53 protein-coding genes, 1 tRNA gene and 1 pseudogene (1 of these 55 only partly in view) are annotated in these 57294 nt (G+C 63.4%); 34 read left to right on the top strand and 21 right to left on the bottom strand.

The annotated features are described in order from the left end of the window. On the top strand, positions 1–1294 hold the 3' portion of the coding sequence (locus tag Q0139_RS14170; RefSeq protein ID WP_298023430.1) for a class I adenylate-forming enzyme family protein. 257 nt of this gene lie to the left of the window's left edge; the window shows 1294 of its 1551 coding nt (coding positions 258–1551); its start codon lies beyond the left edge, outside the window; its stop codon occupies positions 1292–1294. Here the strand turns inward: Q0139_RS14170 and Q0139_RS14165 are convergent. Further along, entirely contained in the window at positions 1288–1857 is a 570-nt protein-coding gene (locus Q0139_RS14165; RefSeq protein ID WP_298023427.1) for a TetR/AcrR family transcriptional regulator, read from the bottom strand. The genes Q0139_RS14170 and Q0139_RS14165 overlap by 7 nt on opposite strands. A 255-nt stretch (positions 1858–2112) precedes the next feature. Here Q0139_RS14165 and Q0139_RS14160 point away from each other — a divergent pair, with 255 nt between their 5' ends. The 13 genes from Q0139_RS14160 (at position 2113) to Q0139_RS14100 (ending at position 16373) form a co-directional block, all read left to right on the top strand. Beyond that, positions 2113–3588, top strand: a complete 1476-nt coding sequence (locus Q0139_RS14160; protein WP_298023424.1) for an aldehyde dehydrogenase family protein — start codon at positions 2113–2115, stop codon at positions 3586–3588. A 15-nt stretch (positions 3589–3603) separates the two neighbouring features. Further along, positions 3604–4839 (top strand): CoA transferase, encoded by a 1236-nt coding sequence (locus Q0139_RS14155; RefSeq protein WP_298023421.1) that lies wholly within the window; start codon positions 3604–3606, stop codon positions 4837–4839. After that, entirely contained in the window at positions 4839–5147 is a 309-nt protein-coding gene (locus Q0139_RS14150) for a hypothetical protein (protein WP_298023418.1), read from the top strand. Before Q0139_RS14155 ends, Q0139_RS14150 begins: the two co-directional genes overlap by 1 nt. A gap of 6 nt (positions 5148–5153) precedes the next feature. Further along, positions 5154–6641: a class I adenylate-forming enzyme family protein gene (locus tag Q0139_RS14145; protein WP_298023415.1), complete on the top strand. Its 1488-nt coding sequence runs from the start codon at positions 5154–5156 to the stop codon at positions 6639–6641. A 9-nt stretch (positions 6642–6650) separates the two neighbouring features. Then, positions 6651–7640, top strand: a complete 990-nt coding sequence (locus tag Q0139_RS14140; protein WP_298023412.1) for an enoyl-CoA hydratase/isomerase family protein — start codon at positions 6651–6653, stop codon at positions 7638–7640. A 65-nt stretch (positions 7641–7705) separates the two neighbouring features. Further along, positions 7706–8653: a CoA transferase gene (locus tag Q0139_RS14135; protein WP_298023409.1), complete on the top strand. Its 948-nt coding sequence runs from the start codon at positions 7706–7708 to the stop codon at positions 8651–8653. Further along, positions 8632–10029, top strand: coding sequence for an amidohydrolase family protein (locus Q0139_RS14130; RefSeq protein ID WP_298023406.1), 1398 nt, complete (start codon positions 8632–8634; stop codon positions 10027–10029). Before Q0139_RS14135 ends, Q0139_RS14130 begins: the two co-directional genes overlap by 22 nt. Before the next feature lie 52 nt (positions 10030–10081). Continuing rightward, positions 10082–10906: a coniferyl-alcohol dehydrogenase gene (locus Q0139_RS14125; protein WP_298023404.1), complete on the top strand. Its 825-nt coding sequence runs from the start codon at positions 10082–10084 to the stop codon at positions 10904–10906. A gap of 6 nt (positions 10907–10912) precedes the next feature. Next, on the top strand, positions 10913–12055 hold the full coding sequence (locus Q0139_RS14120; protein ID WP_298023401.1) for a Gfo/Idh/MocA family oxidoreductase: 1143 nt from the start codon (positions 10913–10915) through the stop codon (positions 12053–12055). A gap of 77 nt (positions 12056–12132) precedes the next feature. Next, positions 12133–13446 (top strand): amidohydrolase family protein, encoded by a 1314-nt coding sequence (locus tag Q0139_RS14115; RefSeq protein WP_298023398.1) that lies wholly within the window; start codon positions 12133–12135, stop codon positions 13444–13446. A gap of 1 nt (position 13447) precedes the next feature. Then, positions 13448–14713 (top strand): cytochrome P450, encoded by a 1266-nt coding sequence (locus tag Q0139_RS14110; protein WP_298023395.1) that lies wholly within the window; start codon positions 13448–13450, stop codon positions 14711–14713. Positions 14714–14738: 25 nt separating this feature from the next. Then, on the top strand, positions 14739–15563 hold the full coding sequence (locus Q0139_RS14105; RefSeq protein WP_298023392.1) for an SDR family NAD(P)-dependent oxidoreductase: 825 nt from the start codon (positions 14739–14741) through the stop codon (positions 15561–15563). Between the two features lie 15 nt (positions 15564–15578). After that, entirely contained in the window at positions 15579–16373 is a 795-nt protein-coding gene (locus Q0139_RS14100) for an SDR family oxidoreductase (RefSeq protein WP_298023389.1), read from the top strand. Between the two features lie 90 nt (positions 16374–16463). Here the strand turns inward: Q0139_RS14100 and Q0139_RS14095 are convergent, their stop codons facing one another. From Q0139_RS14095 to Q0139_RS14070, 6 genes are read right to left on the bottom strand one after another with little or no spacing between them, the layout of a single operon-like run. Next, positions 16464–17252 (bottom strand): SDR family oxidoreductase, encoded by a 789-nt coding sequence (locus tag Q0139_RS14095; RefSeq protein WP_298023386.1) that lies wholly within the window; start codon positions 17250–17252, stop codon positions 16464–16466. Next, on the bottom strand, positions 17249–18529 hold the full coding sequence (locus Q0139_RS14090; RefSeq protein ID WP_298023383.1) for an MFS transporter: 1281 nt from the start codon (positions 18527–18529) through the stop codon (positions 17249–17251). The genes Q0139_RS14095 and Q0139_RS14090 overlap by 4 nt, the downstream gene beginning before the upstream one ends. After that, positions 18529–19713 (bottom strand): thiolase family protein, encoded by a 1185-nt coding sequence (locus Q0139_RS14085; protein WP_298023380.1) that lies wholly within the window; start codon positions 19711–19713, stop codon positions 18529–18531. The genes Q0139_RS14090 and Q0139_RS14085 overlap by 1 nt, the downstream gene beginning before the upstream one ends. Beyond that, a complete protein-coding gene (locus Q0139_RS14080; RefSeq protein ID WP_298023377.1) occupies positions 19710–20138 on the bottom strand; it encodes an OB-fold domain-containing protein in 429 nt (142 codons plus the stop codon). Before Q0139_RS14080 ends, Q0139_RS14085 begins: the two co-directional genes overlap by 4 nt. Further along, a complete protein-coding gene (locus Q0139_RS14075) occupies positions 20135–21562 on the bottom strand; it encodes an MFS transporter (protein ID WP_298023374.1) in 1428 nt (475 codons plus the stop codon). The genes Q0139_RS14080 and Q0139_RS14075 overlap by 4 nt, the downstream gene beginning before the upstream one ends. A gap of 3 nt (positions 21563–21565) precedes the next feature. Then, positions 21566–22357 (bottom strand): SDR family oxidoreductase, encoded by a 792-nt coding sequence (locus Q0139_RS14070; protein ID WP_298023371.1) that lies wholly within the window; start codon positions 22355–22357, stop codon positions 21566–21568. Positions 22358–22799: 442 nt separating this feature from the next. Between Q0139_RS14070 and Q0139_RS14065 the strand changes: the two genes are divergently transcribed. Both Q0139_RS14065 and Q0139_RS14060 read left to right on the top strand, forming a co-directional pair. Further along, a tRNA-Gly gene (locus Q0139_RS14065) sits at positions 22800–22873 on the top strand. Between the two features lie 77 nt (positions 22874–22950). Then, a complete protein-coding gene (locus tag Q0139_RS14060; RefSeq protein ID WP_298023368.1) occupies positions 22951–24288 on the top strand; it encodes an isoprenylcysteine carboxylmethyltransferase family protein in 1338 nt (445 codons plus the stop codon). A 115-nt stretch (positions 24289–24403) separates the two neighbouring features. Here Q0139_RS14060 and Q0139_RS14055 read toward each other — a convergent pair whose 3' ends face one another. The 3 genes from Q0139_RS14055 to Q0139_RS14045 form a co-directional block, all read right to left on the bottom strand. After that, entirely contained in the window at positions 24404–25777 is a 1374-nt protein-coding gene (locus tag Q0139_RS14055) for a glutamate--cysteine ligase (protein WP_298023365.1), read from the bottom strand. 77 nt (positions 25778–25854) lie between these two features. After that, positions 25855–27867, bottom strand: coding sequence for a proprotein convertase P-domain-containing protein (locus Q0139_RS14050; RefSeq protein ID WP_298023362.1), 2013 nt, complete (start codon positions 27865–27867; stop codon positions 25855–25857). A gap of 157 nt (positions 27868–28024) precedes the next feature. Then, positions 28025–28774: a 16S rRNA (uracil(1498)-N(3))-methyltransferase gene (locus tag Q0139_RS14045; RefSeq protein ID WP_298023359.1), complete on the bottom strand. Its 750-nt coding sequence runs from the start codon at positions 28772–28774 to the stop codon at positions 28025–28027. Positions 28775–28982: 208 nt separating this feature from the next. Between Q0139_RS14045 and ubiA the strand changes: the two genes are divergently transcribed. Genes ubiA through Q0139_RS14030 form a run of 3 tightly spaced genes read left to right on the top strand, consistent with a single transcriptional unit; the run spans position 28983 to position 32048 of the window. Then, entirely contained in the window at positions 28983–29894 is a 912-nt protein-coding gene (ubiA, locus tag Q0139_RS14040; protein WP_298023356.1) for a 4-hydroxybenzoate octaprenyltransferase, read from the top strand. A gap of 38 nt (positions 29895–29932) precedes the next feature. After that, positions 29933–31279, top strand: coding sequence for a metallopeptidase TldD-related protein (locus Q0139_RS14035; protein ID WP_298023353.1), 1347 nt, complete (start codon positions 29933–29935; stop codon positions 31277–31279). Next, positions 31272–32048: a 3'(2'),5'-bisphosphate nucleotidase CysQ gene (locus Q0139_RS14030; RefSeq protein WP_298023350.1), complete on the top strand. Its 777-nt coding sequence runs from the start codon at positions 31272–31274 to the stop codon at positions 32046–32048. The genes Q0139_RS14035 and Q0139_RS14030 overlap by 8 nt, the downstream gene beginning before the upstream one ends. Here Q0139_RS14030 and Q0139_RS14025 read toward each other — a convergent pair. Next, entirely contained in the window at positions 32045–32461 is a 417-nt protein-coding gene (locus Q0139_RS14025; protein WP_298023348.1) for a CoA-binding protein, read from the bottom strand. The genes Q0139_RS14030 and Q0139_RS14025 overlap by 4 nt on opposite strands. Positions 32462–32547: 86 nt before the next feature. Here Q0139_RS14025 and Q0139_RS14020 point away from each other — a divergent pair, with 86 nt between their 5' ends. Then, positions 32548–33282 carry a sulfotransferase gene (locus Q0139_RS14020; protein ID WP_298023345.1) on the top strand — a complete coding sequence of 245 codons (735 nt, stop codon included), beginning with the start codon at positions 32548–32550 and terminating at the stop codon, positions 33280–33282. Between the two features lie 131 nt (positions 33283–33413). On the opposite strand, the gene Q0139_RS14015 is transcribed toward Q0139_RS14020, so the two are convergent. Further along, positions 33414–34418 (bottom strand): Mrp/NBP35 family ATP-binding protein, encoded by a 1005-nt coding sequence (locus Q0139_RS14015; RefSeq protein ID WP_298023342.1) that lies wholly within the window; start codon positions 34416–34418, stop codon positions 33414–33416. Positions 34419–34489: 71 nt separating this feature from the next. Between Q0139_RS14015 and hflK the strand changes: the two genes are divergently transcribed. The 4 genes from hflK (at position 34490) to Q0139_RS13995 (ending at position 39851) form a co-directional block, all read left to right on the top strand. Further along, positions 34490–35635 (top strand): FtsH protease activity modulator HflK, encoded by a 1146-nt coding sequence (hflK, locus tag Q0139_RS14010; RefSeq protein ID WP_298023339.1) that lies wholly within the window; start codon positions 34490–34492, stop codon positions 35633–35635. Next, positions 35632–36498, top strand: coding sequence for a protease modulator HflC (gene hflC / locus Q0139_RS14005; RefSeq protein WP_298023336.1), 867 nt, complete (start codon positions 35632–35634; stop codon positions 36496–36498). The genes hflK and hflC overlap by 4 nt, the downstream gene beginning before the upstream one ends. 113 nt (positions 36499–36611) lie before the next feature. Continuing rightward, positions 36612–38174 (top strand): Do family serine endopeptidase, encoded by a 1563-nt coding sequence (locus Q0139_RS14000; RefSeq protein WP_298023627.1) that lies wholly within the window; start codon positions 36612–36614, stop codon positions 38172–38174. Between the two features lie 87 nt (positions 38175–38261). Beyond that, positions 38262–39851 (top strand): helicase HerA-like domain-containing protein, encoded by a 1590-nt coding sequence (locus Q0139_RS13995; protein ID WP_298023333.1) that lies wholly within the window; start codon positions 38262–38264, stop codon positions 39849–39851. On the opposite strand, the gene Q0139_RS13990 is transcribed toward Q0139_RS13995, so the two are convergent. Continuing rightward, positions 39848–40261 carry a thioesterase family protein gene (locus Q0139_RS13990; RefSeq protein ID WP_298023330.1) on the bottom strand — a complete coding sequence of 138 codons (414 nt, stop codon included), beginning with the start codon at positions 40259–40261 and terminating at the stop codon, positions 39848–39850. The two genes, Q0139_RS13995 and Q0139_RS13990, sit on opposite strands and share 4 nt — an antisense overlap. Before the next feature lie 76 nt (positions 40262–40337). Then, positions 40338–40784, bottom strand: coding sequence for a preQ(1) synthase (gene queF, locus Q0139_RS13985; protein WP_298023327.1), 447 nt, complete (start codon positions 40782–40784; stop codon positions 40338–40340). Positions 40785–40905: 121 nt separating this feature from the next. Between queF and Q0139_RS13980 the strand changes: the two genes are divergently transcribed. Genes Q0139_RS13980 through Q0139_RS13960 form a run of 5 tightly spaced genes read left to right on the top strand, consistent with a single transcriptional unit; the run spans position 40906 to position 47371 of the window. Next, positions 40906–42372, top strand: a complete 1467-nt coding sequence (locus Q0139_RS13980; RefSeq protein ID WP_298023324.1) for a hypothetical protein — start codon at positions 40906–40908, stop codon at positions 42370–42372. A gap of 32 nt (positions 42373–42404) precedes the next feature. After that, a complete protein-coding gene (locus Q0139_RS13975; protein ID WP_298023321.1) occupies positions 42405–43943 on the top strand; it encodes a cryptochrome/photolyase family protein in 1539 nt (512 codons plus the stop codon). A 58-nt stretch (positions 43944–44001) separates the two neighbouring features. Beyond that, complete coding sequence (gene sseA / locus Q0139_RS13970) at positions 44002–44847, top strand: 3-mercaptopyruvate sulfurtransferase (protein ID WP_298023318.1); 846 nt, start codon at positions 44002–44004, stop codon at positions 44845–44847. Next, the gene (metC, locus tag Q0139_RS13965; RefSeq protein ID WP_298023315.1) at positions 44844–46049 is read left to right on the top strand and encodes a cystathionine beta-lyase; all 1206 of its coding nucleotides are present in this window, start codon (positions 44844–44846) and stop codon (positions 46047–46049) included. The genes sseA and metC overlap by 4 nt, the downstream gene beginning before the upstream one ends. Continuing rightward, a complete protein-coding gene (locus Q0139_RS13960; RefSeq protein ID WP_298023312.1) occupies positions 46037–47371 on the top strand; it encodes a mechanosensitive ion channel domain-containing protein in 1335 nt (444 codons plus the stop codon). Before metC ends, Q0139_RS13960 begins: the two co-directional genes overlap by 13 nt. On the opposite strand, the gene Q0139_RS13955 is transcribed toward Q0139_RS13960, so the two are convergent. Both Q0139_RS13955 and Q0139_RS13950 read right to left on the bottom strand, forming a co-directional pair. Beyond that, on the bottom strand, positions 47368–47715 hold the full coding sequence (locus tag Q0139_RS13955) for a hypothetical protein (RefSeq protein ID WP_298023309.1): 348 nt from the start codon (positions 47713–47715) through the stop codon (positions 47368–47370). The genes Q0139_RS13960 and Q0139_RS13955 overlap by 4 nt on opposite strands. Before the next feature lie 83 nt (positions 47716–47798). Next, positions 47799–48008 carry a hypothetical protein gene (locus tag Q0139_RS13950; protein WP_298023306.1) on the bottom strand — a complete coding sequence of 70 codons (210 nt, stop codon included), beginning with the start codon at positions 48006–48008 and terminating at the stop codon, positions 47799–47801. Here Q0139_RS13950 and Q0139_RS13945 point away from each other — a divergent pair. From Q0139_RS13945 to grpE, 3 genes are all read left to right on the top strand, one after another. Beyond that, entirely contained in the window at positions 48007–48798 is a 792-nt protein-coding gene (locus Q0139_RS13945) for a TorF family putative porin (RefSeq protein ID WP_298023303.1), read from the top strand. The genes Q0139_RS13950 and Q0139_RS13945 overlap by 2 nt on opposite strands. A gap of 261 nt (positions 48799–49059) precedes the next feature. Beyond that, positions 49060–50103, top strand: a complete 1044-nt coding sequence (hrcA, locus tag Q0139_RS13940) for a heat-inducible transcriptional repressor HrcA (RefSeq protein WP_298023300.1) — start codon at positions 49060–49062, stop codon at positions 50101–50103. 10 nt (positions 50104–50113) lie between these two features. After that, a complete protein-coding gene (gene grpE / locus Q0139_RS13935) occupies positions 50114–50707 on the top strand; it encodes a nucleotide exchange factor GrpE (protein ID WP_298023297.1) in 594 nt (197 codons plus the stop codon). A gap of 80 nt (positions 50708–50787) precedes the next feature. Here grpE and Q0139_RS13930 read toward each other — a convergent pair whose 3' ends face one another. The 5 genes from Q0139_RS13930 to Q0139_RS13910 form a co-directional block, all read right to left on the bottom strand. Next, entirely contained in the window at positions 50788–51789 is a 1002-nt protein-coding gene (locus tag Q0139_RS13930; RefSeq protein ID WP_298023295.1) for a hypothetical protein, read from the bottom strand. Positions 51790–52016: 227 nt separating this feature from the next. Further along, a complete protein-coding gene (locus Q0139_RS13925) occupies positions 52017–53174 on the bottom strand; it encodes an indoleamine 2,3-dioxygenase (protein ID WP_298023292.1) in 1158 nt (385 codons plus the stop codon). Between the two features lie 102 nt (positions 53175–53276). Then, complete coding sequence (locus Q0139_RS13920; protein WP_298023287.1) at positions 53277–53741, bottom strand: vgr related protein; 465 nt, start codon at positions 53739–53741, stop codon at positions 53277–53279. A gap of 121 nt (positions 53742–53862) precedes the next feature. Further along, positions 53863–54822, bottom strand: coding sequence for a hypothetical protein (locus tag Q0139_RS13915; RefSeq protein WP_298023284.1), 960 nt, complete (start codon positions 54820–54822; stop codon positions 53863–53865). Between the two features lie 53 nt (positions 54823–54875). Continuing rightward, positions 54876–55349, bottom strand: coding sequence for a copper chaperone PCu(A)C (locus tag Q0139_RS13910; protein WP_298023281.1), 474 nt, complete (start codon positions 55347–55349; stop codon positions 54876–54878). Between the two features lie 169 nt (positions 55350–55518). Here Q0139_RS13910 and dnaK point away from each other — a divergent pair. Together dnaK and Q0139_RS13900 are read left to right on the top strand one after the other, a co-directional pair. After that, positions 55519–56943, top strand: a pseudogene (gene dnaK, locus Q0139_RS13905) (molecular chaperone DnaK); the annotation flags it as partial. Between the two features lie 36 nt (positions 56944–56979). Next, a partial coding sequence (locus Q0139_RS13900; protein ID WP_298023278.1) for a hypothetical protein occupies positions 56980–57294 on the top strand: 315 nt, incomplete at its 3' end.

Raw genomic sequence — 57294 nt, 5'->3', positions numbered from 1 at the left:
GACGCTGCTTCCGATCATCCACATTTACGAGGGCAGGGAGCTTGCCTTCATTCTGCGCCAGTCGGGCGCCAAGGCGCTGCTGACGCCGCCCCACTGGCGCAACATCGACTTCGCAAGGCGTCGCGCGCGCCTTGCCGACGAATTTCCCGATCTCGTACATGTCGTCGATGGCGAAACGGACGAAGACGCCGTTGGACTGACATCGTTGACGGGTCACGAACCGCTCGACGATCCGCCGCCGGTCTCCGCCGATTCAATTGCGATGTTGATCTACACCTCCGGAACGACGGCCGACCCAAAAGGCGTCCAGCACAGCCACAAGGGCCTGGTTGCCGAATTGACGGCCGACGCGGACAAGCGTGGCGCGCTTGTGACCTTGTCGCCTTGGCCGCCGGGTCACATCGCCGGCGTTCTCGGCTATCTTCGCTTCTGGGCCATGGGTCAGTCGTGCGTGCTGATGGAGCAATGGGACGCGATCGAGGCGGCGCGGCTGATCGAGCAATATCGCGTGCAAGGGACATCGGGAACGCCCTTTCACCTGACCACGCTGCTCGATGCAGCGGAAGCGGGTTCGCGTGATATTTCCTCGCTCGTCGATTACATGGCGGGGGCTACAATGGTGCCGCCCGCATTGATCGAACGATGCGAGAGCAAGGGCCTGGCAACCTATCGCTGCTACGGCCTGTCCGAACATCCGACGGTGTCCACCGGCTCGCCCGACGATCCGCTGGAGAAGAGATTGGGCACCGATGGCCAGCTCAACCCGGGTGTCGAAGTTCTGATCGTCGACGAGGAAGATCGTCCGCTGCCCTTGGGCGAGGCAGGGGAAATTCTGACGCGCGGCCCCGATCGTTTCGTCGGCTATCGGGACGGCGCGCTAAACGCGAGCGCATTCACGCAAGACGGCTGGCTACGGACAGGCGATATCGGCACGCTTGATCGCGACAACTATCTGACGATCGTCGACCGCAAAAAGGATGTGATCATTCGCGGTGGGGAGAACATCGCCTCGCGTGAGGTGGAGGACATTCTCTCGCTGCTGAAGGGCGTGCAGGAGGCGGCCGTCGTGGGCGCCCCGGACGAGCGACTCGGCGAACGCATTTGTGCGTTCGTCGTCGCCGCCCCCGATACCGACCTGTCGATCGAGCATATCGGAGCCCATTTTGCGGCGCACGGGCTCGCGCGTCAGAAAACGCCCGAGATCGTCCATCGAGTGGATGCGCTACCGCGCAACGCGGCTGGGAAAGTGCTGAAGCCGGAATTGCGCGCGCAATTGCGCGCTGGCGGTCAGTAGCCGAGGATCTGGGTAACGGAAAATGCAGCGGCGGCCCGCAGCTCCAGTGCATTTCCGTCGCCGGAAACGGGAGCGATGCGGTCGAGCGACGATACGCGTTCGAGCAGCATGACGATCGCCGCGGCGACAGCAAAGGTGCTGACCTTCGTTTCGATGCGCCGGCACGATTTCGACCGGTCTACATTCTGCGACAAAGCGGCGAGCATGGGGCGCGCCACGTTGGAGCGGGCTTCGACAAAGCGGCTGTCGCCCTCCTCGGCCGCGAGATTGCGGACAAGATACAATGTCCGGTGCCGCTGCCAGAGATCGACGTATCGATTGACGAATCGCGTGGCATGCTTGTGCGGATCGTCGCTCCAGTCCTGCGACGCGAGTTCGCGCAACTCGGCATCGCAATGCGGCGCCGTCTTCAACGCTTCGAGAACGAGTTCGGGGACGCCTTCGAAATAGACGTAAAAAGTGGCAGGCGAAGTGCCCGCCAGTCGCGCCACTTCGGCAACGTTCAGGTCCCGCAGCCCGGTGGTCTCGAGCAGCTCGGTCGCAGCATCGATAAGCCTGCGCATTGTGCGCTGCCCCTTCGGACCGATACGTTGGCCGTTCAGGTTTCGCGTATCCGGTTGCGCTGTCTCCGCTATCCCCACATTCATCATGCGCAATTTTGAACCCTGTGCCCGGTCCCATGTCAAGCGCGCCCGGTGTACGCCCGGGGGCATTCGGATCGGCAATTGACGCGCCCAACGGCGCAACCTATAAAACTGACAAAGCGTCAGTTATCGTATTCGCGAACGCGGCGCCAGAGATAAAAAAGAGGATGGCGGATGGCTTATTTGCGGCACCCGGACAGCGTATTCATCGGCGGCGAGTGGCAAACGGCCGAGACACGCGAAGCGGTTTTGAACCCTGCGAACGAAGAGATTCTGATCGAGGCTCCGGTCGGCAGCGGGGAGCAGGTCGATGCGGCGATCGGTGCCGCCCGCCTTGCCTTCGACAAGGGCGACTGGCCGCGCCTCGCGCCTCGGGAACGCCAGCAGGCCCTCACGCGCTTCCTCGACGCCGTCGATGCGCGCAAGGACGAGATCGTCGAGATGATTATCGCCGAGGCGGGTGCGACGCGGATGCTGGCTGACTTCCTGCAATATGGCATTCCGATGAAGCATGCGCGGCGGACGGTGGAGATTTGTACGCGGCCCGCCGTCACGCCGCTTCCGGTCGAACTCACACCGAACATGCAGGGCACGACGACGCTCGGCACCGGCGTCGTGAGCCGCGAACCGGTGGGCGTCGTCGCGGCGATCTCGCCCTATAATTTCCCCTTCTTCCTCAACATCGGGAAGGTCGTGACGGCGCTCGTGACGGGCTGCACCGTGGTCCTGAAACCCTCGCCCTATACCCCGATGGAGGCGCTGATCCTCGGTGAAATCGCGGAAGATGCAGGGCTTCCCCAAGGCATTTTCAGTGTCGTCACCGGCGATATCGAAGCGGGGAAATTGCTGACGACCGACAAGCGGGTCGATCTCGTCCACTTTACGGGTTCGGACAAGGTCGGATCGATGATCCAGGCGCAGGCCGCACCGACGCTCAAGCGCATCGTGATGGAGCTGGGCGGCAAGTCCGCACTGATCGTGCGGCCGGACGCCGATATCCAGCAGGCGGCGCAGGCCGGCATCATGGGTTTCACGACCCATTGCGGCCAGGGCTGCGCGCTCACCACGCGGCATATCGTCCACAACAGTATTCGCCCGCAATTTGTCGAGGCGATGAAGGCGATGCTCGGCCATGTGAAGATCGGCGATCCGGCCGATCCTAGCGTCACGTACGGCCCGCTCATTCGCGACGTCGCTAGGCAGCGGACCGAAGAATATGTCGGGATCGCGAAGGACGAAGGCGCGACGCTGGTTTCGGGCGGCAAGCGGCCGGAAGGTTTCGATAAAGGGTTCTATTTCGAACCGACGCTGTTCGACGATGTTCGCAACGACAGCCGCCTGGCGCAGGAAGAAGTGTTCGGGCCGATCGGTGCCGTCATCGGCTATGACGACGACGACGAGGCGATCGCGATGGCCAATGACAGCGAGTTCGGCCTGTCGGGTGCCATCTACTCGGCCGATGCGGGCAAGGCCTATGAGATGGCGCTGCAAATTCGGACCGGCGGCGTATCGATCAACGGTGGCGCGGGTACCATGCATTCCGATGCGCCGTTCGGCGGGATCAAGCGGTCCGGCTACGGCCGGGAATATGGCGAAGATGGCCTCAACGAATTCACCTATCAGAAGGTGATCAGCTTTCACGCCGCGTAAAGGAGGGAAAATCAATTGACCCATGTGATGAAGGGCGTGCGGATGCTGGAGGTGGCGCAGTTCACCTTTGTGCCCGCCGCGGGTGCGGTGCTGACCGACTGGGGCGCGGACGTCATCAAGGTCGAGCATCCGGTGCGCGGCGATGCACAGCGCGGCATCCAGATGCTGCAGCGGCTCGCCGTCAATCCGCAGCGCAGTTCGCTGATGCAGCACCCCAATCGCGGCAAGCGATCGGTCGGCATCGATATTTCCACGCCGGAGGGCCAGGAACTGCTCTACGAAATCGCCAAGACCTGCGACATCTTCCTGACCAACTACCTTCCGCAGGCGCGGCAAAAGCTGAAGATCGATCTCGAACATATTCGTGAGGCCAACCCCGACATCATCTATGTCCGCGGTTCGGCCTTCGGCGAAAAGGGCCCCGATCGCGAAAAGGGCGGGTTCGATTCCACGAGCTATTGGGCGCGCGCCGGATCGGCAACGCTGGTCACGCCGAAGGAACTCGACGGGCCTCTGTTACAGCCGGGGCCCGCCTATGGCGACACCATCGGCGGGATGAACATCGCCGGCGGGATCGCCGCCGCGCTCTTCCATCGCGAACGGACCGGCGAAGCATTGGAAGTCGACGTCTCACTGCTCTCGACCGGTATCTGGGCAACGGCCTGCTCGATCGACGTGGCGATGGAAAAACCGGACGAGCCCGATATCTTCTCGGCCTCGATGCCGGGATCGAGCAACTACGGTTCGAATCCCTTTATCGGCGCCTTTGAGACGTCCGACGGCAAGCATATTTGCCTGTCGGTGCTATCGCCCGGACCGTATATCGAGGATGTCTTCAGCCATCTCGACATTCCCGAAATGGCGCAGGACGAGCGTTTTTCGACCGCGGAGGCGATTATGTCGAACACCGGCGCGGCCTATGACCAGGTCAGGAAAGCGATCGCGGCAAAGCCGTTCGACTATTGGACCGAGCGACTCAAGACCATGAGGGGGCAATGGGCACCGTATCAGACGGTCCACGACATCCCGAAGGACGAGCAGGTCTTGGCGAACGATTTCATTTTCGAGGTCGAAAGCGCCGATGGCGGGCCGCCGATCCGGCTTGTTGCCAATCCGGTGCAATTCAACAAGAAGGGCGCGACCAACACAAGGGCGCCCGAAGCGTCCGAACACACCGAGCTGTTCCTCATGGAACTCGGGCTCGAATGGGACCGGATCGAGGACCTCAAGAACAAGAAGGCGATTGCGTAATGAAGTATAAACCCGGCTCCAGATGGAAAAGCGTCGTTTGCTCCGCCGAACTCGTCGTCGTGCGGCCGCCCAAAGGCGATGGTGAACTGGCGTGCGGCGGGGCCGCAGTGATCGAACATGACAGCGCCGATCCCGCCGGCGGTGACGTCGATCCGGCGTTCAGCGAAGGCGTGCTGATCGGAAAGCGCTATGTCGACGAGGGAAGCGGGATCGAGGTGCTGGGCGCCAAGCCGGGCGAGGGGTCGCTGAGCTTCGACGGCCGCGCGATGTCGCTGAAGGATGCCAAGCCGCTTCCTGCTTCGGACTAGATTGGAATGAAGACGACGCTGCTTCTCGATATCGCCGCGGACGCTGTTGGCGATCGCCGCGCCGTGGGCGATCTGAGCTATGGCGAACTGCGCGACAGGGCGCAGCGAGCGGCCGCTTGGATCATGGATCAACCGGCCGAGCAGGTAGCATTTCTGGGATTGAACGGGCCGATGGTCCCTACGCTGCTCTTCGCCAGCGGCTATGCGGGCCTGCCATTCTGCCCGATCAACTATCGCTTGCCCGACGACAGGCTGAACGCACTTGTCGAACGGACATCGCCATCGGTTCTGGTCGTCGACGACGAAATGGCCGGCCGGATCGAGCCCCATAACGGTGTTCGGATCGTCACTCTCAGCGATCTTGAGGCAGAGCTTTCGTCGCGGACATCGCCCGACGACTGGGCCGAGCGAGACAACGACATCGCAGTCCTGCTGTTCACGAGCGGCACGACCGGAGACCCGAAGGCTGCCGTTCTTCGTCATGAAAACCTGACAAGCTATGTGATGGGCACGGTCGAATTCCTCGCATCGGGCGAAGACGAAGCCGCGCTTGTCAGCGTTCCCGCCTATCACATCGCGGGCATCAGCGCGGTGCTCACGAGCATCTACGGTGGGCGCCGGATCGCCTATATCGCTGCGTTCGAGCCGGCCGAATGGGCCGAGACGGCAGCGAAGGAGCAGGTCACCCATGCGATGGTCGTGCCGACGATGCTCGACCGGATTCTCGACAGTGTCGAGCATGAGGACAAGCCGCTCTCCTGTCTGCGCGCGCTCAGCTATGGCGGCGGCCGGATGCCCGAACCGGTGATCGCGCGCGCGATGAAGCTTCTGCCGCATGTCGATTTCGTCAACGCTTACGGCCTTACCGAGACCAGTTCGACGATCGCGCTGCTGTCCGCGGACGACCATCGCGCGGCTTTCGAATCGAGCGAGGAGCCGGTCCGGCGCAGGCTGACGTCCGTGGGCAAACCTCTTCCCGGACTTGAACTTGAGATTCGCGCCGAAGACGGCAAGACCACACTTCCGCCCGGCGAATCGGGCGAGATCTATGTCCGCGGGCCGCAGGTTTCGGGTGAGTATCTCGGCAAGAAGGTCGTCGATGATGAAGGCTGGTTCGCCACCAATGATGGTGGGTGGCTGGACGAGGAGGGCTATTTGTTCGTCGAGGGAAGGCTCGACGATGTCATCGTGCGCGGCGGCGAGAATATCTCGCCCGGCGAGATCGAAGACTGTCTGCGTGGCCACGAGGCGGTGGCCGACGTCGCGGTGCTGGGTCTTCCCTGCTCGAAATGGGGCGAAAAGGTCGCTGCCGTCGTTGTGCGCAAGGGCAATGTCGGCGAGGAGGAACTGTCGGGCCATGTCCGGTCCCGCCTGCGCTCGACGAAGACGCCGGAAGCCTGGTTTTTCGAGCCGGAGCTGCCGTACAACGAGACGGGCAAGCTCCTTCGGCGCGTGCTCAAAGACCGGCTTTGCGACGACGAGGTTGCCGCCTAGACTCCGCCAATGACCAACCGGCGCGCCAATCCCGGATATTTTGATCGCGAGGGACTCACGCCGCTCACCGGCAAGGCCTGGATCGCGATTGATTGCCAAGCCGACTCGCCGATCGTTCCCCTGCCCGATTGCGTGGTGATCGGAGTCGATCGCGCCGGCGACCTGCCCGACGTCGAGGAGGCGCATTTCGATGTTCTGCTGACCGCGCGCGAGAGCCCGGCCGCGCCCTGGATCGCGTGCGATGATGTCGACAAGGCTTTGGACGAACTGGGTACGCAGGTGGATGCGAACCCCATCGCCGCTTCGATCCTCGTCGAACTGCTGCGTTGGCAGGATCGGCTGTCTTGGGATGTGGCGCTCAAAGTCGAATCCCTTGCCTATTCCACGCTCCTGAACGGAGCCGAATTTGGTCGCTGGCTCGGCCGGCGCGATGCGGCTGACGGGCCGCCTGCGGGCGCCATGATCGCGCTCGACCGTATCGACGACATGATATCGGTGACTCTGGACGATCCTGAGCATCGCAACGCGATCAGCGCACCGATGCGCGATGCGCTTTTCGAAGCGCTGGTCAATGCGATCGAAGATCCATCGTTGCCCGAGGTGTCGGTGACCGGCGCGGGCAAGTGCTTTTCGGTCGGCGGTCACTTGCCCGAGTTCGGGACGGCGGCCGATGCCGCAGAGGCGCATCGCATTCGAAGCCAGCGCTCGCTCGCTGCGCTGGTTCATGCGCTGGGAGAACGGGCGCGGGTCGTCTTCCATGGTGCAACTATCGGTTCGGGGCTCGAGATTTTCGCGGCAGCCGGAACGCGGCTTGCGAAGGCCGACAGCTGGTTCCAGCTTCCCGAATTGTCGATGGGGCTCATCCCCGGAGCGGGAGGCACGGTCACTGTGCCGAGGGTCATCGGGCGGCAACGCGCCGCGTGGATGATGCTCACGGGAAAGCGGATCGGTACGAATCAGGCGCACCAATGGGGACTGGTGCAAGAGATCATCGCGTGACGGGATTACGATCCGCGATAGTGGAGCGATGCGAGGGTCTGTCAGCGGCCGCAGCGGCGCTCGGAGTGACGTTCGCGGTTTCGGTCGATGATCTGCTTCGCCGCGATCGCACGCTTGGGGCTTTCGGACAGACCATCTCGCCGAACGGAACCTGCCGTCTGCTCGCCGCCGCGGACGGTCATATCGCGATCAATTTCGCGCGCGACGACGATGTGGCAGCGGTAGCGGCGTGGTTAGATGCGGATATCGATGGCGGCGACTTCGCCGCCGTTGCTGCGCGCGTGGCGCAACTGCCCGTCGCGATGCTCCGTGACCGTGCGGTGATGCTCCATTTGCCCTTCGCGGTGGTAGGAGAGTCTGTGCCGGGATTGCCGCACCTAGTGCCCAAATCTCATGAGGAACACTTTCCAACCATCACCAACCTCCGAGTGCTCGATCTGTCTGCACTTTGGGCGGGCCCGCTCTGTGGGGCGCTATTGGCGGCGGCCGGGGCACAGGTGGTGCGCTGGGAAAATCCGCACCGGCCCGATCCGAGCGCCGTCAGCACGCCCGGCCATTTTCGCGCGCTGAACGGCGGCAAGAAAATGATCGACGAACCCTGGGGTCGCGACCAGCTCGAGCGGGCGATCGCAAGCGCCGACGTGCTGATCACGAGCGGACGACCGCATGCGTTGCAACGGCTCGGCATCAAGCCTGATCGGGCGTTCGAGCGCGAAATGCCTTTGCTTTGGATCGCGATCACAGCCCATGGCTGGGCCGGCGATGCGGCGATGCGAGTGGGGTTCGGGGACGACTGCGCTGCGGCTGGCGGCCTCGTTGATTATCAAAGCGGGGCCGCTGTGTTCATCGGCGATGCACTGGCCGACCCGTTGACCGGGCTGGAAGCTGCACGATCCGCGTTTGAAGCACTGGCGGCAGGTCGGGGTGGATTGCTCGATTGCGCTCTTGCGCGGACGGCTGCCTGGTATGCGTCCCGGATGAAAGGTGATGCGTGTCGACCCGCTACGACCTGATCCTCCGCAATGTGATGACGATCGAGCGCGGTGCGTGCGACGTTGCGCTTGCCGACGGCTATATTGCCGCGATCGAGGCGCGTATCGAAGCCTTTGGGCCGGAGCGGGACTGCGGCGGAAATTTGCTGCTGCCCGGCCTGATCGACCACCACATCCATCTGCTTGCGACTGCCGCGAAATTGCAGTCGGCCGACCTTTCGGGCCTGGTCCGGGAGGAGGCCATCGTACGCCGGCTGCGCGAAGCGGCGAGCAAGCTCTCACCGGAAGAACCGCTTCGCGCCACGGGGTATGACGAGCGCGCGTTGGCGATCCCGGGGCGCGCGGAACTCGATTGCTGGGTGGCGGACCGGCCGTTGCGTGTCCAGGATCGAACGGGCGCACTTTGGCTGCTCAATTCACCGGCTGTTGCACAACTCGGCAACGCGCCTTGGCCGGACTGCGTCGAGACCGATGACTGCGGCGAGCCGACGGGGCGGATCTGGCGCGGCGACGGGTGGCTTCGCGAACGTCTCGGCGGTCGACCGCCTTCGCTGGCACCGCTCGCGGCCCAGCTATCACGGCTCGGCATCACCGGTGTGACCGATACCGGGGCCGCCAATGGCGCATCGGAAGCCGGTTTGTTCGAACGGTCGCGAGAGAGCGGTCAATTGCCGCAGAAGCTGCAGTTGATGGGCACCGAAGACATGCCGGAGGGGACTGGGTATCGTCGCGGACCGCTCAAGCTGCTCTATGACGAGCGCGATCTCCCGCCGCTCGATATCGTCGCAGATCGTATCCGGCGCGCACGTGATCAGGGAAGGGCCGTCGCCGCGCATTGCGTGACCGAGGGCGAACTAAGCTACTTTCTAGCCGCGCTCGATATCGCCGGCGGATCGCGTCAGGGCGACAGGATCGAGCATGGGAGCATGATATCGGCCGGCGCGATCGGGGAGATCGCGAAGCGCGGACTGACCGTCGTCACCCATCCTTCCTTCGTGCACGACCGCGGTGACCGTTATCTGGAGACGATCGACGATGACGCGCGACAGGACCTGTATCGTCTCGCCTCGCTGGAGGCCGGTGGCGTCAATCTCGCCGGCGGGTCGGATGCACCATATGGTTCTTTCGATCCCTGGCTCGCGATGCGGTCGGGCGCGACCCGGCGAACCGCATCGAACAGGCCGCTCGGTTCTGACGAGGCACTCCCGCCGGACCGCATTCTGCAGATGTACCTTTTGCCGTTCGATCTCTCGACGGGGGCGCCTCGTACGGTGTCGCCGGACGCCGCCGCCGACCTCTGCCTGTTCGACGGAACCGTTCGCGACCTCGTGCACGACGCGCGCGCCGAGCGCGTGTTGCTGACCTTGATCGACGGACGGCCGGTATTCGAGCAGTAGTTGACGATGCGTCAATTATCTTTAGGGTCGGTGTTTGGAGAGGAACGACACAATGACAACTGACATCTTGGGATATGGCGGCAAGCGAGTCGTCGTGATGGGCTGCTTTTCGGGCACCGGAGAGGCGTGTGCGCGCAAGCTCGTCGAGCTGGGAGCCGAGGTCCATGGCGCGGACATCAAGCCATCGCCGGTCGATCTCGCCTCGTTCACCGAGGTGAACCTTCTCGACCCGGCGTCGATCGAAGCCGGGGTCGCGTCGATCGGCGGCGAAATCGACGCGCTGTTCAATGTTTCGGGGCTGCCGCAGACCTTTCCCGGGGAGGATGTCGTCACTGTAAATTTCGTCGGCATGCGCCATTGGACCGAACAATGGTTGCCCAAAATCCGCGCAGGCGCCGCGATCGCGACCGTGTCCTCGCTCGCGGGCATGGCCTATCTGAAGCGTCAGAACATCGTTTCGGAATTCATGGCGCTGACCGATTTCCATGAGGCGCGACAGTGGTACAAGGACAATGCCGAACGCGCGGGCGATCCCTACACATTGTCGAAAGAGTGCATCAACACTTGGACGCAGAAGCTTGCCGTCGAGCTTGCCGAACGCGACATCCGCATCAATTGCACCATGCCCAGCCCGATCGACACGCCGATGCTGAACGACTTCAAGCAGATTGCGGGCGAAGCAGTCATCGGCGCGTTCGCCAAGGCCAAGGGTCGCTTTTCTTCGCCCGAGGAGCAGGCGCTGCCGCTGATCCTTCTCAACAGCGACGCCGCCGGCTTCATCAGCGGAACATGCCTCGCCGTCGACGCGGGCCTTTCGGGAGGACTCGCGACCGGCGTTCTGAACATGCAGCAGATGATTGCCGAAGCCACGGCTTGAAGTGCGGTGGCTGATCAATCCGGGCTATTGCGCGTCGGCATTGTCAGTGCCGCCTGGGGCGCGACGGCTCATCTTCCCGCCTGGCGCAGCCTTGACGGCGTCGAGGTAACGGCGATTTGCACCTCGCGCCCGGAAACGGCAGAGCGGGCGGCGCGGGAGCACGGTATACCCCGGGCGTTTCATGATTTTCGCGCCATGGCTGCGGACCCGGAAATCGACATCATGGACTGCGGCACACGGCCGCCGTTGCGCCACGCCATGGTGGTGGCTGCGCTCGAAAATGGGAAGCACGTCTATAACGGCATCCCTTTCGCCAAGGATTGGGCCGACGCACGAGACATGGCTGCCGTCTGGCGCCGCGCCGGGACGGTAGCGGCCGTCGATGCGTTCATGCCTGCGGTTCCGGCGATGGTGCAAATGAAGGCGATGATCGCAGAGGGTTGGATCGGCGAGACGTTCGGCGCCGAAATCGCGTTCGATGTGCCACTGTTTACCGCCGCCCAAACGAACGTCCCCGGCTATGTCTGGTTCGCCGACCCCGCGAACGGAGCGAGTGCATTGCGCAATCTGGGTAGCCACATGCTGCACCAGATCGTCGATACCTTCGGACCGATATCGTCGGTCGTGGCCGACCAGTGGCTGTCGCTGACATCCTGGCCGATCGGGGAGGGTGACGTGGTCATGCCCGAGGTTGCCGACGGGGCATCCGTTCTGATCCGCACGCAATCGGGCTTGCCGGTCAGGATGAGCGCCAACTGGTCCAAGATGGCCGGAGACGGCTTTTGTTTCTCGGCCTGGGGTTCCGGCGGGCGGCTCGAAACCCGCGCGCCTGTCTTTCCGATGGCTCATGATACGCAACTGTTCGGATCGCAGGATCCCGCCTTGGGCACGGCAATATTGGAACCGATCGAGATTGCCGAGACATATAAGCGGTTGGACGGCAGCAGCGCACTCGCCGTCGATCCCACGACCGGCCTGCTTCCGATGGCTGCCATTTTCGTCTCGATGCTGGCGGAAATTCGCGGCGAGGGGCGGGCCATGCCGAATTTCGAAAGGGCGCTCCATGTGCAGGCGGCAATCGAAGCCGCGGACCGGTCGGCAAGCGAGCGACGATGGGTCGACATGACCGAATTCGCAGACGGTTCATAATTGACACTACGTCAGTTTTTTGAGAGTGTGCGGGCAAGAAAAGACGCAGAATCGCGCAAATTGCTTGGAGAGATGCCATGGAAATGAACGACATGATCATCATCAGTGTGGACGATCACGCGATCGAGCCGCCCGAAGCGTTCATCCGCCACTACCCCGAAGGCAAGAAGGACCGTGCGCCGCGGGTCGTTCAGGAACACGGCAAAGATATCTGGCTCTGGAACGGGCAGCGCTTTCCGACCATCGGCCTCAACGCGGTCGTCGGTCGCCCGCGCAGTGAATATGGCATGGAACCCAGCGCTTTCGAACAGCTGCGTCCGGGAACCTACGATCCCAAGCTCCGCGTCGACGATATGAACGTCAATGGTGTCGCGGCGTCGCTCAACTTTCCCACCATGCCGAGTTTTGCCGGCGGGGCTTTCGTCAACATGGCGCAAAACCATCCCGAAGAGGCGCTACTTGCCTGCAGGGCCTGGAACGACTGGCATGTTCAGGAATGGTGTGCGCACGCCCCGGGGCGTTTCATCCCGATGTGCCTCATTCCGATGTGGGACATGGATGAAACACTCAAGGAACTGAAGCGGATGAGCGACCTTGGCGTTCACGCCGTCAGCTTTTCCGACAACCCCGCCAATATCGGCCTTCCGAGCATTCACAACGAATATTGGGAACCGTTCTGGAAGGCGTGCAGCGATTACAAGATCGTCATCAACTGTCATATCGGCACCGGCGCCCGTGCGATGCATCCGTCGAGCGAAAGCCCGATCGATGCTTGGATCACGGCGATGCCTATTTCGATCGCCAACTCGGCTGCGGACTGGACCTTCGCCAGTTTCTGGAAACGCTATCCCGACTTGCGCATGGCGCTCTCGGAGGGCGGCATCGGCTGGATTCCTTACTTCCTCGAGCGCGCCGACTTCACATACGAACACCATCACGAATGGACCTTCACCGATTTCCAGGGTGAGCGTCCGTCCGATGTCTTCAAGCGGCACGTGATCTGCTGCTTCATAGACGACCAGTTCGGGGTCAAGAATCTCGAATATATGAATACCGACATGGTGGCATATGAGTGCGATTATCCGCACTCCGACACCGTTTGGCCCAACGTGCCCGAATATCTTTGGGCTTCGGTCAACGAGCTTGGCGACGACACGATCAACAAGATCACGCACGAAAACGTGATCCGCGAATACAGTTTCGATGCCTTCGGCCTGAACGGCGGGCGCGAAAATTGCACGGTCGGCCATCTTCGCGAACTCGGCAAGGATGTCGACGTGTCACCGCGCCACAATCTCGGCGGTCTCAAGGCCGGTAGCGGCGATGCCATCGGCAAGGCGCGAAAACCGGTAACGTCCGGCGAAATCGAAAAAATGTTTGCGTCAGCCTGACATGGCCAGCGCGACCAAGGAAGGCGTTCGGTACGCGGGCATTGATGCGCCGCCGGTTCCCGATCACGTCCCGCCCGAGCTGGTTCTCGATACGCGATTCGCCAATGGCGATGTCGCCTTCGACCTGCCCGACCCATATGTGCCATCGGACAGATTGCGCGAGGAGGATTTTCCGCGCATCCATTACTATCCCTGGCCGGTCAGCGGAAACCAGCACGGCGCATGGGTCGTTACGCGTTATGAGGATATCCGGCGGGTCTATGAGGATACCGAGCTTTTCTCCAACGAAGGCGTCGCCGAGTTCCAGCGGCTGGCCGGCGAGACATTCCCCTCGATCCCGCTCGGCATCGACCCGCCCGATCACGCCCGCTATCGGCGTTTCCTGAACCCCTGGTTCACGCCCGTCGCCATGAAGGAGCGCGAGCCACGCATCCGCGAAATCATTGGCGGGATGATCGACGATTTCGCCGACCGGGGCGAGGTCGATATCGCTTATGATTTCGGCCGGGTTTTTCCCGTGCGCGTCTTTCTGGACCTGATGGGCTTTCCGTTCAGCATGTTCGAGCAGTTCCTCGAATGGGAATGGAATATCCTCCATGTTCCCGATGTCGAAAAGAAGGCCGAAGCGGTGCGAGGCATCCTTGCCTATCTGCGCGAGTTCATCGCCGAGAAGCAGGCCGCCCCCGACGAAACGCTGGGTAGCTATATCGCCAACGGGTCGATCGAGGGCAAACCGCTCGAGACTTGGGAAATCGAGGGCATGACCTGGTTTCTGTGGCTCGGCGGTCTCGATACCGTCGCGTCCACGGTCAGCCAGATGTTCAGGCGGCTCGCTTTCGATCGCGAACTGCAGATCCTCATCCGCGACGACAAGACGCTGATCAACAGCGCGGTCGAGGAGTTCTTGCGCATGCAGCCGCTTGTCAATTCGGGCCGAAAGATCCGGCGCGATTTCGAATGGTATGGCGTAAAGATGAAGGCGGGCGACTGGATTTCCTGCTTCAACACCTCGGGGAATTTCGACGAGGATCGTTTCGAATGCCCGCATGTCTTCGATCCCGAGCGCAAGGCGAACCGGCATTTCACCTTGGCTGGCGGCATCCATATCTGCCTCGGCGCGCATCTGGCCCGGCGTGAGCTCCGCGTGCTGCTCGACGAGTGGTTCACCCGGATACCCGAGCCATTCCGCGTCATGGAAGGCGCCGATACATCGGTCGTCCCGGCGCTGCTATCGATCAGGAATCTGCCCATCGTCTGGGATCGTTAGAGCCGTGGCGGAAGCGAGCCGGCCGGTGGCGTTCGTAACCGGCGCCAGTCGCGGTATCGGCAAGGCGATTGCACTGGCCCTGGCGGCTGCGGGCCACGACGTTGTTATTTCGGCGCGGACCGTGACACCGGGCGAGCAGCGCGAAAACTCGCTGACCATCCATAAAAGCGATACCCGTCCGCTTCCCGGCAGCCTTCAGGAAACGGCGGAGGAGATCGAAACCAGGGGCGTCCAATGTCTGATGGTGCCCTTGGACTTGACGGATCGGGCGACGGTAGGGGCGGCGGCGCAGAAGATCCTAGATGAGTGGGGCGGCGTCGACGTCATCGTCCACAATGGGCGATTTCTCGGCCCCGGTCTGATGGATGTCTTCATGGACATCCCGGTCGACGCTTATGAGAAATTCTTTGAAGCGCATGCGATCGCGCCCATTGTCCTCACGCGCGCTCTTCTTCCCGGCATGATCGAGCGGGGCGGCGGCACCGTGATCACGATCACGTCGAGCTCGGCGTTCAACACGCCGCCCGCGCCGGCCGGACAAGGCGGGTGGGGCCTCGGTTATGCCGTCGGCAAGGCATCCGGACATCCGCTCGTCGGCACTTTGCACGCCGAATATTTCGCCAAGGGGCTTCGCGCCTTCAACGTTCAACCGGGATTCGTTGCGACCGAGCGCAATCACCTGGTCGCGGCAAGCCATGGCCACGAGATCAAGAATGGCGCACCGCCTTCGGCAATCGGCGCGGTCGTGAAGTGGCTCGTCACGACGCCCGAAGCCAAGGAACTTTCGGGCGAGATGATTGAAGCGCAGGAATTTGTGTTGGAACACAATCTGCACCCGGACTGGCACTAGGAAAGGACCTGCGCGATGGACTTCGGGATTGCGGGCAAGGTCGCGCTGTCGAGCGGCGGCAGCAAGGGCATGGGCAAGGCGGTCTCGATCGATCTGGCGCGGGAGGGATGCAAGGTTGTCGTCTGCGCGCGCGGTCAGGAAGCCGTCGACGAGACGGTAGCAGAAATCCGCGATGCCGGCGGCGAGGCGGTTCCCGCCTATGTCGACATGGCCAAGCGCGACGGGATTGCCGAGGCGGTGAGGATCGCCGAGGCCAGTTGGGGCTCGCCCGATATCGTCGTCGGCAACGTCTACGGCCCGCGCCACGGCCGGTTCGAGGAGACGAGCGACGAGGATTTCCAGGAAGCCTATGACCAGATGCTGATGAGCCAGGTCCATCTCCTGCGCGCCGTCACGCCGGCCATGAAGGAAAAGGGTTGGGGCCGCATCGTCCTGATCGGATCGATATCATCGAAACAGCCGCACAAGGAACTCCCGCTGGTCAGCGCCAACGTCACCCGGACTGCGGCGCTCGCGCTCAATCGCAGCGTTGCCAACGAGCTTGGTCAATACGGCATTACTGTAAACACGATCGGCACCGGCGGCTTCGCGACCGAACGCTATTTCGAATATATGCGCGGCCAGGCCGAGGCGATCGGCGTCGATTTCGACGAACATGAAGCGACGCGGCGCGACGGCTATCCCATCGGCCGGCTCGGCCGCCCCGACGAAATGTCCGCCGTCATCGTGTTTCTGTGTTCCGATCGCGCCAGCTACGTCACCGGGCAGTTCGTCATGGTGGACGGCGGTGCGGTGAACACGTTGATGTAGACTTTCGGCGCCGCAAATCGCGCCGCGGCGCCCCCTCTTCGGAGCGGGAGCGCATACGGTCGAAAGCGCCGTCACGCGCAGGATGGGAATCTAAAAGCTGGTGCCGCCATCGATGTTGATGAGGGCGCCCGTCATGAACGTCGCGGCTGGCGACAACAGGAACACGATCAGCTCGGCCGCCTCGTGCGGCAACCCGACGCGGCGCTGCGCGACATCGAGACCCCAATCTTCCACCATGAGTTGGTTCAAGGCCGCGTTCGGATCATCGTCCGGATAGCGTTTCGCGGCCGTGTCGCGTGCCTCCTCAAGCGCTTCGGTTGCGATGGCGCCCGGTGCGATGCAATTGGCACGAATTCCCCGATCGCCATGCGACAAAGCGATATTCTTGGTGAGGCTCGCGACAGCGGCCTTCATCGCGCCGTAATGCGGCAGAATGGGTTTGGGTGCGCGGATCGAATAGGCGGCCGTCGTGACTATCGTTCCCCCGCCATTCGCCTCCAGCAACGGAAGGGCGGCGCGCAGGGTGCGCATCGTCAGCATGAAGATCGTTTCGAACGATTCCTCCCAGTCGGCGTCTGCCAGTTCCATAATGCCGCCTCGCCTTGCGATGGGCCCGGCGGTCACGGCAAGGCCGTCGAGCCTGCCCAATCGGTCATGAGCGCGAGCGATCGCGGCCTCCACGCCGGATTCGTCGCCGCCTTCGCCGATGGCGTGTCCGCCGAGCAACGCGGCCCTTTGCATCGCGCGATCCTTATCCCTGCCGATAAGGGCAACCCGGGCACCCGCTTCGACGAGCAATTCTGCTGCGGCAAATCCCATGCCGTTGGTTCCGCCAACCAACGCGTAGCTTCTATCTGCAACGGAGTGCCGCTGCGTCATGTCGCATGCAGCGCTGCATAATCGGCCCGGACATGGCGCGAGCCGAGCATCGCGGCGCCGAAAGCGACAAGCGCGCAGCATACCGGCGCGAGCAGCGCGTAGCGAATGGCTTCGACGCCGAGAGAGGGGGTCAGCATGTCGTTGGTCGCCCCGATGATGAGCGGCGCGAAGCCCGATCCGACGACGCCGGAGGCAAGGCCCACAACGACGGAGGACATGGCGCGCATGCGGGGCTGCGCCAGCGTCTGGCACAACATGTAGCAGGTGGGGATGTGCGTCGTAAGTGTCAGCTGGAGAAGGAAGATCGCAAGAATCGCGACCTGCCAGTTGGGCGAGAAAACGAACAGAAGGCCGGGCAGAAACGAGAGTGCCGGGCCTGCGCCCGCAATCCACAGATAGCGCCGCAAATCGTGTTGGCCGATGCGATCCGCCAGCCACCCGCCGGTGATATTCCCGATCACCAGCGAGAGCGCGACGGCTCCGCCGAACCAGAGCCCGATCTGGTCGACCGGCATCTGATGCACTCTGATCAGGAAGGTGGGGCCCCAACCCAGAATGCCGTAACCGCAAAACCCTGCGAAACCGACGACGAGGAAAATGTACCGGTAGCTGCGAATTTTCCAGAGCGCGGCGACCGTCGCGAGAAATGGCGGCTGGTCGTCGATCTTGGCGAGATTTTCGGAAAGACCGCGCGGCGGCTCGCGCAATAGCAGCAGCATGATCACGGCGATCACGACTCCGGGGAACCCGACGATCAGGAAGCTCGTGCGCCAGTCGAAGGCCGACAGCAGCAAGCCGCCGAGCAACACGCCCATTCCGATGCCGATTGCCTGCGAGGCGGAAAGCAGGCCAATCGCCGTCGCCCGGCGTTTCACCGGAAAGAGGTCTGCGATCAGTGAATGGCTTGCCGGACTGGCGCCCGCTTCGGCGACCGCGACGCCCACACGCGTTGCCGCAAGCATGAGAAAGCTCGTTGCAAAACCGCCAAGGCTCGTCATTATGCTCCAGAAGGCGAGACAGGCGGCGATCAGGTTGCGGCGCGAATAGCGGTCCGAGATCCGCGCGAGCGGGATCGCGGCCGCAGCGTAGAAGCCAGAGAAGATGATCCCCGTCAGCGCGCCCATCGCCGTGTCCGAGGCCCCGAACTCGGCTTTGATCGGTTCGATGAGGATGGTGATGATTTGCCGGTCGATAAAGGCGATCAGCCCGATCAGGCACAGCAGGCCGAGGAAAAAATAGCGACGGCCCGAAGACCATTGGACCGCCGGCTCCGCCATCAGTCGCGCACCAGGATGAAGGCGCCGGCGAGCGGCCCGCCCGCGGTGGTCATCACGGCCACCTTCGGATCATTGGGTACCTGGCGCGCCCCGGCATCACCCCGTAATTGCGTCACCGCTTCGTGCACCTGCCCATAGGCATGCATCCGTCCGGCCGACATCGCCCCGCCATCGGTGTTGATTGGAAAGGCTCCGTCCAGCGCAATGTTATGGCCGCCATCGATAAAGTCCTTTGCGCCGTAGCGTTCGCACACGCCGAGATTTTCGAGCCAGTTGATCGTGTGAAAACTGAAGCCGTTATAGAGCTGCCCCATGTCGACATCGTCGATGGTGAGGTCGGTCCGGTTGAACATGTCCTCGGCGACCTTGGGCTGGCACTGGATATCGAAGGGTTCGAGCTGGACCCAGCTGTTGCGATACCGCATCGAACAGCCGACCGCCTCGATCCGGGTCACCGGGTGCGCCGTCTCCTTCGCCGCATCGACATGGCTCAGAATGATCGCGGTCGAGCCGTCGATATGGACATCGCAATCGAGCAATCGTGCGGGCGTACACAGCACGGGCGAGGCGAGGAAATCGTCGACAGTGATCGGATCGCGGAACACCGCATTGGGATTGAGTCCCGCATTTTTGCGTTGCGTGACCGCGATCCAGGCGCGCTGCTCGTCCGTCATGCCGGACCGATGGGCGTACAGATTGAACATCGGCGCCTGCTGAAACACCGGCGCATAGGCATGATAGGGCGCGAACCATTGAAAGGGGCCAAACACCCGGTCTCCGGGTTTGTTGAGTGCATTGACAAAACCCGTCTTGCGGGCGCTCGCCTCGTACATCGTCCGGAACAGCAGCACGTGCCGGCAATATCCCGCGGCGATGGCGCCGATGGCGTTGAACAGCGCGCCGAACTGGCCCGCCGTCTCGCTGGCGTTCGAATACCATCCCAGTTCGAGCCGCAGCGCATCCTGCAACGCGGGAATGCCCACATCCGACATGCCCGTGCCATCGCCGCGATCGCCGGGCCAGGTTGCCATGCCGTCGATGTCGTCGCGGCTGAGGCCTGCGTCTTCGATAGCGGCCAGCGCCGCGTCGATCGTCAGGCCGAGCGCCGATTTCGATGCGCCTCGGCTGATTTCCGACATGCCGATGCCTGTGATGGCGGTCTGCTTTTCCGGAAAACGGTTCATGTGGCATCTCCATCGGGCTCGAACAACGGGACCCAGCATCCGTCCTGCTCTTCGAAGAGGACCTTCACCGGCATGTCGAATTCGACCGCATCGGGATCGCAATTGACGACATTGCAAACGAGCCGGACCTCTTCCTGCTCGGCAAGCGTGACGATGCCGAGCACATAGCGTTCGGGAAGTTCGGGCATCCATTTCCGGTGGTTGATCGAGAAGCTGAGCAAGCGCCCTTTGCCGGAAACCGGTTGAAAGTGCGTGTCTCTGCTTTCGCATTGCGGGCAAAAGCCGGTCGGGGGATGGATGTAATAGGCGCACCGGTCGCACTGTTCTATCAGGAGCTGCCCGTCCTTGCCGCCCGTCCAAAAGGCTTCGGTGTCCTTCGTCAATGCGGGCAGGGGGCGGAGTGGAAATTCTGAAGTTTCGGTCATGATTTGCTCCCGTAGCGGCGCATTCCCCGTGGCAGCGCCAGGGCGACGAGCGTCGCAAGGATGCACAAGGCGATGATGTAAAGAATGGCGGTATCGAAGGCGGCCGGCGTCGGATAGCGTTCGCCAGTCTCGGGCGACGTCACCTGGTCGCTGGCCAGCAGCACGGCGACGATCTGCGCGCCGATCCCGAGAAAGGCCTGGCGTACCACCGTCATTACGCCTGTGGTTTCACTCGTCCGTTCGGGTGGCGCCGCATAGGCAAGGATCGTCGGACCGACGGCGAAGAACATCGTGGTGCCGAACGAAATCACGCAAAGCGCGACGATCACCTGCACGATGGTATCGTGGAAGAAGAAGGCGAGCGTCCATCCCGCCACCGTCAGCAATCCGCCGACGATCATCGCCATGCGCCCGCCGCCCCGATAGGTGATCCACCCCGATAACGGCCCGGCGAAAAGCGATCCGATGTTCGAAGGAAGTTTGGCAAGTCCCGCCACCGTTGCCGTCGCTCCGAGGCCCACCAAAGTCCATCGCGGCGCCTGCAGCATGATCGAGAAAACGAGCGTGATCTGCAGCGTGCTCATCGCGGTCAGGCCGGTAATGATGTTGGCGATCGAGATATTGCGATCCCTGAACAGCCGGATGTCGATCAGTGGATCGTCACTCGTCAGGCTGCGGCGGAGCCACCAGGTGAGGAGCGCCAGGGCGAGCAGCAGCGCGCCGATATTGGCCGGTTCGAACCAGCCGGTCTTCGGTCCGTTGCTGATATAGAAGAGCAGCGCGAGAATTCCCGGCGCGAACAGAATGCCGCTGAGCCAGTCGATCTTGCCGACGGGGAGCCTCGGCGATCGCGGCAGCAGCGCGTAGATGAGCACGAAGCTGGTCGCGCAAAACAGGGCGCTGGCGAAGAACACACCGTGCCAGCTGCTGTTGTCGACGATCCATCCGCCGAGGACAAGGCCGAGCGCGGTGCCCGCCGACGCACCCGAAATCATCAGGCCTATGCCCATTGAGACCTTCTCCGGCGGCAGGTTCTCGCGCACGAGCCCGATGCAGAGCGGGAGGATGGCTCCGGTCAATCCCTGAATGAGGCGGCCGGCCAGCAGAATCTCGTAATTCGGCGCTACGGCACTGATCAGCGATCCGGCCGCGCCGACGGCCAGCAGGATGAGCAGGACCTGCCTTCGACCCAGAATATCGCCCAGCCGCCCGGCCACCGCCGCCACGGCCGCGCCAATGAGCAGGTAGCCCGAAATCAGCCAACCGATCAGGACAGGATCGCCGAAATCCGCGAGCAGCGATCGCGACGCAGCCAGGATCATCGCTGTTTCGAACGAGCCGGTGATTTCCGCCATCCACAGCGCGCCGACCACCGCCCATAAGGAGGCGCGGGCCGGGACCGCATCGGCTGCGGAATGTGCCACGGTTCAGTCGTTCTCCGAGAGTGCGGCTTTGACCGACGGTGGAACGCCCTCCTGCGATGCACGAACTTCGATCAGATCGACGCTTACATCCTCCGGCATCGACAGCAGCGCAATCAAGGCCTCCGCCATGCTCTGCGGACTGGCGGATGCGCCGGACATTGCGGCGTGGCCGGTGCGCATGATGGTTTCGTAGAATTGCTGCGTTGCCACCGGATCCCAGTTCTCGCTGCCCGATCCGCCGGCGACCGAACCCGAGCGCAAGATCGATACGCGAATGGAATCCTTGCGTAGTTCGTCGCGAAGCCCGTTCGAAAACGTCTCCACCGCCGCCTTCGTTGCTGCATAGAGCGACAGCATGGGGAAGGGCATGTTGACGGATTCGCTGCTGATAGAGACGATCTGTCCTTTGGTCTCGCGAAGATGAGGCACCGCCGCGCGAACCAGCCAGATGACGCCGCGCAGGTTGATATCGATATGTGAATTGATCAATTCGTCGGTGCCTGATTCGATCGCGAAAGGATGGAAAATAGCTGCATTATTGACGAGGGCGTCGATGCGGTCGAACCGTTGCACCGCAGTCGCGATTGCCCCGTCCACCTGCGCACTGTCGCTGACGTCACATTCGATCGCCGCGACCTTGTCTCTGTGATCCTCGCCCACGGCCGTCAGCCGTTCCGATGGCCTGGCCAGGCAGGCGACCCTGGCACCCCGCGCAACAAGCGCATCAACGAACACACGGCCCATGCCTTTCGAGCCGCCCGTAACGATGATGACCTTTTCGGTCAGATCCAACATGCCACTTCATCCTCTCGTCCAGTTTCCATCCCTACGGTCCAGCCTCATAAGCCGATTTCGCGTCGGCAGGCTCGACCGAAGACGTCGTCAGCCCTGATCTGACGCGGGCTTGGCGACGGAATTGCGCTCCAGCGAAAGCACTTATTCAACCTAGTTATATATCAAGGCCGGTAAGGGAAAGCTTTGTTTGACAGATCGCCATGCATTTTCCTCTTCCTGACGACGCTGCGAAACGTCAGCGTCTTGTACTCGAGCCCTTGGTACAGTCGCGGCTAGCTCATAAGCGATGAACGACATGCGGCAAGCGATCATGGGGTCGGGCCATCCGCAAACATTGTGTTGACGATGGTTCGCGGGTCATGGCAATTGCCGGTCGGCTTGCGACCGAACTGTACGGCCGGTTGCGGGAATTTGGATCGATGTCCGGCCAAGTCATTGATTCGCGGGTATAGCTCAATGGTAGAGCACTAGCCTTCCAAGCTTGTGATGCGGGTTCGATTCCCGCTACCCGCTCCAGCCCTCGGCCACGTGCTCGCGCGAATTAACCGTCTCCGTTCGTACAGTCTTTACCATTTGGGCCTACCGCTTCGCGGGTGAACGCGCATGCCGAAATTGCCGCCGCCGATGCGGCGAAAGACGCCGATCCGCGGCCGAAATCCGCGGTCTCGACGGGCGTCGGGCTCGCCGGGCTCGTTGGGCTGTTCGTCGCAATCTATGTCGGGCGCTGGTTCGGGCTGAACGGGCCGGTATCGGCCATGGTCGCCGTCGTCGCCTGCGGGCTGCCGATGGTCTTCTGGACGTTGTTCATCGACAAGGCCTGGAAGAATCCGTCGACCGGGCTCGATTGGTCGCGACCCGCGCGACCGCATGACGAAACGCGCGAAATCAGCGTGGCCAAGCTCGCCGGGCTCTGGGCGACCTGGGCGATCATTGCCGTCATCTACTGCATCTGCCGCTGGTATTGGGACGGGCAATATCTGTTCGCGATGCGGATGCTCGCCTGGGCGGCGCCGATCATGTTTCTGGCTTCGGTGCCCTATATCTTCTGGATCGACCGCCGGCTCGTCGAGCCGAAGGACGGCGCGTACATGTTCGGCAAATGGCTGATGGGCGATGGCGAAGAGGTCGACCGCGACAGGATGATCGGCCATTTCCGCAACTGGGCCGTGAAGGGCTTTTTCACCGCCTTCATGATCTCGATCGTGCCCGGCAACTGGTTCGCGGTGCTCGCCTGGCCGACCGACGAGATCGTCACCCATCCGGCCGCCGCCGTCCTGTTCCTCATCGCTCTTCTATTTCTGATCGACGTTGCCTTCGCCACGGTCGGCTATGTGCTGACGATGCGGCCGCTCGACGCGCATATCCGCTCGGCCAATCCTTATGCACAGGGCTGGGTGGCGGCGCTGATCTGCTACCCGCCCTTCATCCTGATGGCGCCGGGCGGGCCGCTCGATTATCAGGCCGATGACGGGGCATGGGGCTACTGGATCGGCGAAAGCCATCCCTGGATGATCCTCGCCTGGGGTGCGATCCTGGTGTTCCTGACCGCAGTCTACAGCTGGGCGACGGTCGCCTTCGGCATCCGCTTTTCCAACCTCACCAATCGCGGCATCATCACGCACGGGCCCTACGCCTTCACCCGGCATCCGGCCTATCTGGCGAAGAACACCTTCTGGTGGCTCGCCGCGCTGCCCTTCCTGCCGATGAACGGGAGCCTGGTCGACATGGTCCGCAACACGGTGCTGCTCGCCTGTGTCAGCGGCGTCTATTACTGGCGCGCCAAGACCGAGGAAAAGCACCTGATGGCCGACCCCGCCTATGTCGCCTATTGGGAATGGATGCAGCGCAATGGCCCCGTGCCACGGCTGTTCGCCAAGCTGTCGGGCCGCGCGAACCGTCCGATGACGCCGACGGCGGTGGCGGCGGAATAGCGGGAAACGGGTCCACCAAGACCGTTAGCCCTGAGCTTGTCGAAGGGCGTTTCGCGATTTCGAAAGGCGGGCTTCGAAAGGCTCAGCCCTAACGGGCCCTTTTGCCGGGGCAGCGCTAGAAGCTCTCTTCCTCATAGACATGGGACACGTCGCCGTCCCATGCGCCGTGATAGCGTTCCAGCAGGCGTTCGGCGGGGGTCTTGCCGCTGGCGACGATCTCGCGCAGCGGGTCGAGGAAGCCGCTTTCATTGTCGCCGCTGCCGTTGAGCTTGGCGCGGGCCGACAGGCCGGCCGTTGCGATGTCGAGGATTTCCGGGGCCAGTTCGCCGAGCTTGCGGCCATTGGGGAGCGGGGCGTCGAGACCCATTTTGGGCACGCTGTCGCGCAGGATTTCGCGGCCCTCGATATTCCAGTCCTTCACCACGTCCCAGGCGGCGTCGAGCGCGGTCTGGTCGTAAAGCAGACCGACCCAGAGCGCCGGGAGGGCGCAGATCCGGTTCCACGGGCCGCCATCGCTGCCGCGCATTTCGAGGAAGCTCTTCAGGCGGACCTCGGGGAAAATCGTCGAAAGATGGTCGTTCCAGTCGTCGATCGTCGGCTTCTCGCCGGGCAGGATCGAAAGTTCGCCGTTCAGAAAGTCGCGGAAATCGAGGCCCGAGGCGTCGAGATATTTGCCGTCGCGATAGACGAAATACATCGGCACCTCGAGCGCATAATCGGCATAGCGCTCGTAACCGAACCCGTCCTCGAACACGAAGGGCAGCATCCCCGTGCGATCGGGATCGGTGTCGGACCAGATATGGCTGCGGTAGGAGAGGAAGCCGTTGGGCTTGCTCTCTGTGAAGGGCGAGTTGGCGAACAGCGCGGTGCCGAGCGGCTGCAGCGCGAGCGCGACGCGGAATTTCTGCGCCATGTCCGCTTCGCTCGAATAATCGAGATTGGTCTGGATGGTGCAGGTCCGCAGCATCATGTCGAGCCCGAGATTGCCCTTTTTGGGCATGTAATCGAGCATGATGCCGTAGCGGCCCTTGGGCATGATCGGCAGGTCGGAGCGTTTCTTGTCCGGCCACATGCCGAGGCCGAGAAAACCGAGATCGAGCTTTTCGCCGACCTTCTTCACCTGCTCGAGATGCCGGGCAGCTTCCGAACAGGTGTCGTGGATATTGTCGAGCGGGGCGCCGGAGAGTTCGAGCTGTCCTGCCGGCTCGAGGCTCACCGTACCGTCCGGGCCGGACAGCGCGATGACGTTGCCATTCTCCTCGACCGGCGACCAGCCGAATTGCGTGAGTTCGTCGAGCAGGTCGCGAATACCGTCGGGGTCGCCATAGGCGGGCGCGGAATGATCGTCGCAGCGATAGACGAACTTTTCGTGCTCGGTGCCGATCCTCCACGTCTCGCGCGGCTTTTCGCCCTTGGCGAACACTTCGAGCAGCTGCGCCCGATCCTCGATGACCGGCGAGGGCGCCGACGATGCCGTCTTCGTGCTCATGGCCGGGCGTCTAGGTCGGCTGAGGCGCACAGGCCAGCAATTTTTCTTATATCATGCCCAAGCGCGAGCGCTTTGCCTCATTGGATTCGGGCGCGGAAGGAAAGCGAGAAGGAGGGTGTTGTCGGCCCGGTCTTTCCCGTCATCGTGCCCTTGGGGTTGATGCAGATATGGCGGACATTCGGATCGTATCCGGCGGCGGGCGTGTAGCTGCATGCGGCGAAGCTTGCGGGCGGCGTCGCGGCGCTCGAATAGCGCAGATCGGTCGCCAATGAGAAGGTGAGGCCCGATCCGCTGTTGGCGAAAATCACCGGAGCCGTTCCGGGGGCGCCGCCATTCGCATCGCCGTTGAAGAAGGTGACGTCGGCGGGCAGGCTGTCGACGACGAACAGGCTGTTCGCCGTCACCGTGCCGGACGCGGTGTTCGACACGTTGATCGTGTAGAGCACGTCGTTGCCGGGAATGTGGAATTCCTCGCTCGCACCGCTGTCATAGACGATCGAGGTCTTGGTGACATCGATATCGGCAAGCGGGTTGCAGAAGGTGATATCGTGGATGCCGATGCCCTGTTGACCCGGGAAAGCGGGGCCGCTGGCGTCCGGCCCATAGACGACGGTGATCGTGTCCACGGGCGAGAGGAAGGTCACGATGACGTTGCCGTCCTGCACCGTGTTGCCGGCGGCGGCCGTTCCGATAGCGACATTGCCCGCGACCGCGTTCGCGACATTGTTGGTCAGGATCGGGACGACGGGATTGCCCTGATAGCTGCCGGTGACGACGAGCCTATCCTTGAATTGCGCTCCTCCATCGTCGATGTCGGAGACGATGAAGCGCGCGCCTGCGGCGCCATATTGCAGCGATATCGTCGTCGTCGCCTGATCGGCCTGGGTCCCGGCGTCGATGAGATAGTGTAGTGCGTCCTGCCCGGGATAAAGGCCGGCATTGTAGTAGCTCGCCTCGGCCGGGGTCTGTCCGCCGAAATTTCCGTCGTTGAGCCAAATTCCCGGCGGCGCGCTGATGGCGAAGCCGATCGTGCCGACATTCGCCAGCGTATAGCTGTTGTTCAGCGACCCCTCCGCCCATGTCACGCTGTCCCAATCGAACAGGACATTGCCGGCGGGACAGGTAAAGGCTGGCGGCGTACCGGGGGTGGGCGTTCCGGAGACGGTGAAACTCGCCTCCGCATCGTCATCTTCGGTCGTCGATCCGTTGCCGGGCGTCGAATCCGGGTCTGTCCGGTTCGAGGACTGCACTTCCGCGCTGTTGATCACCGTTGCGCCGGCGCTTGCGCTGACCGTTGCGGTGATCGTCAGCGTACGGGTCTGATTCGGCGCGATCGACGGCACCGTCCATAGGCCTGTTATGCTCGAATAGCTGCCATATCCGGAAGCCGAAACGAAGGTCACGCCGAAGGGAAGGGCGTCGCGCACGGTCACATTGGTCGCCGTCTGGTTCGACGCGGCGGCGTTGTTGAGCGTCAAGGTGTAGGTGATCGTCGATCCGGCTGCCGGCGATGCGTTGCTGACGCTTTTGGCAAGCGAGAGATCGGCATAGTTGGCTGGCAGCGCGGTCAGGTAGAGATCGGCGCGCTGGAAGGTACCGTTGTCGGCGCTGGGATAGATGTCGCAGATTTCGAGCCGCCACGTACCCTGTGCATTCTGCCCGTCAAAGGCGGAAAGTGCGGCATTGGGCGTGAAGGTGTTCTGATAGGGCGGTGCCGTCGTCGTGTGGTTCACCGTATTGCCGTCGGTATTGACGAGGCCCGTTCCCTCATCGCTCAGCCGGACATTGAAATTGTCGCCGGATACATCGTTCGAATTGCCATTGACGATCTGCACGCGCGTCCCGGCGGGCGATTGCAGCGTGAGCCGGATATCGCCGCGCCAGCTATGCGTGGCGAGCAGCCCGAGATCGACATCGGCAACGATAAAGCTTGTCCCGACAGTGAAGTTCCGGACCAGCGGCGAGGAGCATGTGGTGGAGCCGTTGATCGTCCCCGTCGTCGTGTTCGAATAGGTGGTGACAGTCTGGGCGATCGCGGATCCGGCGGACAGTGCAAGGCCGGCCGCAAGCAGCGCGCGAAACAGCCCCATGGCCGTCGCGGCCCCCCGGCCGCCCCGATGTCGAATTACCCCACCCATAGCCTCGGAGACTAGGGCAGGCGGCTGAACATTTGGTAAATTTCAGGTTGAGATCGGGCAGTGGCGGATCGGGAGGCGTAGTCCGAACTAATACTGCGAGAACAGTCTCTTAGTCGTTCCAATCGCCCCGGCCGGCCATCCAGAGGCTTATCGCGGCAACGGCCGCCGTATCGGCACGGAGGATGCGGGGGCCGAGCGATACCGGGACCGCTGCGCGATGGCCGGCAATCGCCGCCATCTCCGCCTCGGTGAAACCGCCCTCCGGCCCGATGAGAATTCCCGCCGGCCCGTCATGCTGGACAAGCGCCTTGCGGAAGGATTGCCCGCCGCGTTCCGCCGCGTGAAACAGGATCCGCCGGTCCGGCCAGTTGTTCAGCAGCATCTCGAGCGAAACCGGATCGGCAAGCTCCGGCAGTGCCGTACGCTCGCATTGTTCGGCCGCCTCGACGATATGCGCGTGCAGCCGGTCGGTCTTGACCTTCTTCACGATCGTGCGTTCGGTGATGACGGGCAAGATCCGCCGCACGCCCAGTTCGCACGCCTTTTCGGCGATCCAGTCGATCCGGCCTTTCTTGATCGGCGCGAAGCAAAGCCAGAGATCGGGCACGTCCTCGCGCTCGCGCAGCCTGGCCTCGACGCTCAGCACCGCGTCGCGCTTGCCGATATGGACGAGTTCGGCGAGCCACTCGCCGGTGCGGTCGTCGAACAGCTTGACCTGAGCGCCAGCCTTCAGCCGCAGCACCCGGACGAGATAATTGGCCTGTGCCGCATCGATCGCGATATCGTCGCCTTCGGCGAGTTCGGTGTCGATGAACAGGCGCGGCAAGCTCTCGGGCGGCCAGGCGGGCGTGGCGGGCATTTCGGCTCCTGATGACAACGGGGTGACCGGGCTATTCCGATTGTGTGACAGTTTTTTGAAATGAGCTGCGGGACGAATAGCGAAGACCGAACGGAAAATTGCGGCCCCACCCTTTTTCCGTTTGGGCTGAGTCTGTCGAAGCCTTGTCCTTCTTCCAAGAGAAATCAGCCCTTCGACAAGCTCAGGGCAAGCGGTAAAGCGGACACCGATGAACGAAAATGCGCTTCCCGATACCGAACGGCACTGGCTGATCCGCGCGCTGCCCGAGCCCGCACGGCCCTTTGCCTTGCTTGCGCGGTTCGACCGGCCGATCGGCTGGTGGCTGCTCTTCTGGCCCTGCGCCTGGGGCGTGGCATTGGCGGGAGGTGTGGAGAGCCGCTGGGATTTGCTTCTCTGGCTGCTTCTCGGCGCGATCGCGATGCGCGGCGCGGGGTGCACCTATAACGACATCGTCGACCGCGATCTGGATCGGAAGGTGGCGCGGACGCGGTCCCGTCCATTGGCGAGCGGGCGGACGAGCCTCGGCGCGGCCTGGGCGTGGCTGGTGCTGCTCTGCCTGATCGGATTGGCTGTGCTGCTGCAATTGCGGATCGAGGCGCAGCTGGTCGCACTGGCGAGCATCGCGCTCGTCGCCGCCTATCCCTTCATGAAGCGGATTACCTGGTGGCCGCAGGCCTGGCTCGGGCTCGTCTTCAGCTGGGGAGCGCTTGTCGGCTGGACGGCGATCACGGGCCAGTGGCACGCGCCGGCGATGCTGTGGCTCTATGGCGGCTCGGTCTTCTGGGTGATCGGTTACGACACGATCTACGCGCTGCAGGATATCGAGGACGATGCGTTGGCGGGCGTGAAGAGTTCGGCGCGGCGGCTCGGGTCGTTCGCACGCGGCGGCGTGGCGCTGTGCTACGCGCTGGCGCTCGCCGGATGGGCGCAGGCGCTCTGGACGGTGCGCCCGCAATGGCTGGCGCTGGCGGCGCTGATCCCGGTGGCGCTGCACCTCGCCTGGCAGGTTGCGATGCTCAAGCCCGACAGCGGCAAAGATGCGCTGAGGAAATTCCGATCGAACCGGGAGGCCGGGCTGCTGATGGCGCTGGCGGCCTTTGTGGTCGGCGCGACCGCATGAGACGTGACATCGGCGCTTTGCGTCCCTAACTCGCCCTCATGCTGACACGTGACCAAGCCGCGGCCCAGGTGGCCGATCTCGTCGAGCGCGCCAAAAAGGCGGGCGCCGATGCCGCCGATGCGATCTATTCGGGCGGGATATCGACCGAAGTTTCCATCCGCCTCGGCGAACTGGAAGATGTCGAACGCTCCGAGGGCGAGGAGATCGGACTGCGCTATTTCCTCGGCCAGCGGTCGGCGACCGTGTCGTCTTCAGATCTCACCGATGACGCGATGGCCGTACTCGTCGAGCGTGCCGCCGCGATGGCGCGCGAAACACCGGAAGACAAATATGCGGGGCTCGCGCCCGAAGACCGGTTGATGAACGGCGCGCATCCCGAACTCGATATCGACGATGGCGGCATCGGCGATCCCGAGGCGTTGCGCGAGCGCGCGTTGGCCGCCGAGGACGCGGCGCGCGCCGTGGAGGGCGTGACGAACAGCGAGGGCGGCGGCGCATCGGCCGGCCGTTCGATCATGGCGCTGGCGACGAGCCATGGCTTTTGCGGCGTTTACAGCGGCACCAGCCATGGTTGCTCGGCCAGCGTGATCGCCGGTGGCGCGGGCGGAATGGAGCGCGACTATGCCTATCGCACCGCGCGGCACCTCGAGGATCTCGACAGCGCCGAGGCCATCGGCCGCCGCGCGGGCGAACGCGCCGTGCGCCGTCTCAACCCGGCGAAGGTGCCGAGTGGCGCAATGCCCGTCGTCTACGACCCGCGCGTGTCGGGCGGGCTGCTCGGCCATCTGATCGGTGCGATCACCGGCTCCTCCATCACGCGCGGCACGAGCTTCCTTCGCGATAGCCTGAACGAGCGCGTCTTCGCCGAGGGAATCGCGATCTGCGACGATCCGCTGCGGAAGCGCGGCCTGCGCTCGCGGCCGTTCGATGCCGAAGGGCTTCCCGTTGGCCCGACGCGGATTGTCGAGGACGGTGTATTGACGACCTGGCTGCTCGACAGCGCCTCGGCGCGGCAGCTCGAGCTGGAACCGACCGGCCATGCGCGGCGCGGCGTCGGCGGTTCGCCAGGCGCGGGCTCGTCAAATCTCTATCTGGAGGCGGGGAGCGTTTCGCGCGCCGACCTGATCGGCGATATCGACAAGGGCATCCTCGTGACCGATCTGTTCGGCCAGGGCGTCAACGCGATCACCGGCGACTATAGCCGGGGCGCATCGGGCTTCCTGATCGAGAAAGGCGAGATCGGGGCGCCGGTGTCCGAGATCACCATCGCCGGAAATCTCAAGGACATGTATCTCGCGCTCACGCCGGCCAGCGATCTCGAATTCATTCGCGGCGTCAATGCGCCGACGGTGCGGATAGACGGGATGACGGTGGCCGGTGCCTGACGCGACGCTCTCCCGGCTCGCCGAAATTGCCGGCGAGGCGGGGCGGATCGCGCACAACAGCTGGCGCGGAGAATTTAACGTCTGGGAAAAATCGCCGGGCCACAAGGTCTGCGATGTCGACATCGCGGTGAACGATTTTCTGCGGGAGGCGCTGACGGCGCTCGATCCGGATGCAGGCTTTCTCTCAGAGGAATCAGTCGACGATGCGAGCCGCCTCGATTCGCCGCGCGTATGGATCGTCGATCCGATCGACGGCACGCGCGACTTCATTCGCGGCCGCGAGGGCTGGTGCATTTCGGTGGCCCTCGTCGAGGAAGGACAGCCCCTCATCGGCGTGCTCGACGCGCCGGCACGCGGCGAAGTCTGGACGGCCCAGGCTGGCAAGGGTGCGCGGCGCAATGGCGATCCGTTGGCGGTCAGCGGCCGGACCGAGCTTCCCGGCGCCCGCGTGCCGATGACGACGCTTCCGCGCGGCAGCGAATTCGTCGGCGTGCACCAACCCAATTCAATCGCGCTGCGTATCGGCATGGTCGGGTCGGCCGAGGCCGATCTGCTGGCGACGCTGCGCTGGGGGCATGAATGGGATGTGGCAGCCTCGGCGCTGATCGCGCGTGAAGCGGGCGCCACCGTCACCGATGCCTTCGGCGAGCCGTTGACGTTCAACACGCATCGGGCGGAAGCGTTCGGCGTCGTCGCCGCGACGCCCGGTATTCATGCGGCTGCAATTGAAAGACTCGCAGAGCGGGCGAAGAAGGCGGTGGTCCGCTAGAGCCCCAGGCGCGGCATCTCGATCTTCGGACAGCGGTCCATCACCACTTTCAATCCGGCGGCCTCGGCGCGTTTCGCGGCGTCTTCGTTGATCACGCCCAGCTGCATCCAAACCGCCCTTGCACCCGCCGCGATTGCCTGATCGACGGCCTCTCCGGCCGCCTCGCTGTTGCGGAAGATATCGACCACGTCGATCGGCTCTCCGATCTCGGAAAGCTCGCGCCAGACGAATTCGCCATGGATATGTTCGCCGGTGATCGTCGGATTGACGGGAAAGACGCGATAGCCCTTCTCCTGCAGGAACTTCATCACGCCATAGCTGGCCCGCGACGGATTGTCGGAAGCACCGATCATCGCGATGGTTTTCGTTTCGCGGAGCAGCTCGGCAATCTGGTCGTCATTCTCGATCGGCATGGAAGTTCTCCTCTGCATGGCCAACGCGTCCGGAGGCCGTTCGATCCTTGGCAAATAGCGATATTCAGATGCTATGGCTTATGGTGATGAAACGGTTTTTCCTGCTGACCATGCCGCGGACCGGCTCGACGATGATGGCCGAGCGGCTGGACAGCCATCCCGATATCACCTGCTATCTCGGCCTGTTCGACCGGAACGAGTTTACCGGGCGACATCACCCGACGACGGCGGCGCTGCGTTCGCGCCTCGACGATCGCTGGGAGGACAGGGAGGTCCGGCAGCGGGAGCATGAGCGCTTTCTGGACGAGGTGTCGGAGAAGACGCCGGAATGCGCTGCGATGGGATTCAAATTCCATCTCAGCGGCCCTAGGCATGTGGCGATGTGGATCGTGAGCACCCCCGGCCACAAACTCGTCCATCTGACGCGCCCGAACCGGCTGGCGACATGGTCGTCGATCGAAATGGTGCGGCAGCATGGGCGCAACAATGCGACCTTTGGCGATGCTGGCGAACGACCGACAATCGCTTTCGACGTGGAATCGTTCGAGGCGCATGTGAAATCCCGCGATATCGCCGACAATCGCTGCCGAGCCTTGGTCCGGGCCAATGACGGGCTGGAAATCAGCTATGCCGAGGCGCGGGGGGGCGAGGGTATGCAGCGCGTTTATCGCTTTCTGGATGTTGGCTGCTCACTGGGTGGATCGCCGAACGTTCGCAAGGTAAATGCGGAGAACATACTCGATCGGTTCAGCAACCCCGATGCCGTCATCGCATGGATTGAGCGGGAAGGTCGGACGGAGTGGCTCCTGCCCGAAATCTAGGACGCCATTGCGAGGAGCCGAAGGCGACGAAGCAATCCAGAGCTACAAAAGCTGCGCTACGTGGTTCTGGATTGCTTCGCTGCGCTCGCAATGACGAATGGCGACGATGAATATGCTATCGCGAACCCCATTCAACCCTTTGGCGGGTCGAGCCAGTCTGCCAGTTTGCCCGCGACACCGTTGAACGCGTCCGCACCGGGCCCGCCGGTCGCCGCCGGCGGCAGTCCTTCGTCGGACGAGGTCCGGATGCCGATGTCGAGCGGGATGCGGCCGAGGAAATCATAGCCCATTTCCTTTGCCGCCGCTTCGGCGCCGCCGGTGCCGAAGGGGTCGGACACGGCGCCGCATTCGGGGCATTTATAGCCGGCCATATTTTCGACCAGTCCGATGATCGGCACGTCCGCTTCCTCGAAGAAATGGATCGCGCGGCGCGCATCGATGAGCGCCAGGTCCTGCGGCGTCGACACGATGACGGCGCCAGTCGGCTTGTATTTCTGCACCATAGTCAGTTGCACATCGCCGGTACCCGGCGGCAGATCGAGGACGAATGTGTCGGTTTCGCCCCAATCGGCATCGATCATCTGGCCCATGGCATTGGCCGCCATCGGCCCGCGCCAGGCGATCGCCTGGCCGGGCTTTACGAGTTGCCCCATGCTGAGCATCGACACGCCATATTGCGTACGGACCGGAATCATCTGCCGATCCTCGTTCGCCGTCGGCTTGCTGTCCTCGGCATCGAGCAGGCGGGGCAGGGAGGGGCCGTAGATATCGGCGTCGATGATCCCGACATTCATTCCGCGCCGTGCGAGCGCGATGGCGAGGTTCGCCGACAGCGTCGACTTGCCGACGCCGCCCTTGCCCGATCCGACGGCGATCAGGCGGCGGCCCTTGCGGGTGCTCGTCATGCCGATGCGGACGTCGTCCACACCCTCGATCGCGCCGAGGGCGCGTTTGATATCGACCTCGATCAGCTCGCGGCGGACTTCGGGAATGCCGGTGACGTCGAGGATCACCGTCGCGGCGCCGTCGGCGAATTTGGGCGCGGACGATCGGCCGGAATCGATCAGGCCCTTGCCGGATTGCGGGTCGATGACGGCGTTCAGAGCCTTGGCGAGTTGTTCGTTGGTATCGGTCATGCGGGTGAAATAGGGATGCAATCGGTCAAATGGCACTGTTTTTCCGGGAAAGGTTTCCTATAAAGGCTGGCATGAGCGTATTTTCGGGCATCGGCGCCAGGCTCGGCGCCCTTTTCAACGTAGGTGGCAAGGGACCATGGGGCGGTCGCGGTAGCGGCGGCTCCGGCTCGGGCGGCGGTTCCGGCAATGGAGGCGGCGATGGCGGTGGGCCGAAAAACCCGTGGTCGCAGCCGCCGCGCAGGCGCCCGGGCGGCGGCGGCAACAACCGTCCGACCGCGCTCGACGATCTGCTCAACCGCGGCAAGTCCCGCTGGGGCGGCGGTGGCGGCGGTCGTCCCGACCTGCCGCAATTCGGGGGCCGGCCGATCTGGTTCTGGGCGATCATCGTCGCTATCCTGCTCTGGCTGTTCTTCACCTCTTTCCATCTGATCGGGCCGCAGGAGCGCGGCGTGCTGACCCGCTTCGGCAGCTATCAGGGCACCTATCAGCCCGGTGCCAAATTCTCCTTCCCCTGGCCGATCGATCGCGTGCAGGTCGTCGATGTCGAGAATATCCGCACGATCGATATCGGCGGAACCGGCGAGGATTCCGAAAATCGCGTGCTGACCGGCGACCAGAACATCGTCGATCTCGCCTATCAGGTGCGTTGGAATATCAAGGAACCGCAAAACTATCTCTTCCAGATCTCCGATCCCGAAACGACGATCCGCGAAGTCGCCGAGAGCGCGATGCGTGCCGCTGTCGCTCGCGTGACCCTCGACGAAGCCATCGGTTCGGGCCGTAGCGAGATCGAACAGCGCGTGCAGCTGCTGATGCAGGAGCTGCTCGACGGCTATGGTGCCGGCGTTCTGGTCCAGGGCGTCGCGATCGAGGAGGCCGACCCGCCAGCCGCCGTCGAAGAGGCGTTCCGCGAAGTCTCCGCCGCGCAGCAGACGGCGCAGACCTATCTCAACGATGCGCGCGCCTATGCGCAGCAGCTGACCGCCCGGGCGCAGGGTGAGGCAGCCGCCTTCACGCGCGTTTACGAGGAATACCGGCTTGCGCCCGAAGTGACGCGCCGCCGCATGTATTACGAGACGATGGAGCGCATCCTCGCCGAAACCGATATCACGATCGTCGAGGCCGATGGTGGGGTTACGCCCTATCTGCCGCTGCCCGAAATCCAGCGCCGGTCGCGTCGTAGTCAGCCCACGCCGGCCGAGGGAGAAACGCCATGAGCATCGCCGGGCGCGTGGCGCGCAACCCCATCGGGTACGGTATTTTGGCCGTCGTCCTGCTGTTTCTCGTCTTCAGCTCGGTCTCGGTCGTGAAGGAGACCGACCAGGCGGTCGTCGTCCGCTTTGGCGATCCGCAGCGGATCATCAACCGCTATGAGCCCGGCGAAGGTTTCGGTAACACGGCGGGGCTGATGTTCCACTGGCCGTTCGTCGACCGGGTCGTGTGGATCGACCGGCGAATCCAGAATGTCGAGATGGAGCGCCAGCAGGTGCTCTCGACCGACCAGCTCCGGCTGCAGGTCGATGCTTTTGCGCGTTATCGTATCGTCGATCCGCTGCAGATGTATATCTCGGCCGGGACCGAGGAGCGGGTCAGCGAGGCGCTGCGTCCGATCCTCGCCTCTTCGCTCCGCAACGAGCTCGGCAGGCGGCCTTTCGCGGCGCTGCTGAGCCCCGAACGCGGCGAGGTGATGGACAACATCCAGCAGAGCCTCAATCTCGCGGCGCGCCAATATGGCGCCGAGATTGTGGACGTTCGGATCAAGCGCGCCGACCTGCCCGAAGGCCAGCCGCTCGAATCGGCCTATGAACGGATGCGCTCGGCGCGGCGGCAGGAAGCGCTGACCATTCGTGCCCAGGGTGCCAAGCAGGCACAGATCATCCGCGCCGAGGCCGATGCCGAAGCGGCGGCGACCTATGCCGAAGCCTTCGGTGCCGATCCCGACTTCTACGATTTCTATCGCGCGATGGAGTCGTATCGAACGACATTCGGCATCGATCGCGACGATCCGAACCAGGGTGAAGCATCGATCGTGATGTCGCCGCAGAACGAATATCTGCGGCAATTCCGTGGACAGCGGTGAATTATCGACGAACGGCATGGCTGGGGCTCACGTTCAATTGGCGTTAAGCCGTAAATGCCCAGCAAGCCGACAAATGTCGTAGACACGAAAAAAACCAAAGGAGACTGGTGGCAGTGCGTTACTCCTATGCAATTACGGGCATTCTTCTCGCCGGCGGCGCGGCCGCGACGCTGGCCGTCCAGCAACCGGTTGGCGCGCAGACGCCGCAAAACGCCCCCGCGGCCATGCCGCGCACGAGCACGCCCGGCAGCTTCGCCGACCTGACCGAGCGCCTCGCGCCTGCCGTCGTCAACATCTCGACGACGCAGACGATCGAGATCAACCGCGGCGCCAATCCGTTCCAGGGCAGCCCGTTCGAGGACATGTTCCGGCGCTTCGGCCAGCGCGGCGGCGGCAGCAACGAACCGATCACGCGCGAAGCCACTTCGCTCGGCTCTGGCTTTATCATTTCCGATGATGGCTTCATTGTCACCAACAACCACGTCATTTCCTCGCGCGGCCCCAATGGAGGGCCGGGTCCCGATCCCGTCGATTCGATCACGGTGACACTGTCCGACCGGACCGAATATGAAGCGCGCATTGTCGGTCGCGATCCGGCATCCGACCTCGCCGTACTCAAGATCGACGGCGACGACCTCCCCCATGTCCAGTTCGGCGATTCCGATTCGCTGCGCGTCGGCGACTGGGTGATCGCGATCGGCAACCCGTTCGGGCTTGGCGGCACGGTGACGGCGGGTATCGTTTCGGCGCTGCAGCGCTCGATCGGGCAGCTCGGCGCCTATGACCGCTATATTCAGACCGACGCCTCGATCAACCAGGGCAATTCCGGCGGTCCGATGTTCGATCTGCAGGGCAATGTGGTCGGCATCAACTCGTCGATCTTCTCGCCAACCGGCGGCAATGTCGGCATCGGTTTCGCGATTCCCGCTTCGGAGGCCGAGCCGATCATCCGCACGCTGATGCGCGGTGAGCGGGTGCGCCGCGGCTATCTCGGTGTCTCGATCCAGCCGCTTGGCGACGATGAAGCCGATGCGCTCGGCCTGCCGCACAATCGCGGCGAGATCGTCGCGCGTGTCGAGCCCGGCGAAGCCGCCGCCGAGGCGGGCATCCGCCAGGGCGACGTCATCGTTGCAGTGAATGGCCGCGATGTCACGCCGGACCAGACCCTGTCCTATATCGTTGCCAACCTGCCCGTCGGCGACCGCGTGCCGATCACGCTGATTCGCGACGGCCGCCGCATCGAAGTCACTGCCGTCATGGGCGAGCGCCCGACCGAGCAGGAACTTGCGCAGCGTATCCAGCAAGGTGCGGAGCAGCAGGAGGACGAGCTGCGCGATCCCGAAAAGGACGAGCCGACCAATGAGATGGAAGCGAACACGCTCGAATCCATCGGCCTCGGCCTGCAGACGCTGACGCCGCAGATTGCCCGCCAGCTCGGCATTGGCAGCGGCGTTCGCGGGCTGGTTGTCAACCAGGTCGATCCGTCGAGCGATGCCGCGCAGAAGGGCTTCCGTCGCGGCGACATCATCCTTTCGATCAACCGCACCGCCGTCGAACAGCCGTCCGACGCGGTTCGCGTGATTGACGAGGCGCGCCGTGCGGGCCGTCCGACCGTGCTCGTCCTGCGGCAACGCGGCAACGCGGCACCGGGCTTTATCGGCGTCGAAATCGAATAACGAAGAGCGTGTGCCCGCTGCTGCGCGGGCGCTTGCATCGCAGGCCGCGCCGTCTATCGTTCGCCCCGATCAAATCGGGGAGCGACGATGGACGGCGAGGGCATTTTTCTGGGGCTGGGCGGCGGCGAGCGGCAGACGCTCAATCTTTCGCGCGCCAACCGGCATGGGTTGATCGCCGGCGCCACGGGCACCGGCAAAACGGTGACCGTGCAGGGCTTGTGCGAGAGCTTTTCCAATGCCGGCGTGCCGGTCTTCGTGGCGGACGTGAAGGGCGATTTGTCCGGCCTCGCCATGCCCGGATCGGACAGCTTCAAACATCACGACAAGCTGGTCGAGCGGGCCGAGGAAATCGGTCTCGATCCCTATGTCTATGCCGACAGCCCGACGATCTTCTGGGATCTCTATGGTGAGAAGGGCCACCCGATCCGTACGATGATCAGCGAGATGGGGCCGCTGCTGCTCGGGCGCTTGATGGATCTGAGCGATGCGCAGCAGGGCGTGCTCGAAATCGCGTTTCGCTATGCCGATGACGAAGGCCTGCTGTTGCTCGATCTCGAGGACCTGCGGGCGATGATGGTCGCGGTCGCCGAACATGCGAGCGAGCTGACCATGAAATATGGCAACGTATCGAAGGCCAGCGTCGGGGCGATCCAGCGCAAGCTGCTGCAGTTCGAAGGGCAGGGGGCGGCCGAGTTTTTCGGTGAGCCGGCGCTCGAGATCGACGATTTCTTCAGGACCGATGACCAGGGGCGCGGCTTTTGCAACGTGCTGATGGCCGACAAACTGATGCAGAGCCCGAAGCTCTATGGAACGTTTCTGCTCTGGCTGATGAGCGAGCTGTTCGAGGCGCTTCCCGAGGTCGGAGATCCGGACAAGCCCAAGCTCGTCTTCTTCTTCGACGAGGCGCATCTGCTGTTTGACGACGCGCCCGATGCGCTGCAGGACAAGATCGAGCAGGTCGTGCGGCTCATCCGCTCGAAGGGCATCGGCGTCTATTTCATCACCCAGAACCCGGTCGACATTCCCGAAGAGGTGGCAGGGCAGCTCGGCAACCGTGTCCAGCACGCGCTGCGCGCCTTCACGCCGCGCGACAAGCGCGCGATCAAGGCGGCGGCCGAGACGTTCCGGATCAACCCTGATCTCGATGTCGAGCAGGCGATTACCGAGTTGAAGGTGGGTGAGGCGCTGGTCTCGACGCTGATGGAGGATGGCGCACCCTCGCCGGTCCAGCGCACGCTGATCCGCCCGCCCTATTCGCGGCTCGGCCCGATCTCGACTGGCGAGCGCGCCGCAATCATCGCGGCGTCGCCGATCGGCGACCGCTATGCCGAGCGCATCGACCGTGAATCGGCGGCCGAGGTGCTGGAGCAAAAGGCCCTCGACGCGGCGGAAACTGCCAAGGAGGTCGAGGAGAAGGGCGAGGAGGAGGTGCGCAGGCAGCCGCGCAAATCCAAGGGACTGGTCGAGAGGATGCGCGATGCCGCAACTCGTGCCGGGATGAATTCGGCCGGCGCCAAGTTCGGTCGTGAACTGACGGGCCGCACCAGCCGCGCCAATCCGACACGGACAGCCGTTTCGGCGGCCGGAGGGGTGCTGACGGGAGAGTTGGCGAAGAAGATCGGCGTGCCCGGGGCAGGCGGGTTCCTGCGCGGAATATTGGGCGGGCTGCTGCGCTAGGCCTTTTCGGCGCTCTGCTGCGCGCCGACGAACAGCGCGGCGATATCTTTGCCGATATATTTGGGCCGCTGCGTCTCGGCATCGATACAGCACCAGCGCGACTTGACCTCGGCGATCACTTCCTCGCCGCGCTTGATCACGGTTTCGAAGAACGCGCTCGCGCCCTGGACGCGTTCGGCGATCGAGGTCGCGATCAGATTGTCCTCGAGGAAGGCCGGCTTGCGATAGGTGATCTCGTGCTTCAGCGCGACCCAGAGATTCTGGGCGACCGCGGCAGGCGGCGCAATCTTCTGCCAATGGGAGAGAACGGCGTCCTGCACCCAGTTGAGATAATTGGCATTGTTCACATGGCCCATGAAATCGATATCGTCCGATTCGACGGCAATGGGGTGATCGTACTGACGGCTCATTGAAACATACTCTTGCGACCTTGCGCCGCTATATAGTTTACAAAGATGTCAGTAAAGTGAATGCGGTGCAACGGCGCTAGCCTCGTCCACGATAGGGTGCGACGCCCTGATCGGGCAGCCAGAGCCCTTGCGGCGGCTCACCGGACTGCCAGAACACGTCGATCGGAATGCCGCCGCGCGGATACCAATAGCCGCCGATGCGCAGCCATTGCGGCTGCATCTCGTCGAACAACCTCTTGCCGATGCCGACGGTGCAATCCTCGTGAAAGGCGGCATGGTTGCGGAATGCGCCGAGAAAGAGCTTGAGCGACTTGCTCTCGACGATGGTTTCGCCGGGCGCATAATCGATGACGAGATGCGCGAAATCGGGCTGGCCCGTGACGGGACAGAGCGAGGTGAATTCGGGCGCGGCGAAGCGCACGCAGTAAAGCTCGCCCGCACGCGGGTTCGGGACATAGTCGAGTACTGCCTCCTCGGGTGAGGCGGGAAGGCCACTGTCCTTGCCAAGATGACGTGTTTCCATGCGCTGCCCCTAGCCGTTTGCCACCGAAATGTCATATGGAGCGCGTGAGTCAGGGCGCATTCATGGCTTCGGATGGACCAAAGGCCAAACAGGCGCCTGCAATCATTTGGGGTTTTCGCACGTGACACGCGGTTTCGCGTTTCTTCCGGTCATCGCCATGGCGGCCCTGCTGCCCGCCGCCCCGCTTGCTGCGCAAGATACGCAGCCCGCGCCGCCGCCACCGTCGCCGTCGCGCACCTACAGCCTGCCGCCCGGCAATCCCGTCGACCGGCCGCCGCCCGAACCCGAAGCGCAGGGGCCGAGCGGCCCGGACAGCCAGGCGCCGCGCGTCATCCGGCCCGGCGGACAGGGCGAAACGCAGACACCGTCGCGAACGGAGCCGACGCCGCAGGTTCAAATCCCCCGCGTTGCACCGACACAGCCTGGCCAGGCGCCGTCGAACCGGACGCAGCAACTGCCGCAGCGCCAAGCGCCGGGCGCTGCCCCGGTTGCCCCGAACCAGCGCGGCGTGATCCCGGACGAGTTGCGCCGCCCGGCGCCGATGATCGAGCCGGAACCGGGCGCCGAACTGCCCGAGGTCTCCGACGAGGAACTGTTCGACGATCCCGAATATGAGGGCGCGCCCGCGACCGACAGCGAGACGCCGGCCGTCACGACCTCGCCCGAGGACAGCGGCGACTTCGCCTGGTGGTGGCTGATCGTGGCGGGTGCCCTGGCGGCGTTTGCCGGTTTCGTTCTCCTGCGCCGCCGCAGGGCGGCCGCCGGTGCCGCTATCGTGGAGCCGGAACCGTTGTTCGAGGTTCCTTCGCCGTCGAAGCGTCAGGACGCGCCCGAAGCGGAGCGTGAAGCGGCAACGGCAGAGGAACCGGACGTTGCGCCGGAACCCGATGACCAGCCGATGCCCGAGCCGGACCTGTCGGTCGCACCCGTCGTGAATCTGCCTCCGCAACCAGCGCAGCAGCCCGCACCCGCGCCGGCGCCGCGCGAGCCGCTCCCCGCTGCCGCCTCGCCCTTCGTGTCGACGCGCATTTCGGGAACGGCTCCACGGCCCCAGGCGCCGCCGCCCATCGATCCGAACGACTCTCGTCAGGTTCGCGTCCATATGGATTTCCAGCCGCTCGAGGCGCGGATGGCCGATGACGGTCTCAGCATCGTCTATCGCGTGATCATCGAGAATGTCAGCAACGAGGACCTGACCGACATCGCGATCGACATCTTCATCCGCAGCGCCGATGCCGCCGCCGCGAAAACGCGGCCGGAACAGCCGCTACGCGCCTTCGAACAGAAGAAGCTGGCGGCACGCACGCGGCTCGAACATCGCGGTGAAGTAAGGCTCGCGCCCAACGGTTTCCAGCCGATGCAGTCCGACGGCAAGGCGATGCTGGTGCCGGTCGTCGACCTGCTGCCGAAATATCGCGATGGCGTCGGGAAGATGCACGAAGTGCACCTCGCCATGCTGATCGGTCGCGAAAACGACCCGCCGACCGAGCGGATGGCGCCGTTCTGGCTCGACGGTAAGCAAGGGCGCTTTGCCCCGATCGGCTGCCGCCCGCTGGCGCAGAACGTGCTGCACGACGAGGCCGCCTGAAACCCGGATCTCCATCCGTGCGTTGAACGCGCATGAGCGGAAAATCCGGACCGATCCTCGTCCCCATATTGGGCGACCAGCTGACCCGCGACATTTCCTCGCTGGACGGCGTCGATCCCGCCGATGCCGTGCTGCTGATGATGGAGGTCGAGGATGAGGCGACCTATGTCCGCCACCACAAGTCGAAGATCGCCTTCCTCTTCTCCGCCATGCGGCACCATGCCGAGGATATGCGATCACGCGGCTGGACGGTCGACTATGTGACGCTCGACAATCCCGACAACGCCGGAAGTTTCTCGGGCGAAGTGCAGCGCGCGGTCGAACGGCATGGCGCCTCCGCGATCCGCGTTACCGAAGCCGGCGAATGGCGCGTCGCGGCGATGCTGCAGGACTGGGAGGAGAAATTCGGCATCCCGGTCGAAATTCGTCCCGATACGCGCTTCCTTTGCAGCCATGAAGATTTCGAGGGCTGGGCCGAGGGCCGCAAGAGCCTCACGATGGAATATTTCTACCGCGAGATGCGCCGCAAGACGGGCTTGCTGATGAACGGCGGCGATCCCGAAGGCGGCAAGTGGAATTACGACAAGGAAAACCGCAAGCCGGCCGAGCGCGACCTGCTGATGCCCAAGCCGATCGCGTTTCGGCCCGATGAGATCACGCAGGATGTGATCGATCTCGTCGCCGAGCGCTTCGCCGATCACCCCGGCAGCCTCGACCATTTCCAGTTCGCCGTGACGCACGACGAGGCGATGCGCGCGCGGCGGCATTTCCTCGACGAATGCCTGCCGCGCTTCGGCGATTTCCAGGACGCCATGCTGACCGGCGAGCCGTTTCTTTACCACTCGTTGCTCTCGCCCTATATCAATGCGGGGTTGCTCGACCCGATCGACCTGTGTCGCGAGGCGGAGAAGAAATATCGAAACGGCGACGCGCCGCTCAACTGCGTCGAGGGCTTCATCCGGCAGATCATCGGCTGGCGCGAATATGTCCGCGGCATCTATTGGCGCGAAGGGCCCGATTACGCGCAACGCAATTTCCTCGAGGCGAAACGGGACCTGCCGAATTTCTACTATAGCGGCGACACCGGCATGCACTGCCTTTCCGCAGCGATCGGCCAGACGCTCGACCGGGCTTATGCCCATCACATCCAGCGGCTGATGATCACGGGCACCTTCGCGCTGCTCGCCGGGGTCGACCCGCACCAGGTCCATATCTGGTATCTGGAGGTCTATGTGGACGCGTATGAATGGGTCGAACTGCCCAACACGCTCGGCATGAGCCAGTTCGGCGATGGCGGACTGCTCGGCTCGAAACCCTATGTCGCGAGCGGCAACTACATCAACACAATGTCCGATTATTGCCGCTCATGCCGTTACGATGTGAAGCAGCGGACCGGAGAGGATGCCTGCCCCTTCAACGCGCTCTACTGGGATTTTCTCGCCCGCAACGAGGACAAGCTCAGCAGCAATCGGCGGCTCGCCATGCCTTACAAGAGCTGGGAGCGGATGGAGAAGGGCGACAAGATCGCGATCCGCAACAGCGCGCGGGCTTTCCTCGAAAGCCTCGACTAGCGCCATGGCCATGGCTAAGGACTGGTCAAAGAAAAACCTGACAGGAAAGACCGAATCCATGGAAATGCTCGTTTCGACCGAATGGCTCGCCGGAGAATTGGACGCCAGCGATCTCTATGTGGTCGACGCCACCTATTTCCTGCCTGATCACGGTCGCGACGCGAAAGCCGAATATGGTTTCGAGCATATCCCGGGCGCGGTGTTCATGGATCTCGACGACGTCCGCGATACCGGCTCCGATCTGCCGATGATGCTGCCGCCGGCCGAGCGCTTCGCCAGCCGCATGCAGTCGCTCGGCATCGGCGACGGCAGCCGCATCGTCTTCTATGACAATTCGCCGCTGCACAGCGCTGCACGCGCATGGTTCATGACCAAGGAAGTGTTCGGCGCGCACAATGTCGCCGTGCTCGATGGCGGTCTCGCCAAGTGGAAGTCCGAAGGCCGCCCCGTCGAACAGGGCAAGCAGCAGGTCCGCCATCGTCACTTCACCGTCTTCCATGACGACGGCGCTGTCCGCACGCTTCCGCAGATGAAGGACATTTCGGCGTCGGGCGACACCGAAATCGTCGATGCGCGCGATGCCGACCGGTTCGAAGCAAAGGTCGACGATCCACGGCCGAATGTCACCGCCGGCCATATCCCGGGATCGAAGAACCTGCCCTATGAGAAGCTGTTCAACGCCGACGGCACGTGGAAGCAGGGCGATGAGCTGCGCGTCGCTTTCACCGATGCGGGTGTCGATCTCGACAAGCCGCTCGTCACCAGCTGCAACAGCGGCATGACGGCGGCGGTGCTTTATTTCGGTGCTAAGCTGCTCGGCAAGGACGATGTCGCGCTCTACGACGGCAGCTGGTCCGAATGGGGCGCGCATAGCGACACCGAAAAGGCGACCGGCGCCGCGTGAGCGAGGGTTCGGGCGACGATCGACCCGATACGCGGTTCGTCACCGGCGGCCGCCGCAAGTCGTTGACGGGGCCGGCGGTCAATCCGCCGGTCTGGCGCGCCTCGACGGTTCTCTACGACAGCTATGCCGAGCTGAAGGGCGCCAAGGGGTCGAACGAGGACGGCACCTTCTTTTACGGCCGGCGCGGTATGCCGACGCAATGGGCGCTCGCCGAAGCGCTGACCGAGCTTGAGCCGGGTGCGGCAGGGACGATGTTGTTTCCGAGCGGAGTCGCCGCCATCGCCTGCGCGCTGCTGGCGGTGCTGAAGCCGGGCGACGTGCTGCTCGTCACCGACAACAGCTACGATCCGACGCGCAGCTATGCCGATGCCTTCCTGAAGCGAATGGGTGTCGAGACGCGCTATTTCGATCCGATGATCGGCAGCGGCATCGCCGAGCTGATTTGCGACCGAACGAAGGCGATCATGCTCGAAAGCCCTGGCAGCCTGACCTTCGAGGTGCAGGATGTGCCGGCGATCTGCGCGGCGGCGAACGAGCGTGGCGTTGTCACGCTGCTCGACAATACCTGGGCTGCCTCGCACTTCTTCAAGGGGATCGAAAAGGGTTGCGACATCACGATCCTCGCAGGCACCAAATATATCGTCGGCCATAGCGACGTCATGCTCGGAACGGTCAGCGCGACGCCCAAATATTGGAAACGGCTCCGCTCCACGGCGCAGCAGCTCGGCCAGACGATCTCGCCCGACGATGCCTATCTGGCGCTGCGCGGGCTTCGCACGATGGGGGTGCGGCTGGAGCGTCACGAAAGGAGCGCGCTTGAGATCGCGCACTGGCTCAAGGACCAGCCGCAGGTCGTCCGCGTGCTCCATCCCGCCTTCGAAGACTGTCCCGGCCATGAGATCTGGAAGCGCGATTTTACGGGTTCGGCCGGGCTGTTCTCCATCGAACTCACGCCGGGCGGCGACGACGCAGCGATTGCCGCGCTGATCGACGAACTGCGGCTTTACGGCCTCGGCTACAGCTGGGGCGGCTATGAAAGCCTCGCCCTTCCGGTCGATCCGCGCACCGCGCGCAGTGCGACCGCTTGGGAGGGCAGGGGACCGCTGATCCGCCTCAACATCGGCCTTGAAGACACAGGGGACCTGATCGCCGATCTTGCCGCTGGGCTCGAAAGATACGAGAAGGCGGCATGCAGGAGATAATCACGCTTCTTGCAAGTTGGGGGATGGTGATCCCGGCCGACCAGCTGAACCTGCTGGCGGTCGCCATCGGCATCGCATTCCTCGCCATTGCCATGGGGCTGGGCTGGCTGTTGAGCCGCCTCGCCGGCACGCATCTTTCGGGCGCATGGGAGCGGGTTGCCGGGGAGCGTGCCGAAGGTCTTGGCCCGCGCATGGTGCGGATCGTCTACCATATCGTCGTCGCGCTGTTTCTGGCGACGGCCTTTTTCGCGCTCGAATGGTGGACCTATACCGATCTCATATTGGGATTCGGCTGGGGCGTCAGCGCGGGCTATCTGGTCTGGCACATATTCCGCGCCGTCAATTTTGCGCGCTGGACCGCATTCGGACTCGGCTTTTTCACCTTCGCGCTCATCCTGATCAATTCGGTCGGCGGGCTCGAACGGGTGACCTTCATCTTCGATCGGATCGGCGTCGATGTCGGCGATACGCGGATCTCGCTGCTGACGCTGTTGACGATCGCGATTACCGGCGTTGCGCTCTTCGCGATCGTTCGGATCATCCACCGTGTCATTTCGCATTCGGTCAACCGTGCGAGCGGACTCGATCCCGCGCAGAAGCTGCTGATCGACAAGTTGCTGACGATCGCCATCATGGTCGGCGCCTTCTTCATCGGCATCGATATCCTCGGCATCGATCTCACCGCGCTCGCCTTTTTCGGCGGCGCGCTGGGTCTCGCCGTCGGTTTCGGCATGCAGAAGACGGTCGGCAACCTGATCGCGGGCGTGATCCTGCTGATGGACCGGTCGATCAAGCCGGGCGATGTCATCGAAGTCGGCGAGAGTTTTGGCTGGGTCAACAAGATCGGCGTGCGTGCCGTCTCGATCATTACACGTGACGGCAAGGAGCATTTGATCCCGAACGAAATCCTGATGACCGAGGAGGTCGTCAACTGGTCCTATTCCAGCCGCGATGTGCGCGTGCATGTCGAGGTTGGCGTATCCTATCGCTGCGATATCAAGCTTGCGCAGGCACTGATGCGTCAGGCAGCGGAAGAATCGCCGCGCGTGTTGAGCAGCCCGAAACCGGTCGTGTGGTTGAAGGAATTCGGCGACTCCGCAGTGGTTTTCGATATCAGGGTCTGGATCAAGGATCCCGAAGGCGGCGTCGGCAATATGAGGGCCGATGTGTTGATGAGGGTCTGGGACAAATTTCAGGAACACGACATCGAGATTCCGTTCCCGCAGCGCGATCTTCACGTCAAGGAATGGCCCGAAGGCAAGCCCGAGGCGCTTCGCGACACAAAATCGGAACCGCCCGGGCCGAAGCCGGACACTGCCTAGAGCCCGATAACCGCCGCCGCGCGAGCAAGCACATGACGCAATTCATCGGCCAGGCAGGCTGCGGCGGCCGGATTGGCGTTGCGATCGAGAAGCGGCCGGACGTTGTGGCTGGCCATCGCGGCACCTTCGGCGATCAGCATGTCGAAGCGGTAGCGGGCGATATCGGGAACCCGGGCCAACGCGTCCCGGACACGCCGTTCATCGGACAATGGTGCCGCCGCCACATTGGGCCGGCCGGCCATTTCCTCAACCAGCGCCAAAATCGCCGCGAGCTGGGTCACCTGCTCGGTTGCGCCCGGTGCGCCGACATCGCTGGCGGCAGGAAGAGGTTGAAAGGCGGTCATGGGATATATCCTTGCCAGACAAGCCCCTAAAATTGCGCTAAACGGAAATGCATTTGTTGCAATGCAGCAACAGAAGCCGTTTTTCATTGCTTTTGTGGGAAATGGCCTTGTGTGCAGATGCGAGTTTCGGCAATTAAATGATGCAATGCAAAATCGGCTCGCAACAAAATGAGGCCGAGTGCAGGCGCAGGTACGAACGCAAGAACAAGGTTTAACGAAAAAGGATCTACCATGCGCGTAAAGTTTTTGACCCTCGCCCTTGCGGCGACGACGGCCATATCGACGCCGGCCATGGCAGCTGAGATCGGGGGTGGCTTTTCGGTTTCGGGAAATGCTGCGGTGACGACCGATTACCGGTTCCGCGGCGTATCGTTCTCCGATGAGGACATCGCCATTCAGGGCGGCCTCGATCTGGAGCATGAAAGCGGCTTCTATGCCGGCATCTGGGGCTCGTCGCTCGAAGAGGATGACGACGAAATCCTGCTCTTCGCGCGGCCGGGCCTTGTCCAGCCCGAAATCTACAAAGCCGGCAATTTCGGCCACACGGAAATCGATATTTATGTCGGTTGGTCCGGTGAGATTTCGTCGGGCGTCGGACTTGACGTCGGGGTGCTCTATTACATCTATCCGAACGCCCGGAACCGGACGCCGGTGTTCACGCCGTGCGATCCGCTGACGCAAAATTGCGCCAGCTCGCAAGGCACCTTCACCGGCTTCACCGACTTCGATACCGACTATATCGAGCCTTATGCCTCGCTGTCGTACACGATCGGGCCGGCAGAACTGACCACGGGCATCGCCTATGCGCCGGATCAAAGCGCGATCGGCGATGACGACAACCTGTATCTCTACGGAGATGTCGGCGTCGGCATTCCGAACACCCCGATCACCATCAACGGCCATCTCGGCTACACGAACGGCAGCCTGTCGGCGGATACCGATGACGATTATCTCGACTGGCTGATCGGTATCGATGTTGCCGTGGGCCCGATGACGCTCGGTGTCGCCTATGTCGATACCAACGCGCCGGACGTACCGGGCCTCGATGCGACGATCGTCGGAACGCTCGGTATCTCGTTCTGAATTCTAGCGTGGGAGTAAAAAGGCCGGGGAGGGGCGACCCTCTTCGGCTTTTTGTTTGGACGTGATTCTGTCAGACTCGACCTTACGGTCGAGCGCCGCACCAGCCCGCACCCCCACCCGGCCTCCCACTGAGTGTATCCTGGATGGGAGGCCGGGTGGGGGTGCGGGCTGGTGCGGCGATTTTCCGCCAGGAAAATTCTGACAAACAAACCTCCGAACACCCGACTGGCGCACGGCACGCACAGTTTCTACATATCGGTCATGGTGCAATCGAGCGTACATGAACTATCGGACCGGGCGCGGGCGGTGTTTCGCAGCGTGGTCGAAGGTTTTCTGGAGCATGGCACGCCCATCGGCTCGCGCACGATCGCACGCGAGGCCGGGCTGAGCCTCTCGCCTGCCTCGATCCGCAACGTGATGCAGGATCTGGAGGAATATGGCCTGCTGGCGGCGCCGCACACCAGCGCCGGCCGGATTCCGACCGAGACCGGGCTGCGGCTGTTCGTCGACGGGATGATGCAGGCAAGCCGCTTGTCGATGGCCGAGCGGCGCGCGATCGAAGCGCAAGTCGGCGAAGAAGGCCCGGTCGAGGAGGCGCTGGCGCAGACGACGGCGGCATTGTCGGGCCTTTCGTCCTGCGCCGGGATCGTTCTGGTGCCGAAGCGCGAGCCGGTGCTTAGCCAGTTCGGCTTCGTGCCGCTGTCGGACGGGCAGGCGCTGGCGGTGCTCGTGGGGTCGGACGGCAGCGTCGAAAACCGCGTCGTCGATCTTCCCAGCCCCGTCCCGTCCTCGACGCTCACCGAGGCGGCGAATTATGTCAGCAGCCGGCTTGCCGGGCTGACGCTCGAACAGGCGAAGGAGCGGCTGGAACAGGAGATCGGCCGCGGCAAGGCCGCGCTCGACGATGCGGCGCGCGACCTCATTTCGCGCGGGCTTGCGACATGGTCGAAGGACGGCGCGGAGCGGCCCGTGCTGATCGTGCGCGGCCAGGCGAACCTGCTCGACGACAGCGCCAGCGCCGATCTCGATCGTGTCCGCCAGCTTCTCGACGAACTCGAAGGCAAGGAAGAGATTTCACGGCTTCTCGACAGCGCACGCGAGGCGCAGGCGATGAAGATCTTCATCGGATCGGAAACCAAGCTCTTCTCGCTTTCCGGCTCCTCGGTCATCGCCTCGCCCTATCACGATGCCGAGGGGCAGGTGGTCGGCGTGGTCGGCGTGATCGGGCCGACACGCTTGAACTATGCGCGGGTCGTGCCCATGGTGGACTTCACGGCACAGACGTTGTCGAAACTCATGACCTGACGGAACGAAAATGAACGGCGAAAAGACCGAAGATCGAACGAACGAAAATTTGTCCGACGAGGCGAAGGCGGAGCTGGAAGGCGTGCCCGAGAGCCTGCGCGAGGAAACCGCGGACGAGGCACCCGAACTGGCAGAGCATGACCGGATCGCGGAACTCGAGGAAGAGCTCGAAAAGGCGAAGCAGGACGTACTCTATGCGCGCGCCGAGGAACAGAATACGCGCCGGCGGCTGGAGCAAGAGCGGCAAAAGGCCTCCGATTACGCGGCGACCAATTTCGCGCGCGATATCCTGTCGGTTGCCGACAATCTGGAACGCGCGCTTGCCGCGATCCCGAGCGAACTGCGCGAGGACGAGAAGTGGAAAGGCCTTGTTGCGGGACTCGAGGCGACGGGCAAGGAGATCGAGACGGTCTTTCGCAAGCATGGCATCGAAGCGGTGGAAACGGAGGGCGAACTCGACCCCAACATCCACCAGGCCATGGTCGAAATCCCGAGTGCCGACGCCGAACCGGGCACGATCGTGCAGGTGATGCAGCGAGGCTATGTGATCAGGGACCGGCTGCTACGGCCGGCGCTGGTCGGGGTGGCGAAGAAGCCGGAATAGGATTTTCGTTTTTGATTGTCAGACTTTGGCTACGCCAAAGCGCCGGTGCGGCGCTCGACCGTCAGGTCGAGTCTGACACATCAAGCGTTCAGCGTGTAGCGGCTCTCTCCCGGTGCTCGGCACATTTCCTTTTCAAGGCTGATTTCTTCGCCGTCGATGATCGCGATGTCGGTAATCGTCAGGCAGCGCGTGCCGTTGGGCTGCGAATTCATCGCCGTCACCTCGGACGATCCGCTGACACCTTCGCGCGTCGGGCTCGTCCATTCGGAGCGGGCGCCGACTTCCTCCTGTTCGGTCACTTCCACCGTCGCTTCTGCGGCGAGTTCCTGTTCCTCTTCGGTCAGGTTGCAGGCAATCTGCGCGAGCAGCGTTCCGCTCGCAGCACCGATCAGCGAGCCTGCGACACTGCCGAGCCCGGTGCGGCTGCCGATCACGCCGCCCAATATCCCGCCCAGCAATCCGCCGCCGGCGCGCTCGGTGCCGCACTGATCGCCATCGCCGCCGTCCCGGCGCCGGGCCGAGCGTTCGCCATTCCCACCACCGCCCCCGGCATCCAAGTCGGCAGGCAGCGCTGCGAGCAGGCTGGCGTCGCGGCAGTCGGTCATCCGGCAGAATACGGCTTGCTGATAGGCGCGGTCGCCTTCGTAGCGCGCCAGCATCTCGCGATAGAGCGCGGCGTGCGCACCATCGAGGTTCGAGGCTTCATGTTCCGCCGTCACGCGGGCGTAGAAACCGTCCGCCTGCTCCTGCGTATACCGGAAATCGTTCTGCACCTGCTCTTCGTAAATGCCGCGGATCGCGTTCTGATGCGCGATCAGCTGCTGCGTGAACGGCATCAACACCTGCGCATGGTAGCGATCGAGCGCAGCGGTGCAGCGATTGGTTTCGGCTGCCTGTTCATACGGCTCGCCGTAGCGCCGCCAATCCTCCCGGCATTCGGGATAGCCGGTCTGGCTCATCTGTGGCGTTGCCGGCAGGTCCGGCAGGTCGGGCGGCGGCGGGCGCTGGCCATGCGCCATCGCCGGAATCAGCAGCATCGCCGCGAAGAGCCCCGTCAGCAAAGCAGAAAGCAACCGTGCCATTTGATCCCCCGATCATCCCTGTCGGAGGAGTCTAGACCGACCCCTGCGGCGGAGCAACCGGAGCCGCAACTACACCAGCCATGTTCCACATCTCGGACTACGCCGCATCGTCATTGCGAGGAGACGAAGGCGACGCGGCAATCCAGAGCAGAAGGTGGCGACCTGCTTGGCTCTGGATTGCTTCGCTCCGCTCGCAATGACGGCGGATTTACGACGACGACAATGCCCTAAACCCGCTGGGCGCGGTTCTCGTCGCGATGCTTTTTCAGATACTTCATGAACGGCGTGCCGCCGGTGCCGACATCGGTATCGTTGCCCGTGGCGCCCTGCGCCTGCTTGTTGATGTAACTCGCGGCGTACTCCAGATGCCGCGTACGAAAGCGCGCGACCTGCTCGACGCACGCGTTGAACGCATCCTTGACGCCCGAATGCGATCCCGCCGCGAAGACGCGCAGTTCGCTGGCTGCGGCCAAATCTTCGATGAAGCGGCGATGCGGGACAGGCCGGTATTCGTGCAGCTCGTCGAGATATTCGCGCAGCGGGTCATTTTCGTGGCTGACGTTGAAAAGCGCGTCCATCGCCGGGACGATGCTCGACTGCGACCCCGTTTGGCCGCGAAAGGCCTGCGGTTTGCCGCCGAACTTCTCGACGCCTTCATAGACGATGCCGTCGGGCGTTGCCGGGTTGTTCTTCCAGCCATGGATATAAGGCCGCACGCGCTGGAAATAGATATAGGGATCGCAGCGTTCGGGCATGCGATCGAAATGCGCGTTGATCCGGTCCCACACCGTGTTCATCTCGGTCAGCAGCGCTTCGACCTGCGCCGCATCGCCGTCGTTCGACGCGGCGACGAGCTCGGTCGCGATCTCCAGCCCCCGGCCGGCCTCCGCCTCGATCGCGACATGGACGAGGACGAACCAGTTCTCGTCCATCCCGCCGAGGAAATTTTGCAGCATCGCGATATTGTCGAGCGTGATGCCTTCGGCCTTGTCGAGCCGGTACCAGTTGTCGAGCACATAGCCGGAATAGGGGAGCAGCGGCGCCTGGCCCAGCCGATCCGCGATTGCGACCATCGGCACCGCGAGATTGGCGGGGAGGGCGGCCGGCGCGTTCTCTTCGCCCCAGACATAGGCCTGAACGAGAAAGGAATAGCGCACCATCGCGGCGCGAATCTCGGCATCGCTCGCCTCGGCAAGGAAGGTTTCGATATCGGGCGTGGGCAGGTCGTCCAGCCAGTGACGGACGCGGCCGGTGGTGATCAGGCCGGACAGTTCCTCCGCCGCGCCCTCGATCTCCAGAAAGTCGTCGGGAAGGAAGATTTCGTCGATCTCGAAGTCGGAAAGATAGCCGCGTTCCCGCGACATGCCGTAGGTTGAAAGCTCCATCGATGTCTCTTGGTCCGGGCGCGGGTTGGGCCGCCCGGTGATGCACCGCCGCTAGCAATGGATTGCGCCTTGTGCAAGCGCTGCCGTCCCCATGCCGTAGCGTCAGGACGGCCTGAACGGCAGAATGGCCTCATAGCTCGCGAGCCCCGGCGCCCCCGCCAGCGCCTTTCCCTCCCGCAAAAGGAACGTGTGCCGCACGATCTCCGCTTGCTGCTCGATCCCGTATTTCACCAGCGGCTGGCCCGGTTTCAGGGCGTAGTCGTAGCGGCAGAAGGCGTGGCGGCGGATGGGAAGGAAGATGCCCTGCTGCCACTGCCAGACGTGCGTCATCTCGTGCAGGAACAGGCCCTGAAGGCGAAGCGGGGCGTCGGCAAAATCCTCGCGCCAGAAGGGGCCTTTGGGGTGAAACCAGATACCGCCCGTCGGCGCCATCAGCGTCTTGACCGGCTGGAAAGGAAACCACTTCTTCCGGTGCAGCTTCACGCGCTCATAGTCGATCGCGTTACCGAAGATGCTCGCGGCGAGGTTGCGTTCGCCGTTCGTGAGGGGGCGGGAAAGATGCGCCATCTGGACGCCTTAGCCTGAATTTCCGCGTCACGGGAATCTCCGGATCCCCAAGACGGCTGATAATGGCGCGCCGGTACCCCCGCCCTCGCGGGGATACCGGCGCGAAGCGACGGAAGCCGGTCTATTCGAGTTCGGAAATCTCGAGCCGGGCAGGCGCGATTTCCGGTTCGCCATAGGTGCCGACCCAGATGTCGTACTGGCCGCTTGGCGCGCTGTCGAACCAGACCGCGGGATCGAGGCTTTCGCCGGTATCGTCGGCGCAGACCCAGTTGCCGCCGGGATCGTTCACGACGAGTGTGGTATCGGTTTCGGAGAAGGCCGCAATGGACAGGGGTCCGCCGCTCGAATCGTAGTTCAGCCGTACATCCGGGGCACCGAAGATATAGCCGGTGCAATCGCCGCCGATCTCTGTCGCCGCATCGATCGGGCCACCGGAATCGAGTTCGACCACATAGGGATCGGGTAGGAAGCCGGCCGCGAGGTCGACCGTCTCATAGGTCGGATCGGCGCCGATATCGAGCACGGCGCCTGCGGACGGAATCTCCGAAATCTGCAACTGCGCTGCGTAATTGGCCGGTTCGCCAAAGGTGCCGACCCAGATGTCGTACTGGCCGCTTGCCGGGCTCGTAAAGACGACTTCGGGATCGAGGCCGGCGGGGCCGTCATCGTTGCAGGACCAGTTGCCATCCGGTCCGTTGACCACGAGTGTCGTATCCTCTTCGGACTGCGATCGGATAAACAGCGGCAAATCACCTGCCGTATAATTCAACCGGAAATCGGGCGCGTCGGCGATAAAGCCGATGCACTCGCCGCCGATCGCTTCGCCGGCATCGATGGTGCCGCCCGACTGCAGGTCGACGCGGTGCGGGTCGGGCAGGAAGCCCACCTCCAGGTCGACCGTGCCGTAGGCCGGGTCGAGGCTGTAATCCTGGGCTGCGGCCGGAACGGCCAGTGCGGTTGCCGTCATGGCGGCAAGAACAACGCGGACGTGAATCATGTCGAAAAAATCCCCCTTCTCCAAAAGCCGGCCGGTGAGAACCGGCGGCGTCGCGACCGATCGCTCCAACAGCAGCTTTCGCATGTCGGAGCGATGAACGCGGCACAAAGTCCTGTGATCTCAATCACAGGCGAAGGCTAGTTATTTTCGTCGCTGAAAGGCGGTTCGTCGCCGACGCCGATCGTGACCGCTTCGACCTGGATGTCGCGGCCGCTGTCGAAGCGGAAATTGAGCGTCAGCGGCGTACCCGGCGTGACGTCGTCGTCGATGTCGAACAGCATCGCGTGCAGACCGCCCGGCGCGAAGGAGACGGTTTCGTCTGCCGGGATTTCGACGGACATGACCGGCTGCATCCGCATCGCGCCGTCCATGCCGCCCTCCATCTCCATCGTCTCGTGCAGCTCGATCGTCTCGACGCGCGGGCTGTCGATCGCCAGCAGCGTGTCGCCAGCCTCGCCGCCATTGAGATCGAAATAGGCCGCCGCCGGCCGGCCGTCGACGGCGGGCAGGCGGACCCAGGCATTCTCGACCGGATCGGCCGGCGCGTCGTCGCCGCCGGGCGAGCAAGCCGCGAGGACGAGAAGGGCGGAGAAAATGGCCGGAAATCGCATGAAAAATCCCATATCTGAACAGCGCGCACGCCTTAGGGGGCCCGGGTTCTTGCAGCAAGGAAAACCCCACCTATATCGCCAAGCATAACGCCGCGCCGGCGGCTTTCGCTTCTAACAAGGGGAGTCTCCGGCTCCGCCACTATTGGGGAAATTCAAGAGGTAAGAAGACATGGCAAAAGTTATCGGAATCGACCTTGGCACGACCAACTCGTGCGTCGCCGTCATGGAAGGCGGCAAACCGAAGGTGATCGAAAATTCGGAAGGCGCGCGGACGACCGCGTCGATGGTCGCCTTCACCAAGGATGGCGAGCGCCTGATCGGCCAGCCGGCCAAGCGCCAGGCCGTCACCAACCCGGACAATACGATCTTCGCGGTGAAGCGCCTGATCGGCCGCCGCTTCGACGATCCCATGACCAAGAAGGACATGGAGCTCGTCCCCTATGACATCGTCAAGGCCGACAATGGCGACGCCTGGGTCGAGGCGAAGGGCGAGAAGTACAGCCCGTCGCAGATCAGCGCCTTCATCCTGCAGAAGATGAAGGAAACCGCCGAAAGCTATCTCGGCGAGACGGTCGAGCAGGCGGTGATCACCGTTCCGGCCTATTTCAACGATGCCCAGCGTCAGGCGACCAAGGACGCCGGCAAGATCGCCGGCCTCGAAGTCCTGCGCATCATTAACGAGCCGACCGCGGCCGCGCTCGCTTATGGGCTCGAGAAGAACGACGGCAAAACGATCGCCGTTTACGACCTTGGCGGCGGCACGTTCGACATCTCGATCCTCGAGATCGGCGACGGCGTGTTCGAGGTGAAGTCGACCAATGGCGACACGTTCCTCGGCGGTGAGGACTTCGACAGCAAGATCGTCGAATTCCTGGCCGACGAGTTCAAGAAGGCCGAGGGCATCGACCTGCGCGGCGACAAACTCGCCCTTCAGCGGCTGAAGGAAGCCGCCGAAAAGGCGAAGATCGAGCTTTCCAGCGCCCAGTCGACCGAGGTCAACCTGCCCTTCATCACGGCCGATCAGAACGGCCCGAAGCATCTGGTCAAGACGATCAGCCGCTCGGACCTCGAAAAGCTGGTCGGCGACCTGATCAAGCGCACGCTCGAGCCGTGCAAGAAGGCGCTGGAAGATGCCGGCGTCGACAAGGGCGGAATCGACGAAGTCATCATGGTCGGCGGCATGACCCGCATGCCCAAGGTGCGCAGCGTCGTGCAGGACTTTTTCGGCAAGGAGCCGCATGTCGGCGTCAATCCCGATGAGGTCGTCGCCATGGGCGCCGCGATCCAGGCCGGCGTGCTGCAGGGCGACGTCAAGGACGTGCTGCTGCTCGACGTGACCCCGCTGAGCCTCGGCGTCGAGACTCTCGGCGGCGTGATGACCAAGCTCATCGAGAAGAACACGACCATCCCGACCAGCAAGAAGGAGGTCTTCTCGACCGCCGCGGACAACCAGCCCAGCGTGACCATCAAGGTCAGCCAGGGCGAGCGCGAGATGGCGTCGGACAACCGGCTGCTCGGGCAGTTCGACCTGGAGGGCATCCCTCCGGCCCCCCGCGGCACGCCGCAGATCGAGGTCGAGTTCAGCCTCGACGCCAAGCTCTTCGGCAAGCGCAAGTCTTGAGGTCAAACGATGAAGTCTGCGGCACCGGGTGGAGAGGACAACGAGCTCGAGGTGTCGCTCACGGCGCACACACTCCACCTGACCAGCCGCGATCAACACACCCACTGGTGCTTCGATCGATGCGGTCGCTTGATGAGCGGACACCGCGGGGATCGCCATCACCGGGTTGGGCTCGATGCCAGCGTGCTGATGCGGGTGGGGCCGCCCACCAAGAAGCGCGACTATCAGCGCCTCGACGCCGCTGCGGCGGATGCGTTCTTCGACGAGGTGGCGGCAGATGCCGCGCGCGCGCTGGCACTGCTCACAGCGGCCAATGAGGAAGTG

Source organism: uncultured Parasphingopyxis sp., from assembly GCF_937129435.1.
Lineage (GTDB): Bacteria > Pseudomonadota > Alphaproteobacteria > Sphingomonadales > Sphingomonadaceae > Parasphingopyxis.
This window is presented reverse-complemented; position numbering and strand designations above follow the sequence as displayed.

Bases quoted from the DNA above. Each gene is read 5' to 3' on its own strand.
- ubiA (WP_298023356.1), top strand. From the start codon at position 28,983: ATGAACGAAAATGCGCTTCCCGATACCGAACGGCACTGGCTGATCCGC.
- Q0139_RS14035 (WP_298023353.1), top strand. From the start codon at position 29,933: ATGCTGACACGTGACCAAGCCGCGGCCCAGGTGGCCGATCTCGTCGAG.
- sseA (WP_298023318.1), top strand. From the start codon at position 44,002: ATGGAAATGCTCGTTTCGACCGAATGGCTCGCCGGAGAATTGGACGCC.
- Q0139_RS14150 (WP_298023418.1), top strand. From the start codon at position 4,839: ATGAAGTATAAACCCGGCTCCAGATGGAAAAGCGTCGTTTGCTCCGCC.
- Q0139_RS14110 (WP_298023395.1), top strand. From the start codon at position 13,448: ATGGCCAGCGCGACCAAGGAAGGCGTTCGGTACGCGGGCATTGATGCG.
- Q0139_RS14025 (WP_298023348.1), bottom strand. From the start codon at position 32,461: ATGCCGATCGAGAATGACGACCAGATTGCCGAGCTGCTCCGCGAAACG.
- queF (WP_298023327.1), bottom strand. From the start codon at position 40,784: ATGGAAACACGTCATCTTGGCAAGGACAGTGGCCTTCCCGCCTCACCC.
- hflC (WP_298023336.1), top strand. From the start codon at position 35,632: ATGAGCATCGCCGGGCGCGTGGCGCGCAACCCCATCGGGTACGGTATT.
- Q0139_RS14165 (WP_298023427.1), bottom strand. From the start codon at position 1,857: ATGCGCAGGCTTATCGATGCTGCGACCGAGCTGCTCGAGACCACCGGG.
- Q0139_RS13950 (WP_298023306.1), bottom strand. From the start codon at position 48,008: ATGGCCGGCGTCGATATGGCCGTCGTCGCCGCAAGGGCGAGGGTCAAA.
- Q0139_RS14020 (WP_298023345.1), top strand. From the start codon at position 32,548: ATGAAACGGTTTTTCCTGCTGACCATGCCGCGGACCGGCTCGACGATG.
- Q0139_RS14145 (WP_298023415.1), top strand. From the start codon at position 5,154: ATGAAGACGACGCTGCTTCTCGATATCGCCGCGGACGCTGTTGGCGAT.
- Q0139_RS13990 (WP_298023330.1), bottom strand. From the start codon at position 40,261: ATGAGCCGTCAGTACGATCACCCCATTGCCGTCGAATCGGACGATATC.
- Q0139_RS14015 (WP_298023342.1), bottom strand. From the start codon at position 34,418: ATGACCGATACCAACGAACAACTCGCCAAGGCTCTGAACGCCGTCATC.
- Q0139_RS13955 (WP_298023309.1), bottom strand. From the start codon at position 47,715: ATGACCGCCTTTCAACCTCTTCCTGCCGCCAGCGATGTCGGCGCACCG.
- Q0139_RS14125 (WP_298023404.1), top strand. From the start codon at position 10,082: ATGACAACTGACATCTTGGGATATGGCGGCAAGCGAGTCGTCGTGATG.
- hrcA (WP_298023300.1), top strand. From the start codon at position 49,060: ATGGTGCAATCGAGCGTACATGAACTATCGGACCGGGCGCGGGCGGTG.
- Q0139_RS13910 (WP_298023281.1), bottom strand. From the start codon at position 55,349: ATGCGATTTCCGGCCATTTTCTCCGCCCTTCTCGTCCTCGCGGCTTGC.
- Q0139_RS13915 (WP_298023284.1), bottom strand. From the start codon at position 54,822: ATGCGAAAGCTGCTGTTGGAGCGATCGGTCGCGACGCCGCCGGTTCTC.
- Q0139_RS14085 (WP_298023380.1), bottom strand. From the start codon at position 19,713: ATGAACCGTTTTCCGGAAAAGCAGACCGCCATCACAGGCATCGGCATG.
- Q0139_RS14070 (WP_298023371.1), bottom strand. From the start codon at position 22,357: ATGTTGGATCTGACCGAAAAGGTCATCATCGTTACGGGCGGCTCGAAA.
- Q0139_RS13995 (WP_298023333.1), top strand. From the start codon at position 38,262: ATGGACGGCGAGGGCATTTTTCTGGGGCTGGGCGGCGGCGAGCGGCAG.
- Q0139_RS14100 (WP_298023389.1), top strand. From the start codon at position 15,579: ATGGACTTCGGGATTGCGGGCAAGGTCGCGCTGTCGAGCGGCGGCAGC.
- Q0139_RS14140 (WP_298023412.1), top strand. From the start codon at position 6,651: ATGACCAACCGGCGCGCCAATCCCGGATATTTTGATCGCGAGGGACTC.
- Q0139_RS13975 (WP_298023321.1), top strand. From the start codon at position 42,405: ATGAGCGGAAAATCCGGACCGATCCTCGTCCCCATATTGGGCGACCAG.
- Q0139_RS13920 (WP_298023287.1), bottom strand. From the start codon at position 53,741: ATGGCGCATCTTTCCCGCCCCCTCACGAACGGCGAACGCAACCTCGCC.
- Q0139_RS14045 (WP_298023359.1), bottom strand. From the start codon at position 28,774: ATGCCCGCCACGCCCGCCTGGCCGCCCGAGAGCTTGCCGCGCCTGTTC.
- Q0139_RS13960 (WP_298023312.1), top strand. From the start codon at position 46,037: ATGCAGGAGATAATCACGCTTCTTGCAAGTTGGGGGATGGTGATCCCG.
- hflK (WP_298023339.1), top strand. From the start codon at position 34,490: ATGAGCGTATTTTCGGGCATCGGCGCCAGGCTCGGCGCCCTTTTCAAC.
- grpE (WP_298023297.1), top strand. From the start codon at position 50,114: ATGAACGGCGAAAAGACCGAAGATCGAACGAACGAAAATTTGTCCGAC.
- Q0139_RS14055 (WP_298023365.1), bottom strand. From the start codon at position 25,777: ATGAGCACGAAGACGGCATCGTCGGCGCCCTCGCCGGTCATCGAGGAT.
- Q0139_RS14050 (WP_298023362.1), bottom strand. From the start codon at position 27,867: ATGGGGCTGTTTCGCGCGCTGCTTGCGGCCGGCCTTGCACTGTCCGCC.
- Q0139_RS13925 (WP_298023292.1), bottom strand. From the start codon at position 53,174: ATGGAGCTTTCAACCTACGGCATGTCGCGGGAACGCGGCTATCTTTCC.
- Q0139_RS13945 (WP_298023303.1), top strand. From the start codon at position 48,007: ATGGCAGCTGAGATCGGGGGTGGCTTTTCGGTTTCGGGAAATGCTGCG.
- Q0139_RS14080 (WP_298023377.1), bottom strand. From the start codon at position 20,138: ATGACCGAAACTTCAGAATTTCCACTCCGCCCCCTGCCCGCATTGACG.
- Q0139_RS14115 (WP_298023398.1), top strand. From the start codon at position 12,133: ATGGAAATGAACGACATGATCATCATCAGTGTGGACGATCACGCGATC.
- Q0139_RS14095 (WP_298023386.1), bottom strand. From the start codon at position 17,252: ATGACGCAGCGGCACTCCGTTGCAGATAGAAGCTACGCGTTGGTTGGC.
- Q0139_RS13930 (WP_298023295.1), bottom strand. From the start codon at position 51,789: ATGGCACGGTTGCTTTCTGCTTTGCTGACGGGGCTCTTCGCGGCGATG.
- Q0139_RS14160 (WP_298023424.1), top strand. From the start codon at position 2,113: ATGGCTTATTTGCGGCACCCGGACAGCGTATTCATCGGCGGCGAGTGG.
- Q0139_RS14090 (WP_298023383.1), bottom strand. From the start codon at position 18,529: ATGGCGGAGCCGGCGGTCCAATGGTCTTCGGGCCGTCGCTATTTTTTC.